We start from the raw sequence: 52165 nt of genomic DNA on the forward strand, positions 1-52165 counted from the left end.
ACTTTGCCGAGACCGGCAACATGATGGTGATTTCGTCGGCCTGGGACAAATTCAGCGCCTTACGCGCCTGCTCGTCGAGCATGTCCTTCTCCAGCGTGCCGTCGTGCATCAGCTTGACGCGCCGTTCCAGCTCCATCCTGCGCGCCTTGATCGCATCGAGCTGGGCCTGCAGGGCAACAGTCTCGGCCTCCAGCTGGTATTTCGAATTGATGCCGAACTCGCCGTGATAGGCATGAAAGCCGAAATAGGCCAGGAACACCGCGCAGAGCGAGGGGATGATCAGCCGGCCGGTGTTTCTCTGTTTGTGCTGACGCGTCCACATCGTCCGTTCCCTCGCAGTCGCGAACTCGGGCGACCACGGTCTTTTTCGCTCCATTGTGCTTAACGGACGGTTACGGATGACGCGTCCACAGGCGCTCCAACGAAAAAGGGCGGGAATTCCCGCCCCTCACCGCCATCCCTGTGTCAGATGCTCCGGCTCAGCCCTTCAACATCGACTTGCCGGCGTAGCGCGCCTGCTTGCCGAGTTCTTCCTCGATGCGGATGAGCTGGTTGTATTTGGCCATGCGGTCGGAACGCGACAGCGATCCGGTCTTGATCTGCCCGCAATTGGTGGCGACGGCGAGGTCGGCGATGGTCGAATCCTCGGTCTCGCCCGAGCGATGCGACATGACGGCGGTGTAGCCGGCCTTGTGCGCGGTCTCGACGGCATCGAGCGTCTCGGTCAGCGATCCGATCTGGTTGACCTTGACCAGGATCGAATTGGCGACCCCCATGCGGATGCCGTCGCGCAGGCGCGCCGTATTGGTGACGAAGAGATCATCGCCGACGAGCTGCGTCTTCTTGCCGATCAGGTCGGTCAGATATTTCCAGCCTTCCCAGTCATCCTCGGCAAGGCCGTCCTCGATCGAAATGATCGGATAATCGGCGGCGAGCTTGGCCAGGTATTTCGCCTGCGCCTTCGGATCGCGTGTCTTCTTCTCGCCTTCATAGACGTAGTTGCCGTCCTTGAAGAATTCCGTCGCGGCGCAATCGAGGCCGAGCGCAATCTCCTCGCCCGGCTTGAAGCCGGCCTGCTCGATCGACTCCATGATGAAATCGAGCGCCACCGGCGCGCTCTTCAGGTTCGGGGCAAAGCCGCCTTCATCGCCGACATTGGTGTTGTGGCCGGCGTCCTTCAGCTTCTTCCTCAGCGTGTGGAAGACCTCAGAACCCCAGCGCACGCCTTCGCGCAGCGTTGGCGCACCGACCGGCAGGATCATGAATTCCTGGAAATCGATCGGGTTGTCGGCATGGGCGCCGCCATTGATGATGTTCATCATGGGTACCGGCAGCAGATGCGCCTTGGTGCCGCCGACATAACGATAGAGCGGCAGGCCGGCGGCTTCGGCCGCGGCCTTGGCCACCGCCAGCGACACACCGAGAATAGCGTTGGCGCCGAGCCGGCTCTTGTTGGGCGTGCCGTCGAGTTCGATCATGGTCTGGTCGATGTGGATCTGGTTTTCGGCTTCCATGCCGCCGATTGCCTCGAACAGTTCGCCGTTGACCGCCTCGACGGCCCGCAGCACGCCCTTGCCGAGATAGCGGGCGCCGCCGTCGCGCAGTTCGACGGCTTCATGCGCGCCGGTGGAAGCTCCAGACGGCACGGCCGCGCGGCCCATCGAACCGTCTTCGAGCACGACATCGACCTCGACGGTCGGATTTCCACGGCTGTCCAGGATTTCACGCCCGACAATGTCGATGATGGCGGTCATTGCGATGTCCCCGATTGATCTGACGAAACGTCGCGCCCGTCTTAGCCAAAGCGGCGCAAAAGGCAATCGGGCCACCGCCAATTATTGCCGCCGGCGCGATTCACGAAGCGCAAATTCCTGTCATCATAAGTCATGCGCCATAGGATGGCCGCCGGTCTATGATGGCGGCTGCGCGGGGCGAAACAGGAGGAGTTTCGCCATGTCCGAGTTAAGCGGTATCGTGAGTTTGTTCCTGATCGCGGCGGCGTTCCTGACGTCCTGCGACAACCAGCAGCCTCCACAGGGCGCGGTGCAACTGTCGACCCTCCGCAGCGCGGAGTAAGCACGGCAGGCGATCATGTAAAAGGCCCCCGCTGGTTTGCGGGGGCCTTTTCACGTCAGGCTGGCCGGTCAATGCCAGTAAGGCTCGACCTTGTAGTAATTGTAGGAGGCGTCACGTGCGGCCTCGCCATCGGCGCCCGTCAGCTCGTTGATCGAATAGGCGGGAGCGGCTTTCAGCTGGTCCTTCGAGAATGGCACGACATAGCCGCCCCTATCCTCATCGTAATCCAAACTCGCCCACGGGATGGCGTGATATTTTTCACCCATGCCGAGAAAGCCGCCAAAACCGATCACAGCGAACATGATGCCGTTGGACAGCTTGTCGAGCATGACGTCCTCGATGCTGCCGATCTTCGTGCCTTCGGTGTTATAGACGGATGTGCCGATGACCCGCGAAGCAGCGATAGCCTCTGTGTGTCCTGCCTGGGTTGTCATGATGTGCTCCTCATTGTCGTTGCTCTGGACTTTCACAATGAGGGGCGAGATCGAAGGTTCCCGACTTTTCCGCCGGTCTGTTCGACTTTTTCCACCTGTATAAAGGTGACTTCTCACTGACGTGGCAGGCCGATATATGCCCTCCGCGGCGACGACCTTCAGCTGCGCCGGGTCAGCGGGCCTTCGCTACCCGATCGAACGCCATCAACCTTTCCAGAAGTGCCGGCATGTCCTTCAGCGGCACCATGTTCGGTCCGTCGGACGAGGTCGAATTATCCGGATCCTGGTGGGTCTCGATGAAGACGCCGGCAACGCCGACAGCGACAGCCGCGCGGGCCAAGGTCTCGACAAAGCGGCGTTCGCCGCCGGAGGAACCACCCTGCCCGCCCGGCTGCTGGACCGAATGGGTGGCGTCGAAAATCACAGGCGCGCCGATGTCGGCCATAATGGGCAGGGCCCGCATGTCCGAGACAAGCGTGTTGTAGCCGAACGAGGCGCCGCGCTCAGTGGTCAAGACATTGGGGTTGCCGGAGCCGGTGATCTTGGCCACCACGTTCTTCATGTCCCAGGGCGCGAGGAACTGTCCCTTCTTGACGTTGATCACCTTGCCCGTCCTTGCGGCGGCAACCAGCATGTCGGTCTGGCGCGACAGGAAGGCCGGGATCTGCAGCACGTCGACATGCGGCGCAACGATGGCGCACTGTTCCTCGGTGTGGACGTCGGTCAGTACCGGCAAGGAGAATTCCTTGCGCAACTCGTCGAAGACCGGGAGCGCCGCTTCCATGCCGGCACCGCGTGTAGCCGACAGGGAGGTGCGGTTGGCCTTGTCGTAGCTGGTCTTGTAGACGAGGCCGATGCCCAACCTGCCTGTCAATTCCTTCAGCGCGCCGGCCATGTCGAAGGCATGCTGGCGTGATTCGAACTGGCAGGGGCCGGCAATCAGCGACAGCGGTGCTGCGTTGTCGAAGACGACATTGCCGACGGTTACCGATGAATTGGGCGCCAAGGCGTTGCTCATTGTATCTCCCGAAAGATGAAGGCCGCGCCCTGCCCGGATGTCGGCTGCACGACGATATCACTGCCCGACATATCGTATCTGATGGAATTGGCTGCAAGCAGACCTGCCGCCACAGCGGCACGCCGAACCGAAAAGACGACTGCCGCGAAGCGGAGTTGCGTCGGCTTACCGGCGGGCACGCCAAAGCGTGCCGTGAAAGAGGCCGGGTCGAGTACAGCCAAGATAGCGTTAGGTAGACGAAAAATGGAGGCGCGCGCGTCAGCCGTCGGATCGTTTACTGCCACGGAAATCAGCCGGCGCTGCTCGGCGGGCTCGTCGCTGATCGCCACGATCTCGACAATTCCCGTGGCACCGTTGGCATGAGCCTGCAGCGCTGTGCGGTCCACTTCCGGCGCGTTGACGCGCTGGCAGGCGAACAGGAACGCATCGGTTGAACCCCCGGTCGACGCGAAGGCCAGTTTGAATGACGCCATGTCGCTTTTGCCGGCAGCGTCGGTGAACGCCCGCGAAAAGCCCAGCATGTCCCCGCCCGACAGGCTCGCATCGACAAAGCGTGCATGGTCCGCATCGGCGTCGTCCGTGGTCAGGACCACGGCGGAAAAACCTTCATTGCCATTGCGGTCACGATAGAGCCGGTCGCGCGCGACGAAGACATTGCCCTGGCCGGCGGCCTTCATCGCGGCCTGATCATCGCCTACAGCCAGCGGTTCCAGATAGGTGCCGTCCGCGAGGAAGACGCAGCAATTTTCCGTGCCGAATGGATGGATGCCTGTCGGCGCGACGATGAAGCCGAGGGCCGTTAGCCGCGCCCGCGCCACATCCAGGCTCGAGGTCGGCAGCACGAGGTGATCGAGCGGATGAGTGCCTGTGGGTGGTGTTTGGATCATGCCAGCGCGGTGTGCATCATTGCGCAAAAGGGTTCAAGGGCGCCCGAATCAGCTTCCGGCCACCACATCGGCGGAATAACGCAGTTCGCGCAATGGCTTGACCCTGCTGGTGGTCTGCGCATAGAGCGGATGCGCCTTGTAGGCGGCCAATGCGGCGGCATCCGTGAATTCGGCATAGACGACCACGTCGATCTCATCCGACAGCGGATCGACCTTGGTGTTCAGCGTCACCTCGAACAGGCTGGAATGGGGAATGCCGCCGAGCGCCAGCAGCCCAGAGCGCACTGCCTCCACATCCTCGCCACGCCGCGCGCTGAAGAAAACAATATGCCGGATCAACCCCGCCTCCTCGATCAAAAATCCGGGGTCTTTTGTGACGACGAAACCGTCAGGTCAACCGTTCAGGGTGCCGCGCGTCCTTGCGACGCGCCCGGGATGCACGAGACCTGAACGGGAACTAGGCCTTGCCGGTGACGTAACGCACCACGTGAGAGACATTCCTCACCGTCATATCGAGGTACCGGCCCTGGTTGTAGAGACCGTCCCAGATCAGGAAAAACGCAACGGCGGCGATGACGATGACATAACGCATGGCTAATCTATCGCATAAGCCCGGCTGTGCTCATAGACGTTTCCGCCAGGCAAAGACGGGATCCGTGTCGACCCTCGTCCGGTATATGAACTCTCGGCACCTGGAACTGCCAAATCAATGCCGGCGCGCCTTCGATCTCGTCGCCGGGCGACTGGCCGGGCATGATCCAGAAATGGCCCGCGGCCCAATTGCGAATGGCGGTCAGAGAAGGATGCGGTGTTTCGCAAATCCTGCCTCGCCGGCGCCCGCCGGCTCGATCTTCAATGACTTCACTTCGGCGATGAGGTCCTTCGCCTTGGGCCCTGTCTCGAACACGACGCTGGTTCCGGGCAGCGGCGCGAACGACCAGTTGCCGTCCGCCGACGGGTTGATGGTGCCCTGCTTGACGATGTAGCGGACGATGACGTCGCGGTTGGTGTCTGGCGCTTCGTAGATAATTTTGGAAGCGTCGATGTCAGGAAAATTGCCGCCGCCGCCGGCCCGGTAGTTGTTCGTTGCAACGACAAATTTCTGATTGGGATCAATCCGTTTGCCGTCGAACATCAGGCCGACGATGCGATTGGCACTAGCATTGGCCAGCCCGCCCTTGGCATCGTATTTCGGCGGCTGCGACAGATCTATTCTGTAGGTGACGCCGTCGATAACGTCGAAATTGTAGGACGGAAAGTCGGTGTTGATGAGCGCCTGGTCGGCCTTGCCAGGTTCGATCAGGTTGAAGATGCCGGCCGACATTTCCAGCCATTCCTTGACCTGCGCTCCGGTGATCTCAACGGCCCGCACGGTGTTGGGATAAAGGTAGAGGTCGGCGACGTTCTTGATGGCGATGTCGCCTGCCGGCACATCGGTGTAGTAGTCGGCGCCGTTGCGCCCGCCGGCCTTGAAGGGGGCTGCCGCCGACAGCAGCGGCACGTCCTTCCATTGTGTGTTTTTCAGGATGTCCTGGAGGTACCAGGTCTGCGCCTGGCTGACGACCTGAACCGACGGATCGTCGGCGACCAGCGCGAAATAGGAATAGAGCGGCGCTGCGGTCTTGCCGACGGGACGACGCACATAGGCGAGCGTTGCCTGATGGTCCTGCTCGAGCGCGGCGATGATGCGGTTGTCGTCCGCGACAGTCGGCTTGTTCTTGTTGTCGACACGTTCGAAGATCGGCCGCGCTTCCGAGGTGGCGGAAACGATCTTCCATTTCGATCCGTCGCGCTCCAGCATCAGGTCGATCAGGCCCATATGCGAGCCCCAGAAGCCGCCCATGACGGCCGGCTTGCCCTGCAGCGTACCCTTTTGCGCATCGACGCCTTCGAGCGCCTGAAAATCCTTCTTGCCAGGGAACACCAGATGCTGGTGACCCGTGAACACCGCGTCGATGCCTTCAACGCCGGCGACAAAGAACGATGCGTTCTCCATCATATCGCCCTGCTTGATGTCGATGCCAGAATGCGAGAGCGCGATGATAATGTCGGCGCCCTCTTCCTTCATCTGCGGCACCCAGGCCTTGGCAGCCTCGACAATGTCGCGCGTTCTGACATTACCTTCGAGGTTCTTGAGATCCCAGACCATGATCTGCGGCGGCACGAAGCCGATGATGCCAATCCTGATCGGTTGCTCGGTGCCTGAACCGTCCCTGATCTTCTTGTCGAGGATGACGTAGGGCTTGAGGTAGAGCTTGTCGTCGCGCGGGTTCGCGGCAAGCTCGGTGCCGCGGATCAGGTTGGCGCAGACGAAGGGGAAATTGGCGCCGGCCAGAACCTTGTCCATGAAGGACAGGCCGTAGTTGAATTCGTGGTTGCCCAACGTCGAGCACTCGTAGCCGAGCAGGTTCATGCCTTTCATGATCGGATGCAGGTCACCGTCCTTCATGCCCTTTTCATAGGCGATGTAGTCGCCCATCGGATTGCCCTGCAGCAGGTCGCCATTGTCGATCAGCATCGAATTAACGGCTTGCTTGCGCACCGCGTCGATCAGGGAGGCCGTGCGCGACAGTCCCATCGTGTCATTCGCTTTGTCGGCGTAATAGTCATAGGGCAGCACATTCACATGGATGTCGGTGGTCTCCATGATCCGGAGATGCGCCTGGTTGGCCTGGGCGCGGGCGGAGAAAGGGTGAAGCGCAATCAGCGCGCCTGTGGCGGCGGCGCCCGCGAGGAGACCGCGGCGGGAGACGGAATGGACCGGCGACATGTTTTCTCCTTTTCGACGACACGAAAGACCCTGGCCGAAAGCGAACTTCGCGCTGAAACCTATTCGAGTCCATTCAAGAAGTTGCGCGCATCGGAGTTGTCAGTCGATCAGCAACAGATGACGCGCGGATGAACGGGCGCAAGCGCGGAAGATCAGCCCTTGTCGTCGTCGCCCTGCGTGATCAGGCGGGCGCTGCGTTGGCCCGTGACGTAGATCCATAGCCAGCTCAGCGACACCGCGAGCCGGTTGCGGAAGCCGATCAGGAAATAGATGTGCGCCAGTCCCCACAGCCACCAGGCCGGCCAGCCGGTCAGCCTGATCCAGCCGAAATCGATCGCCGCGGCGCGCTTGCCGATCGTGGCCAGGTCCCCGGCATGCTTGTAGTGGAACGGCCTTACGCTCGTATCGCCGGCAAGCCTGGCCTTGATGGTCGCGGCAACATGGCGGCCCTCCTGCTTGGCGGAAGGCGCCACGCCGGGAACGGGCCGTCCATCGGGCCGCAGCACGAGAGCGGCGTCGCCGATGACGAAAATCTCGGGGCTGCCCGGCACGGTGAGATCGGGTTCAACCAGCACCCTTCCCGCCCGGTCGGCGGCGGCGCCCAGCCATTCGGCTGCCGGCGAAGCGGCAACGCCCGCCGCCCACAATATGGTCCTCGCCGGCAGATGCGTGTCGCCGAAGACGACGCCCTCGGCGTCGCAGCGCGTGACCGCCCGGCCGAGTTCGATCGTCACGCCGAGCCGCTTCAACGCCTTTCCGGCATAATCGGACAGTTTCGGTGCGAAATTGGCCAATATGCGGTCGCCAGCCTCGATCAGCACCACACGCGTCTCGCGCGTGTCGACGTTGCGGAATTCGCCGCGCAGTGTGTCGTGCGCCAGTTCGGCAATGGTGCCGGCAAGTTCGACACCGGTCGGACCACCGCCGACGATCGCAATCGTCAGCAGCGCCTGGCGCCTGGCAGGATCGGTTTCCCGCTCGGCCTGCTCGAAGGCGAGCAGAATGCGCCGTCGAATGGTGGTGGCGTCCTCCAGCGTCTTCAGCCCTGGCGCGAACGGCTCCCATTCGTCGTGGCCGAAATAGGCGTGTCGGGCGCCGGTGGCGAGCACCAGCGTGTCGTAGGCGACGGTGCTGCCGTCATCGAGCAGCACGCGTTTTCCGGCTCGGTCGATGCCGGTGACATTGGCGAGCAGCGTCGTCACGTCCTTGCGCTTGCGCAGCAGGTGGCGGATCGGCCAGGCGACCTCCGAGGTCGCCAGCGCCGTCGTTGCGACCTGGTAGAGCAGCGGCTGGAAAAGATGGTGATTGCGTTTGTCGATCATGGTGATGCGCACGGACGCACCGGCGAGAGCGCGGGTGAATTCGAGGCCGCCGAACCCCGCCCCTACGACGACGACATGGTGATTGGCTTGATCCATCGCATTCACCCTGACCAGCAATATCGCATGCCTTTGATGTAGGAGCTTTTGTGCAATGCAACAACACGAAGGCCGTGCCCGAGACTCGTCGTTCCATGTCGTGAATGCACATGTCGCATCCCCCCGCCGGGTATAGCGTTATGGAAAACAGCGAGGAGGTGAAGCATGGCCAACGATCACGACGACCAGGGTCCGGCGCAATATTCCTCGCCGCCATGCTTCATGCACGAACTCGATCCCGCGTTTCACGCGCCGATATCCGATTGGACCGACGTCAGACGATGGCGCAAGGCCGAACGGGAACGCCTGATCGCGGCGCGTCTCGCGGTTTCCGCCGATGCGCGAACGGCGATGTCGCAGAGCATCGCCGGAGCCCTCGACGCGGCGATCGGCGATATCGACGGCCGCATGGTCAGCCTCTATTGGCCGTTTCGCGGCGAGCCGGACCTGCGGCCATGGATGGCCGCCATCAATGAACGAGGCGGGCGCACCGCGCTGCCCGTCGTCATCGAAAAGGCACAGCCGCTGATCTTCCGGGCCTATGTTCCGGGCGACCGGCTGGAGAAGGGCGTGTGGAACATTCCGATTCCGGCCGAGGGCGAACCGGTCTTGCCCGACATCGTCATCTCGCCGATCGTCGGCATCGATTCCGGCAATTATCGCCTGGGCTATGGCGGCGGGTTCTATGACCGAACGCTGGCGGCGATGCCGTTCAAGCCGCTGGTCATCGGCGTCGGCTACGAATTGCAGCGCATCGCCACCATCTACCCGCAGCCGCACGATATCCCGATGGACCGGATCGTGACGGAGGCTGCCAAGGCGTAGACGGCTGAAGGCATGGAAGGCTGAGAATGCTCAGGCCATTTCGGGCTTCAGGCCCATCGCCGTCCGGTCGACGATTTCGCGCAGGGCAAAAGACGAATTGATCTTCGTCACATGCGGCATCGCCGACAGCCATTCCTTGTGGATGCGTTCGTAGTCGGCAAGGTCCTTGGCAGCGATTCTGAGAATGTAGTCGTACTCGCCCGACATCAGGTGGCAGGACAGCACGTTCGGGCAGCGCTTGATCGCAGCCTCGAAATCCGACAGCGTCTTCTCGAACTGGCCCGACAGCGATATGTGCACGATCGCCGTCATCTGGTGACCAAGTGCTGCATTGGAAAGCCGGGCATGATAGCCGCGGATGGTTCCGGATTTCTCCAGATTGTCGAGCCGGCGCGAACAGGCCGACTGCGACAGGCCGACCCTTTCGGCAAGGGCGGCGTTCGGCATCCTGCCATCCTTCTGCAAGGTCTCCAGAATGGCGATATCAATCCTGTCGAGTGGCATTCTTCGTGATTCCTGCGAATTTTTGCGCATTCTACGCAACAATTATCGAATAGCGAACCCTCCTGCAAGTGCATTCGCAAACACTTACGCAACGATTCGTGGTTGACTGCGTCAATACAGGGAACGAGCCCCGAAGGGCCGTGTCAGGAGAAAAGAAAATGCGCGTCGGCTGCCCCCGGGAAATCAAGAATCATGAATATCGCGTCGGACTTACGCCCGGCTCGGTCCGCGAATATGTCGCCCACGGACATGAGGTGCTGGTCGAGACCGGCGCCGGGGCCGGCATCGGAGCCGACGACAACGCCTATCGCGCTGCCGGCGCCACCATCGCCAAGACGGCGGCCGATGTGTTCGCCAAGTCGGATATGATCGTCAAGGTCAAGGAGCCGCAGCCTAACGAATGGGCCCAACTGCGCGATGGCCAGATCCTCTACACCTATCTTCACCTTGCTCCGGATCCGGAACAGACCAAGGGCCTGCTCGCTTCGGGCGTTACCGCCATCGCCTATGAAACGGTGACCGACGACCGGGGCGGCCTGCCGTTGCTGGCGCCGATGTCGGAAGTCGCCGGCCGCCTGTCGATCCAGGCCGGCGCCACGGCGCTGCAGAAGGCCAATGGCGGCCGCGGCGTGCTGCTCGGCGGCGTGCCCGGCGTGCTGCCCGGCAAGGTCACCGTGCTCGGCGGCGGCGTCGTCGGCCTGCACGCAGCCAGGATGGCGGCTGGCCTGGGCGCCGACGTCACCATCATCGACCGCTCGATCCCGCGCCTGCGCCAGCTCGATGACCTCTTTGCCGGCCGCGTCCATACCCGCTACTCGACCGTGGAGGCTCTGGAAGAAGAGTGCTTTTCCGCCGACATCGTTGTCGGCGCCGTGCTGATCCCGGGTGCTGCGGCGCCGAAGCTGGTCTCGCGCGAAATGCTTTCGGGCATGAAGAAGGGGTCGGTGCTGGTCGACGTTGCCATCGACCAGGGCGGCTGCTTCGAGACCTCGCACGCGACCACACATGCCGAGCCGACCTACGAGGTCGACGGCGTCATCCACTATTGCGTCGCCAACATGCCGGGCGCCGTGCCGGTCACCTCAGCACATGCACTCAACAACGCGACTCTGCACTATGGCCTTCAGCTCGCTGACAAGGGCCTGAAGGCGCTGGTCGACGACCATCATCTGCGCAATGGACTCAACGTCCACAGAGGCAAGATCACCAACCGTGCGGTCGCCGAAGCGCTCGGCTACGAACTGGTCGAACCGAAGGCGGTTCTCGCGGCCTGATTCTCCTGAGAGGATACCTGCCTCCCGTCAGCCCGCCGGTCATTCCCGGCGGGTTTTTTCTTTCCGGATTGGCGGCTGTCAGGCCTGCACCCGGCTCGGACTTAAAACATGTGCCGCAACCTGCGTCTCGGCGCCAATTGCAAGTTTAACTGAGCCCTCTAGGCAAATAGTCGAAGCCCATATGCTTCTTTGCGCAGAAAATTTCTGTGGAAGGTTCAGGCAAACAAAAAAGCGGAGCCAAGGCCCCGCTTCCTCGATGTCGAGATTTGCCGCCGGTTCATCCGCGGTCGACAAATCGATCGACGGCTACCCGTGTACCGCAATGGTATGACAGGAGTACGACAGCGCTCCGCTATCGCACCGCCACATGCGCCCGTCAGACACGTTCGATCCGGCACTGGAAGCAATTGTTGCGCGCCGAGCGGACATGCACGTAGGCAATCTCGTCGCGTTCCAAGAGAGCCTCGGCGCGCGCGGCGATCGCATCGGTCGCAATGACGCCACCGCTGCCATAGACGATGCGGTCATCCGTGCCGTAGCCGCGCACGATATAGTCCGGGCTTTCGAGAATTTCGGGAAGTGCCTGAGATTCCGCGGCGCGCTCGCATTCCTGCGCGTGAAGGAAGATCGGTCCGGTCTCGGCATAGGGCTGAAGTTTGGGGAATGGCCGGTAGGCCAGGATGAGATAGTCGTCTCCGTCGGCGATGTTCTTCAGGCAATGCCGGCATGGCATGCCGTCGCCGTCGGAGACCTTACGCTCGGGCGTGTTTCCATAGGCATCGGGCCCGCCGCGCTGAAGCGCTCGTACATCTTGTGTCGGCAAGGCTTTGAACTGGATGGTCATGGCGAAAATCTCCGCTGTCATTGATCGGAAATTATGCGCATCAGCCCCCGCGTCCCACCCGATTCCTGACAATCATTGGCCCTTGGTCGGCTTGTTCCAGCCGACCAAGGCAAGGCGAACTTCACCGGATTGTCGGAACTCCCTCAGCGAATGAAGTCGTCAAAGCGACGGAGGGTGACCCGCCGGTTCCGCCAGTTTTCGTTCTGCGTCTGCACCAGCAGGAATTCCTCGCCATAACCGACCGTCTCCAAAGCATAGGCCGGCACGCCGAACTCGCGCACCAGCGTGCGCTTCAGCGAGGCGGCGCGCTGTTCCGACAGGATCCGGTTCGATTGGAAGGAGCCGACGGCGTCGGTATGGCCCTCGATGAGGACGCGCGCCCCGGGGTTGCGGCGCAGGATACGCTGCAACGCATCGGCGATAGTGTCGATCTTGTCGTATTGCGAGCTGGAGATCGCGGCCGAGCCGAAAGCGAAATTGATCGACTGGATATCGATCGACCGGGCCATGCGGCGCAGGTCCGGCCGGCGCTTGAACTCACGGATGGTGACGCGCTCGTTCGGGCGCAGCTTCACGCGGGGTGCCGCCTCGAGCTTTCGTTCGATGGTTGCGGCCGAAGGCGTTGTCGCCTGCGCGGCGGCGAGACCGGGCATTGCGATTGCCGCGATCAGCGCGGCGGCAAGGGTACGGCGGGTCAGCATGTCTTTTCTCCTTCGGCCCGTATTATGTGCGGGCAAGATGGCAGAGACAGGCTGAAGCGCGGATGAACGAGAGGTTCAGCTTTTGTGAGGGCGTCGCTATGGCCGCATGACGCTGGCCGAGCGCTCGGCGAAGGGCAGAGGGTGAACGGTCTCCTTCTTCTGCGCCACCGGCGCGAAGCCGAGCTTCTGGTAGAGCGGCAAGGCAGCAGGATGGTCGAGCGTGCAGGTCTGCACCGTCACCCGCTTCGGTCCATACGACCAAGCCGCGGCGATCGCCGATCCCAGGAACCAGCGGCCGATGCCTTGCCCGGTGGCGTGTTCCATCATGCCGAAATAGGCAAGCTCGACTTCTTCCGGCAGATGCGGCTTGAGGTCGAAAAAACCGGCGGGCGCGCCATCGAGATAGAGCACCCTGATGTCGCGATCCTCGCGGTGGATGCCGGCCGAAAGCTCGTCGTCATCCAGCCTCAGCACATTGACCCAGTGCCATTTACGCCCCACCCGATCCATCAGGTACCGGTAGAAATGCAGCGGAATGTCCTTAGTTTTCAGGAGTGCGACCTGGCGGTTGTAGGGCATGGGCGGCGACACGGCCGGTGGCGCATGCATCTCGAGGAACGTCACCGTGACTTCGATGTCCTTCAGCTCGCCGTTTTCCATCGTCATTCCTTGCCTGTCACGACTGGTGTGTCGGAGAGACCGCCCCATTCGGTCCATGAGCCGTCGTAAAGCCTGTTGTCGGTATGGCCAAGCGTTTCCAACGCAAGCGTGATCACCGCCGCCGTAACGCCGGAGCCGCAGGAAGTGACGATTGGCTTCGACAGATCGAGGCCGGCGTCCTCGACCACCTTGCGCAACCGCTCCTTCGGCAGAAGCACGCCGTTTTCCGACAGCGCCGAATAAGGCAAGTTGCGCGCGCCCGGCATATGGCCGGAACGGACGCCCGCACGCGGCTCCGGCTCCGCGCCGGTGAAGCGTCCTGCCCCGCGTGCATCGGCAATCTGGCTTTCCCGGGTTTCGACGATGCGGCGCATCTCGGCAAGGCTGGCGACCCGGCCGGCGTCGAAATCGGCGTGGAACACGCTTGGCGCGATTTTGGTCGGTTCGGCCGTCACCGGCCGACCTGCCGCTTTCCAGCCATCGAAACCGCCGTCAAGGATATAGGTCTGGAAGACGCCCATCACCCGGAACATCCACCAAGCCCGAGGTGCCGAGAAAAAGCCCGGGCCGTCATAGACGATGATCGTGTCATCTGCCGAAACGCCCATCGCGCCGACATACTGCGCGAAATGCTGCGGCGACGGCAGCGTATGCGGCAGCGCGGCGTCCGGATCGGAGACCGCGTCCTGATCCAGGAAGCGGGCGCCCGGAATGTGCCCAGCGTCATACTCGGCGCGCGCGTCGCGGTTTTGCGCCGGAAGATACCAGGATGCATCGACAATCGTCAGGCCAGGCTGGCCCAAACGCTCCTGCAACCAGTCCGCGTCGACGGTGAAAGGACTGTCTTCAGCCATTGTGGTTCTCCTGCCGCCATTGACCAGACGTTGTCTTGCCTTGCCGCATGATCTTGTCCGAAAACATCGTAGCTTTCGAGATCATGTTTGGGGCATCGGTCCAAACCGGATGCGGAAGCGCCGGTTTTCACGCCCCTTCTTCTCAATCTTGCCGATATGGATTTCGCCGATCTCGCCGGTGCTTTTGACATGGGTGCCACCACAGGGCTGACTGTCCACCGAAGCATTCTCGCCGATGCAGACCAGTCGGATTTTGCCGGTACCTAGCGGCGGACGGACATTCTTGGACTTCACCAGACCCGGATTGGCGGCCAGTTCCTCGTCGCTGATCAGCCTGGTAAAGATCGGATGATCGGCCCGCACCAGGCCCATCAGGCCAGCCGTCACGTCTTCCTTGCTGAAGCTGGCGTCGGGAATGTCGAAATCGACACGGCTGTCGTCTTCCGAAACCGCCGCGCCGGTGATCGGAAACGGGCAGACGACGGTGAGCAAATGGCAAGCGGCATGCATGCGCATCAAGAGATGACGTCGCTCCCAGTCGATTGCGAGCTTCAGGCGCTCGCCGACCGCAGGCGCGGCTTGTTCCGGCGCCGGCACGTGGATGATCTCGTCCTTTGTTTCCCCGGTGATGGTGGCGGCCAGGACGATGCGGCTGCCATCGGCGCGCTGGAGATGGCCGCTATCGCCCGGCTGCCCGCCCGAGGTGGCATAGAAGATGGTGCGGTCCAGAACGATGCCGCCGCGCTCGTTGACGGCGACCACCACGGCATCGGCCGTCCTGAGATAGGCGTCGTCGCGAAACAGCGCTTCGGTCTTGTGCGCCATCACACGACCTTTTCAAACGGCACGGAAATATCTGATTTCTCTTCCATCCAGCCGGGCACCGGCAGCTTCTTTTCGCGCAGGAATTCGGGATTGAACAGTTTCGATTGGTAGCGTGTGCCGTAGTCGCAAAGAATGGTCACGATGGTATGGCCGGGGCCGAGTTCACGCGCCAGTCGGATCGCGCCCGCTATGTTGATGCCGGTCGAACCGCCGACGCAAAGGCCTTCCTCCTGGACCAGGTCGAAGACGATCGGCAACGCATCCTCATCACGAATCTGGAACGAAAAGTCGGGCGTGAACCCATCGAGGTTGGCTGTGATGCGCCCCTGCCCGATGCCTTCGGTGATCGAACTGCCTTCCGACTTCAGCTCACCGCTGGTGTAGAAACTGTAGAGCGCGGCGCCCAGCGGATCTGCGAGAGCAATCTTGACGTCCCTGTTTTTCGCCTTCAGTCCGAAAGCGACGCCGGCCAGCGTTCCGCCCGAGCCGACCGCCGAGACGAAGCCGTCGACCTTGCCGCCGGTCTGGCTCCAGATCTCCTGCGCCGTGGTGCGGATGTGCCCGTCGCGGTTGGCGACATTGTCGAACTGGTTGGCCCAGATAGCGCCGTTCGGCTCCGAACGCGCCATTTGCTCAGCCAGCCGCCCCGACAATTTCACGTAATTGTTGGGGTTCTTGTACGGCACGGCCGGAACCTCGATCAGCTCGGCGCCGAGCAGCTTGATCGTGTCCTTCTTCTCCTGGCTCTGCGTTTCGGGAATGACGATGACGGTGCGGTAGCCGAGCGCCTTGGCGACCAGCGTCAGCCCGATGCCCGTATTGCCGGCCGTGCCCTCGACAATGACGCCGCCCGGCCTGAGCAGCCCACGCTCTTCGGCATCGCGGATGATGAACAGGCCGGCGCGGTCCTTGACCGACTGTCCGGGATTCATGAATTCGGCCTTGCCCAGGATCTCGCAGCCGGTTTCTTCCGAAGCCCTGTTGAGGCGGATCAATGGCGTGTTGCCGATAGCGTCGATCACGGAGCGGGGCATTCGGGAGTCCTTGTGTAGCTGCGGCGAAACCCTAGAAACCCGAAGCTTCGGTTTCAAGGCAAGAATTTGCCTGGTCCAGTCGCATTTTCTGCACTGCATTTGCGCCGGCCTCTCCCTGGTGCCGGGCGTATCCGCGCGGTTCATTTGGGACCGGCATCGAAAACCGCTCTTTTCATTCGATTTCTTCGCGGTTAGAGCAAAAGCCAAGAACAATTCGACGGGGGCGCAGCATGACACTTTATCGGGCCGACCCGAAGCATGGCGTCGCCTGGGTCACGGGAGGCAGCAGCGGCATCGGCCGTTCGCTGGCCAGGGATCTTGCGTCCCAGGGCTATGCGGTGGCCGTAACCGCACCCGATGGCGATCCGATCGACACGCTCATTGTCGAGACCGCGCAGATGCCAGGCAAGGTCAAGGCTTTTCCCTGCGATGTGACCGACGAGCCGCGCATGGCGAGAACCGTCGCTGCGATCGAAAACGAGCTTGGCCCCATCGTGCTCGCCGTCTTAAACGCGGGCAATTACATTTCCACGCCTGGCGAGGCTCTCGTCGTCAGCGATTTTCGCCGGTCTTTCGAGGTCAACTATTTCGGCATCATCAACGGGCTGGTGCCGGTCGTCGAACGCATGCGGGTGCGGGCGCGCGGCCATATCGTGCTGGTCGGCTCGGTCACCGCTTATTTCGGCTGGCCGACGACGGCCGCTTATGGCGGCACCAAAGCGGCGATCAACATCCTGGCCGAATCGCTGAAATACGATTTCGACAAGATGAACGTGCGCGTCCAGGTCATGAATCCGGGCTTCATAGACACACCGCTGACCGAGAAGAACATGCTGCCCATGCCGGGGCTGATGCCGGTCAGCCGAGCGACGCGGCGCATGGTGCGGGGTATCAAATCCGGCGGCTTCGAGGTCACATTCCCGCGCCGGACGAGCTGGCCCCTGAAGCTGCTCAGCCTGTTGCCGAGACCGGTGTACCGAGGCGTGATCAGCCTCATGACGAGCTGGAAGGCACGGCCGCTGAATTACGACCGCAAGCCGCCGAGCGAATAGAAGCCAGCGGATCGGCGGCTTCATCGCCGGGCCGGTCGTTGCCTGTTCCCCGCCGCCGCCGTAGGTTTGTTGTTGTTGCGTTTGGAGTCTGCGATGGGGCGACGAATCGTGCTTGCTGTGCTGGGGTTAGTCGCCATCCTCGCACTGGCCTTCGTGCTCGGCCCGCGGGTTCCCGTCGACACCACGATCCGCTTCGATCCAGCCGCAATCGGCGACGATCCGCAGGCCTATGTGGCCAGGACGGAAGCGGCGATATCCGGCATCCGTGACGGGCTGGAGAAAGAGATCATCTGGGCCAATCCGATGGTGCATGCCAGGACACGGCTGTCGATCGTCTATATCCACGGCTTTTCGGCGTCGAAAGGCGAGCTCCGCCCGCTGCCCGACGAGGTTGCCGACCAGCTCGACGCCAATCTGTTCTTTACCCGCCTCACCGGCCACGGGCAGGATGGCGCGGCCATGACGCAAGGCAGCGTCGATGCCTGGATCAACGACTATGAGGAGGCGCTCGCGATCGGCCGGGCCATCGGCGACAAGGTGATCGTCATCTCCACCTCGACCGGCGGCTCGCTGGCGGCCTGGGCGGCAACACAACCGGGTGCTTCGGACGGCGTGGCGGCGATCGCGTTCATCTCGCCGAATTTCGGCGTCAAGGCGTCGGGCGCCGGGATCCTGACCATGCGATGGGGCAAACAAATAGCCGAACTCGTCGCCGGCAAGGAGCGCAGCTTCATGCCGCGCAACGCGCTGCACGAGAAATTCTGGACCACCAGATATCCCCTTGCCGCGACGCTGCCGATGCAGGCGCTGACGGAACTTGCCTATGGCGCGCCGGTGGAGAAAGCGGTGGTCCCTGCCCTCTTCATCTTTTCGGATTCGGACAGCGTGGTGCGGCCTGACCGCACGCGTGAAATCGCCGGGCGTTGGGGCGCGCCGCACGAGCTGGTTCCGGTCGACGATACCGGCGATCCCGACAACCACGTCATCGCCGGCGACGCCCTGTCGCCATCGACCACGACCTTCCTTGCACAAAGAATTGCCGTCTGGATCGAGGCGGTCGCGAAGTAGCCCGAGCTTCCATACGGAAAGGGCGACCGCAGCCTCACCGCGGTCGCCCTTTATCTCACTGGTGACCAGCCGGGCACGCAAATGCCCGGCCAATACGAAGCGGCCTGCCTACGCGGCCCGCGCCGCGGGCCGCTTGCCGCCGAAGCGGCGTTTATTGTTGCCCTTGAAGGGCTTGGCGCCTTCCGGTTTGCGGTCGCCAGCGAAGGCCGGCTTGTCACCGAAGCGCTTCTTGCCGGAGCCGTTGTTCTGGCCGCCCGGCCGCCTGCCGTCGCGACGGCCATTGCGGTCGTTTCGGTCATTGGCAGGCTCGAAGCGCTCGTTCTTCTCAGCCGGGTTGCGCTGCGGATCGGGGCTGCCGAGATGGTCGGCGACAACAGGCAGCTTGGCGCGGATGATGCGTTCGACCTGGCGCAGCTTGCTGTTCTCGGACGGATCGCAGAGCGTAATCGCAATGCCGTCCCGGCCGTTGCGGCCGGTGCGGCCGATGCGGTGGACATAGCTCTCCGCCTCATCAGGCAGGTCGAAATTCACGACATGACTGATGCCGGGCACGTCGATGCCGCGCGCGGCGATATCGGTGGCCACCAGAATGCGCACCGAACCCTCGCGGAAATCGTTCAGTGCCTTCTGCCGCGCATTCTGCGACTTGTTGCCGTGGATGACAGCGGCCTTGAAGCCGTCGCGCTCGAGGTCCTTGGTTACCCGGTCGGCGCCGTGCTTGGTGCGCGAAAAGATGATGACGGACTTCATCGTCTCGTCGGCGAGCATCGTCGACAGCACTTGGCGCTTCTGCTTGGTGCGGGCAAGGACGACGCTCTGCGCGATCTCGGCCGCCGCCGTGCTTTGCGGCGCGACTTCGACACGGATTGGGTTCTTCAGCAGGCCTTTCGCCAGTTCGGCGATTTCATTGGGCATAGTCGCGGAGAACAGCACCGTCTGACGGTCCGGCGCGGTCGCCTTGGCGATGCGCTTGACGTCATTGATGAAGCCCATGTCGAGCATGCGGTCGCCCTCGTCGAGCACCAGCCATTTGGTGTCGGCAAGCATGAGGTCGCCTTCGCGCACCAGATCGGTCAACCGGCCAGGCGTGGCGATCAGGATGTCGACACCAGGCGCAACCTTCTTCACCTGGCTGAAGCGCGAGACGCCGCCCAGCACGAGCGCGGTCGAGACATGCGCGCCCTTGGCGAGGATCTTGATGGTGTCCTCGATCTGCACGGCGAGCTCACGAGTCGGCGCCAGGATCAGCGCGCGTGCCGTCTTCGGCCGGCGCTTGGTGCCGAGCGCAATGATCTTCGACAGGATCGGCAGCGCGAAGGCCGCAGTTTTGCCGGAGCCGGTCTGGGCGATGCCGAAAATGTCACGGCCTTCCATCTGCGGCGGGATCGCCTGAGCCTGGATCGGCTTCGGATCGGTGAAGCCGGCGGCATGGGTGGCCTTGAGCAGCGCACCCGTGATTCCCAGTGCTGCGAAACCGGAGAGTTCTCCAGTGTCGTTGCCGGGCAAAGTGTTTTCGTTGGTCAAAATATTCTTCTTTCACGCGGCCTCTGGCCGCAAACATCAATGGCGGCAGGGCGCAACCTGCCGTCGAATCAATTGTCATGGAACGACAAGGCGGCGGACGTGTTCGTCCGCGCGGCTGCGCTGTCGTGCCCGCAGGCATCATGCCACGGGGCTTTTTCGCCACCTTGCTAACCAATCGGGGTCGATCAGCAGGAAAGAGGGAAAACAGACGCAACCAGTCTCATTCGAGGAGAAGGCCGGATCGGTCCGGCCCAAGCGCCTATGCCGTGCATATGGCTGAGTTCGCTCTGAAATGCAAGGGCATCATGTTGCAGCGCAACAAAACGCCTCGAAAAAGCGACGCTTGCGCTCACCTGCGGGCATCATTACCACAAAGCAGCCCGCGCAGGAGATCGAGAATGAAGGACGTGCTGAAGGAACTCGAGCGTCGTCGCGAGATCGCCCGCATGGGCGGCGGTCAGGCTCGCATCGACGCGCAGCACAAGAAGGGCAAGCTCACCGCCCGCGAACGCATCGAGGTGTTTCTCGACGAGGGTTCGTTCGAGGAGTTCGACATGTATGTCGAGCACCGTTCGACCGACTTCGGCATGGAAAAGACCAAGATCGCCGGCGATGGCGTTGTCACCGGCTGGGGCACCGTCAACGGCCGTCCCGTCTACCTTTTCGCCAAGGATTTTACCGTGTTCGGCGGCTCGCTGTCGGAAGCGCATGCCGAAAAGGTCATCAAGGTGCAGGAGATGGCGCTGCGCAACCGCGCGCCGATCATCGGCCTCTACGATGCCGGCGGTGCCCGCATCCAGGAAGGCGTGGCTGCACTCGGCGGCTACGCCGAGATCTTTCAGCGCAATGTGCTGGCGTCGGGCGTCATTCCGCAGATTTCCGTGATCATGGGGCCTTGCGCTGGCGGCGACGTCTATTCGCCGGCCATGACCGACTTCATCTTCATGGTGCGCGACACCTCCTACATGTTCGTCACTGGACCGGACGTGGTGAAGACCGTCACCAACGAGACGGTGACCGCCGAGAGCCTCGGCGGCGCTTCCGTTCACACGACGAAATCCTCGATCGCCGACGGCGCCTATGACAACGACGTCGAAGCACTGCTGCAGATGCGCCGGCTGGTCGATTTGCTGCCGGCCTCGAACACATCGGAGATTCCCGAGATTGAATGCTACCAGTCGGTCACCGATCACGATCTGTCGCTCGACCGGCTGATCCCCGACAACGCCAACAAGCCTTACGATATCAAGGAGCTGATCCTGAAAGTCGCCGACGAGGGTGATTTCTTCGAGATCCAGCAAAGTTTCGCCAAGAACATCGTCACCGGCTTCGGACGTATTGAAGGCCGCACGGTCGGCTTCGTCGCCAACCAGCCCATGGTGCTGGCCGGCGTGCTCGATTCCGACGCCAGCCGCAAGGCGGCGCGCTTCGTGCGCTTCTGCGACTGTTTTTCGATTCCGATCGTCACCTTCGTCGACGTTCCGGGCTTCCTGCCGGGCACGGCGCAGGAATATGGCGGGCTGATCAAGCACGGCGCCAAACTGCTCTTCGCCTATGCCGAGGCGACCGTGCCGAAGATCACCGTCATCACCAGGAAGGCCTATGGCGGCGCCTATGACGTGATGGCTTCGAAACACCTGCGTGGCGATATGAACTATGCCTGGCCGACGGCGCAGATCGCCGTGATGGGCGCCAGGGGCGCGGTCGAGATCATCTATCGCAAGGACATCGGAGACGCCGAAAAGATCGCTGCCCATACAAAGACTTACGAAGACCGCTTCCTGTCACCCTTCGTCGCCGCCGAGCGCGGCTATGTCGACGAGGTGATCATGCCGCATTCGACCCGCCGCCGCATCGCCCGCGCGCTGCGAATGCTGCGCAACAAGGACATGCAGAACCCCTGGAAAAAGCACGACAACATTCCGCTGTAAGCTGAATGTCGCGGCAAGTCAGCGCGCGCCGCGAGCCGCCACCAGTTCACGCAGCACAGGCACCAGCGCCAGCGGGAAATCCTCGGCGATCAGCCCCGGCCCGAACCGGCTGCCGGCCTCGGCATGGATCCATACCGCCGCGCACGCCGCCTCGAAGGCCGGCATGCCTTGCGCCAGGAAGCCGGCCACGAGCCCCGAGAGCACGTCGCCCGAACCGGCGGTTGCCAACCACGGCGCGCCATTGGAGTTTATCGCGGCCTTGCCATCGGGAGCAGCGATTACGGTGTCGGCGCCCTTATAGACGATCACGGCATTGGCACGGGTGGCGGCCATACGAGCCCTGCCCAACTTGGACGAAACGGCGCCACCCGCGATGTCAGCAAACAGCCTGGCGAACTCGCCTTCATGCGGCGTCATCACCAGCGACGGCGCGCTCGGCTGGCGCGAGGCTTCGAACAGGACATCCGGCTTCTCGCGAAACGAGGTGATCGCGTCGGCGTCGAACACCAGACCATCGACCGAGGCGGAAACGTTCCGCTGCTGGCCAGCGGCAAGCAGCGTGAGAGCAAAATTCCGCGTTCTTTCACCGACACCGAAGCCAGGGCCCAGTACAAAAGCGGAGGGCCGGCGTTCGCCGATGAAGGCGTCGATGTCGGCGCTGTCATTTGCTTTGCGCAGCATGATCGAGGTCAGATGCGCGGCATTGACCTGCATGGCTTTCGCCGGGGACAGGACGGTGACCGCCCCTGCCCCGCTTCGCGCCGCGGCAAGCGCCGCAAGCCGCGCCGCGCCAGTGGCGCTCGGGCCGCCGGAAAAGACGCCGACATGGCCGCGCTTGTACTTGTGCGTATCGACGCCCGGAATCGGAAAGGCGCTGAGCCAAAGCGCCGGCGAGTTCTCGAACGCCTGGGGCCGAATCCGGGCAATGAGACCATCGGCGATACCGATATCGGCGAGCACGATCTCCCCGCACAGCTCGCGCCCGGGCAGCAAAAGATGACCAGGTTTTTTGCGGGCGAAGGTGACGGTGACCCCAGCCCGAAAAGCATGGCCGAGCACTTGGCCGCTGTCCCCGGAAACGCCTGATGGCAGATCGACCGCGACGACCGGCAAGGCCAGGCTTGTCACCACGCCAACCGTTCTCGCCGCTTCACCGGACAGCGGTTTGGACAGCCCTGCTCCGTAAAGAGCGTCGACGACGACAGCGCCGGCTTCGGCCGCGAAATTCGCCAGCGGCCGAGGTTTGACCGGGCATTCGCCGGCGGCAAGCGCGGCATCGCTGCCCGGCTTCGGCGTGCCCGTCGCCCAGACCACCGTGTCGACGCCAGCGGTTGCCAGGCAGCGGGCCACGACATAGCCATCGCCGCCATTGTTGCCGGGACCGCAAAGCACATGGACCCGCTTCGCTGCCGGATCGCGCCTGAAAATTTCGGCCGCGACGGCTTCGCCTGCACGGCGCATCAGGCCGATGCCGTCGATTGCGCCGGCGGCAATCGTCAACCGATCCGCCTCGCTCATCTCCTCGGGAGAAAGAAGTTCGTTGCTCATGGATTGCCGATCCGCATTCGATAAAGCATTGTCCAGTTTTCGGCTCGACGCAAACGCAGAGGAGTTGGCGCGGTCCCAGCCAAGCTGAGCAATGCCCACCAAATAAGCAATACGCCTAAATATCGGGCAGACATAAACACCGACGCCGCGTAGGCTGCAGCCATCCGTCGCGCGCTGGATGCAGTGAACGATGCGAATTTGCATCTTCGTGCGGCATGTTCTGGAATCGAATGACACCGCTTGAAATCCCGCCAATTGGCACAATTCGTGCTTGATGGAGGCGCAAGCGGGGCTCACAACCCGTTTTTTTGGCAGTGGAGGCCACTTTTTACATGAAAAAGATCGAAGCGATCATCAAGCCATTCAAGCTGGACGAAGTGAAGGAAGCGCTTCAGGAGGCCGGACTGCAAGGCATCACCGTGACCGAGGCCAAGGGTTTTGGACGCCAGAAGGGCCACACCGAGCTTTATCGCGGCGCCGAATATGTCGTCGACTTCCTGCCCAAGGTGAAGATCGAGGTCGTGCTCGGCGACGATGCGGTTGAAGGCGCCATCGAAGCCATCCGCAAGGCGGCCCAGACTGGGCGCATCGGCGACGGCAAGATCTTCGTCTCGAACATCGAGGAAGTTGTGCGCATCCGCACCGGCGAAACCGGCATGGATGCGGTCTGACACCTCGCCCATCTTCCGAAACGTCATTATTAAAAAACGTCACCACAGGGATACATGACATGACGACAGCCAAAGACATCATGAAGCAGATCAAGGACAACGATGTGAAGTTCGTTGACCTGCGCTTCACCGACCCGAAGGGCAAGCTGCAGCACGTGACGATGGATGTCATCGAGGTCGAGGAAGACATGTTCGCCGATGGCGTGATGTTCGATGGTTCTTCGATCGCCGGCTGGAAGGCGATCAACGAGTCCGACATGGTGCTGATGCCCGATCCTGAAACGGTCCACATGGATCCGTTTTTCGCGCAGTCGACGATGGTCATCCTGTGCGACATCCTCGATCCGGTTTCGGGCGAATCCTACAACCGCGACCCGCGCGGCACTGCCAAGAAGGCGGAGGCCTACATGAAGTCGGAAGGGATCGGCGACACCATCTATGTCGGCCCGGAAGCCGAGTTCTTCGTCTTCGACGACGTCAAGTACAAAGCCGATCCCTATAACACCGGCTTCAGGCTCGATTCCACCGAACTGCCGTCCAATGACGACACCGACTACGAAACCGGCAATCTCGGCCACCGTCCGCGCATCAAAGGGGGTTATTTCCCGGTGCCGCCGATCGATTCGGCGCAGGACATGCGCTCCGAGATGCTGACCGTGCTCGCCGAGATGGGCGTGCGGGTCGAGAAGCATCACCACGAGGTGGCTGCGGCCCAGCACGAACTCGGCATCAAGTTCGACACGCTGGTCCGCAACGCCGACAAGATGCTGATCTACAAATATGTCGTGCATCAGGTCGCCAATGCCTATGGCAAGACCGCCACCTTCATGCCGAAGCCGATCTTCGGCGACAACGGCTCGGGCATGCATGTCCACCAGTCGATCTGGAAAGGAGGCAAGCCGACCTTCGCCGGCAACGAGTATGCCGGCCTCTCGGAAAGCTGCCTGTTCTATATCGGCGGCATCATCAAGCACGCCAAGGCCATCAACGCCTTCACCAACCCGCTGACCAATTCCTACAAGCGCCTGGTGCCGGGCTACGAGGCGCCGGTGCTGCTCGCCTATTCGGCGCGCAACCGCTCGGCATCCTGCCGCATCCCGTTCGGCTCGTCGCCAAAGTCGAAGCGCGTCGAGGTCCGCTTCCCCGATCCGGGCGCGAACCCCTATCTCGCCTTTGCCGCCATGCTGATGGCCGGCCTCGACGGGATCAAGAACAAGATTCATCCCGGCCAGCCGATGGACAAGGATCTCTACGATTTGCCGCCGAAGGAGCTGAAGAAGATCCCGACCGTCTGCGGCTCGCTGCGTGAGGCGCTCCAGAGCCTCGACAAGGACCGCGGCTTCCTGAAGGCCGGCGGCGTCTTCGACGACGACCAGATCGACAGCTACATCGAGTTGAAGATGGCCGAGGTGATGCGCTTCGAAATGACACCGCATCCCGTCGAATACGACATGTACTATTCGGTCTGATTTTTGATCTCCCTGGACCCGGCATAACCCGGATCCAGCGGCTTCAATTCAGCCTGCAAATGCGAGGCCGGAAGATGAACCTCTTCCGGCCTCTTTGTTTGCTCATATCGAGGCTTCCATTCAGCCAAATCCGCGGACACTGACGCGTTCGATCGGATGCTGCCCCGATCCAGCGACTGGAAAGGCGCACCGGCTGCTGAGGTTCCGTCGGCTGGTCACGTCACACGTGCCGATTGCGCTGAGGCACAGGCCGGCTTGAGCCAGCCAAGCTGGGCTGCCAGGCGATCCGGCATGCGCTTTTTGCGAGTAAAGGGATAAGCCAGGAGCGAGCGGCACACTGCCTCAGGCTGCAATGCCCGCTCGTCCGGCGCCCCCGCCAATGCTGTCGTTCAAGAAACCCCGCCCCTTCGAACAGCACCGCTTGGCGTATCCCCCAATGCCTGCGAATACGCATGTTGCGCCGCAGCCTGTCAATGTCGCCTGCCGGGCGTCGAGACGGTCGATTTTGGTGTATGAACAGGGGCTTATGAAAGGATCGGTCGACAGGCATTCTTGCCGGAATGGCCGGATTTCCGGGCTTTTTCGAGGATTTCGAAGCCTGCGGCCCGGCGCCAAGGTATGCTTTCGTCAGCCCAAAGCCGCCTTGTCGGGATGGGTTTGAGCCGCCCTTTTTAACCTGACTTTTTTTGGGGGAATTTGCTTTGCCAGGCCAGGAGCCAGGAAGACGAGGAGCGGCGAACGGAAACAGCGGCATGCGATAGTGCCCGCCATCGTCACACGAAAAAGCCCCGGCAACTCCCGCCGGGGCTCGCGTCATGGTTGTCGGGGATCTTGAGGCCCGACGTGAAATATCAAGCAGCGGCCGAAACCGATGCGCCGGTCGAAACCTGCGAGATCGTCTTCAGGACCTGGGAAGCGATCTGGTAGGGGTCGCCCTGCGAGTTCGGGCGGCGGTCTTCCAGATAACCCTTGTAGTCATTCTTGACGAACGAATGCGGCACGCGGATCGAGGCGCCGCGGTCGGCGATACCATAGCTGAACTTGTTCCAGGGGGCCGTCTCGTGCTTGCCGGTCAGACGCTTGTCGTTGTCCGGGCCGTACACGGCGATATGGTCCATCAGGTTCTTTTCGAACTGCGCCATCAGGGCCTCGAAATAACCCTTGCCGCCGACTTCGCGCATATATTTGGTCGAGAAGTTGCAATGCATGCCCGAGCCGTTCCAATCGGTGTCGCCGAGCGGCTTGCAGTGGAACTCGATATCTATGCCGTACTTTTCGGTGAGGCGCTGGAGCAGGTAGCGGGCCATCCACATCTGATCGGCGGCCTTCTTGGAGCCCTTGCCGAAAATCTGGAATTCCCACTGGCCTTTGGCCACTTCGGCGTTGATGCCTTCATGGTTGATACCCGCGGCAAGGCAGAGGTCGAGATGCTCTTCGACGATCTGGCGCGCGATGCTGCCGACGTTCGAATAGCCGACGCCGGTGTAGTACGGGCCCTGCGGGGCGGGATAACCGCTCTCGGGGAAACCGAGCGGACGGCCATCCTTGTAGAAGAAGTACTCCTGCTCGAAACCGAACCAGGCATCCTCGTCGTCGAGAATGGTCGCGCGGCTGTTGGACACGTGCGGCGTGACGCCATCGGGCATCATGACTTCGCACATGACGAGAACGCCGTTGGTGCGGGCCGGATCGGGATAAAGCGCGACCGGCTTCAACACGCAATCAGAGCTTCGGCCCTCGGCCTGCATGGTGGACGAGCCGTCGAAGCCCCACAGCGGCAGCTGGTCGAGCTTCGGGAACTCGGCATAATCCTTGATCTGGGTCTTGCCGCGAAGATTGGGGGCCGGGGTGTATCCGTCGAGCCAGATATACTCGAGCTTGTATTTGGTCATTCTAGAGCCTCTCGTTGTGCTTGACCACCGCACGCGGTGTCGACGCATGGCCGGAGCAAGCCGACCTGCCGAGTGGTAAAAAGCAATTCATATGCCACTCTGGCATCGACCGGTGCGACAAAATGGTCGTAAGATTCCCGTGAATTCACTGCACCGCCCCAGCAATGCGCCGGGATCGATCAGACGCAGAGATTGCGCAAATAATAGGCAATAACTGATCTTTTCATAAGCATATTGCCTAAATGAATCGCAGAACCTATTTTGAGGAAAAGCTGAATCAACTGACCCTCGGAGAAGAAAGGAGACCGCCAATGGAAGTCACCCTCGCCCGTCCGTCGGCAAAGATCCTGATGTTCCCGCTTGCAGGCCGCGTATCTGCCTCAAATTTAGGCGCGAAGGCCAAGTTCGCGGCAGAGCTTGCCTCGCTGCGTAACACGCATGCCGATTTCGATGGCTGGTATCACGAGGCCGCTGTCGAGGAAGAAAACCAGCAGCCGAAGAGCTGAACGCATCTTCAGCCTCGATATGAAAACCCGGCGCGATCGCTCGCGCCGGGTTTTCTCATGCATGTGGATCCGACCCGTTACTGCTTGGTCTCCAGGTTCGTGCCCAGCGTATCCTTGACGAAGATCATGCCGATGACGAGCGACATCGCCGCGATTATCACGGGATACCAGAGGCCATAATAGATGTCGCCCCTGTAGGCACTGAGCGCGAACACCGTCGCCGGCAGCAACCCGCCGAACCAGCCATTGCCGATATGGTAGGGCAGCGACATGCCGGTGTAGCGGATGCGGGTCGGGAACATCTCGACCAGGATGGCCGCGATCGGACCGTAGACCATGGTCACGAACAGGACGAGGACGAACAGGATGGCGATCGTCATAGGCCAGTTCACGGCCGCAGGGTCGGCGAACATGGCGAAGGCACCGCCGCCGGGTATGTTGTAGACGGTGACCTCAGGCGCACCGGCAGCCTCGTCGGCGGTCAAAAGCTTGTCCTTGATAGCCTGATCGGTAGGAACCGTCGCCTTCTCGCCGGCGCGGATGGCGGCGGCGTCGAGCTTCAGTTCGGGATTGGCAGCGACAAACGCGTCGAGCTTCTGGTCCGGTATCTTGATCGCAGCACGCTTCAGCGGATATCCGCCGTCCTGCAGCGACATGTTGACGGCCTTGACGAAGGCGGCCTCCTTGGCCTTGGCCTGGTCGCCCGCGGCGACAGCATCGTAGGATGCCACCGTTTCATTGCCGATCTTGACCGAAGCAGCCGTACCGGGTGCCGCCGTGGAAACGACGTCATAGGGCACCGAGTTCTTGGTCAGGAACGAGGTCGCGATGTCGCAAGACGTCGTGAACTTGGCGGTGCCCACCGGATTGAACTGGAACCTGCAGTCGCCGGGTGCCGCGGTCACCGTCGCGCGGGTGCTCTGCTGTGCCTCGGCAAGGGCCGGATTGGCGGCCCAGGTCAATGCCTTGAACAGCGGGAAGGTGCAGACGATCGCCAGTGCGAGCCCGGCCATGATGATCGGTTTGCGGCCGATCTTGTCGGAGAGCCAGCCGAACACGACGAAGAAGATGGAGCCCAGCGCAAGCGCGATGGCGATCATGATGTTGACCGACTGTGCGTCCAGCTTCAACACGTTCTGGAGGAAGAACAGGGCGTAGAACTGGCCGTTATACCAGACCACGGCCTGGCCAGCCGTAAGGCCGAGCAGTGCCAGCAGCGCGATCTTGGCGTTCTTCCACTGGCCGAAGGCTTCCGAGAGCGGTGCCTTGGAACCCTTGCCCTCTTCCTTCATGCGCTGGAAGGTGGGGGATTCGGAAAGCGACAGCCGGATCCAGATGGAAATGCCGAGCAACAGGAACGACACGATGAAAGGAACGCGCCAGCCCCAGGCGGCATAGGTTTCCTTGCTCATGGAGCCCTGGACGATCAGGATGACAATCAGCGACAGGAACAGGCCGAGTGTGGCGGTCGTCTGGATCCACGACGTATAGTAGCCGCGCCGGTCGTCCGGCGCATGCTCGGCGACATAGGTGGCCGCGCCGCCATATTCGCCGCCCAGTGCCAAGCCCTGGAGCATGCGCAGGATGATCAGGATCACCGGAGCCGCGATGCCGAGGCTCGCATAACCAGGCAGCAAGCCCACCAGGAAGGTCGACAGGCCCATGATCGTCATGGTGACGAGGAAGGTATATTTACGGCCGACAAGGTCGCCGATGCGGCCGAACAGCAAAGCGCCGAACGGACGGACGAGGAAGCCGGCGGCGAAAGCCAGCAGCGCGAAAATATTGCGCGTCGCTTCCGGAATGGTCGGGCTGAAAAAGGTCGAACCAATAAAGGCCGCGAGCGATCCGTAGAGATAAAAATCGTACCATTCGAAAACGGTGCCGAGCGAAGAAGCGAAGATGACTTTCTTCTCTTCTCGCGTCATGCCGCGGCTCTTTCCGCTGGCGGTCGATGCGATAGCCATTGAGATGCTCCTCCCGTGAGACCCTTGTGCTCGATGCAGCGCCCCTGCGTTCGCATTTCTCTCCGAACGCAGACTCGCGGCAGCAATCACGGGAAAAATGACAGAAAGCGCCTGCCAACGGCAGATGACTTTGGGATTATGACTTTGGTATTAGGTGCGGTGCGGTGGCCGGTCAGCCTTCGAGCGCCTCGATAAGACCGACGGCAGCCATCATGTCGCGCTTACGGGCGGAGCGGCGCGCGACAGCCTCCGCATCCTGTCCCCAATGCTCGATCTGCCAATCCTCGTCGACATGGCCGGCAGTCCAGGCCGCCTCACCGCCGAGTTCGCCGAAATCCACGGCCAACGCCAGCAGCGCCGAACCGGTCAGCGAGGTCATGACGTGGATCGCTGCCAGGCGCAGCGGCTCGGCGCGCTGGGCAAGATGCGCACCCAGCACAGCAATGGTTTCGCGCGGTTGATCGACGTGAATGATGCCCTCGGCAAGGTTGAAGCGAGCGCCGAGTGCTGCCTGCGCCCAGTCGAGGACAGGATCCCACAGCTCGTTCTGCCGCTCGACCAAGCCTTGTGGTGCGTCGGCGCGATAACAGAGCAGATCCGACGAGGCAAAGCGCAGTATGTCCTCCAGCACCGCCTGCGGATCGCTGGCGACGCCGTCGAGCGCGGTGTTGACGAGACGCATCACCGGCATCGACACCGGATCGATGGTCTCGCCCTGGGCGGCGAATTCATCGGCGACCAGCGATGCCGCCTTCTCGGTCGGCAGCGTCAGCAGCGCCTTGCCCGGCGTGCGCACCGGTTTGCCGTCGAGATGGACGGCAAAGCCATCATCGGCCGGCGCGACCGAAACGATCTTGTAAAAACGCTTCGGCAGCGGCTTCTTCATCTGGATCTGGGCGCGGCGCACCGGATCGGGGTCGGAGAGCAGTTTCCCCGCCTCGAGATCGCTGAGGATATCGCGCATGTCAGCCTCCTTCGGCCGTCTGCTGGCGCGGCGGCCTGTTGACGATGACCAGACCGGCGGCAATGAGACCAAGTGCCAGAAAAATGCGTATGGTCAGCGGCTCGTTCAAGAACAGGGCGCCGCACAGCACGCCGAAGACCGGCGACAGGAACGTGAAACTCGACAGGCTGGAGGCGGGATAGCGCCGCAGCAGCCAGAACCACAACACATAGGTGAAGGCGACGATATAGAGCGCCTGGAAAAGCAGGGCCAACGTCGGCAACAGCGCGGTATCGCGCACGGAGGGGCCCGCCAGAGGCAACACCAGGACGCCGACGATCGCAGCGCCGGAGAGTTGATAGAGCAGCAGCTTTTCGGCGCTCGTCTCAACCAGCCTCGAGCGCTTGATGAGGATATTGGTCAAGGCCCAGACGAATCCGGAGCCAAGGCTCAGCAGATCGCCGAACAGCATGTCCCCGCCGCCGCCGAGCTTGTCGGAAAAGACTGCGGCGAGGCCGGCAAAGGCAAGCAGAAGGCCAAGGGATTTGCGCAGGCTGATCGGCTCGCCGAGCAGGAAATGCCCTCCCAGCAGCATCCAGAACGGCATGGTGTTGACCAGCAGCGTGTTGCGGGCGACCGTGGTGTGCTCCAGCCCGACATAAAGGCAGAGGAACTCGATGCCGAAGAGCACGCCGACTGCAATGCCCGCGAGCAATGTCCCGTCCCTCTTGAAAAGCGCAATGCCGCGCCAGCGGCACCAGAGGAAGACGCAGAGCCCGCCGATAACCGAGCGCGCGATCGACAGGAAGACCGGATCATAGCCGGCATAGGAGATCTTGGCGGCGACATAATTCAGGCCCCAGGAGAACGTCAGGCCGACCATTATGGCGGCGGCCGCCATGTCGACCGCATCGCGACGGTCGAGCGCATCGGCAGCTCCGCTCATGGTCAATCCTCCGCACTGGCGTCGTCGAAGCCGATCAGGTTCCAGCTCTGGCGCATATGCGGCGGCATAGGTGCGGTGACGTCGATGAAACCCTGGTCCGGATGCGGGATGACGATTCGGCGCGCGTGCAGATGCAGGCGGTTCTGCATCCCGCCCGGAAAATCCCAATTGGTGTCGGCCTCGAAATATTTGGGATCGCCGATGATGGGACAACCGATATGGGCGGCATGAACGCGCAACTGATGGGTGCGGCCGGTATAGGGCTCCATCTCCAGCCAGGTCAGCGCCTGCGCCGCCTGCTCGATGATGCGATAGTAGGATACGGCATGGTCGGCGCCCTTTTCGCCGTGCTTGGCAATGCGCACCCGATCGCCATCCGGCGTGGCTTCCTTGATCAGCCAGGTCGATATCTTATCCTCGCGCTTGGGCGGCACGCCCTTGACCAAAGCCCAGTAGGTCTTCTTGGTCTCGCGGGCGCGAAACGCCTCGGAGAGCTTCATCGCCGCCAGCCTGGTGCGGGCGACGACCAGCACGCCAGACGTGTCGCGATCGAGCCGGTGCACCAGCCGCGGCTTCTCGCCCTTCTGGTTGCGCCAGGCTTCCAACATGTCGTCGACGTTACGGGTGACGCCCGAGCCGCCCTGCACCGCAAGGCCAGCCGGCTTGTTGAAGACGAAAACCTTCGGATCCTCATGGATCAGCATCTTTGCCAGGACTTCGGCATCGCCCTGGTTGCGGATCGAATGGCCGGTCAGCGGGCTGTCGCCCTTCTTGTCCACTTCCAGCGGTGGAATGCGCACCGTCTGGCCAGGCTCGACACGGGTGTCGGCCTTGACGCGGCCGCCGTCGACGCGGATCTGCCCGGACCGAAGCAGCTTCTGCAGATGACCAAAGCCAAGGCCCGGGAAATGGGTCTTGAACCAGCGGTCGAGCCGCATGCCCGCCTCGCCGGCCTCCACCGTGATCTGTTCAACGCCTGCCATATTGTTTTCGCTTACCCGTTTCCTGGCAGGCCCAGGCCTGCTCTCGGCGCGGCAATAGCATTAAGGCAGGCTTCTTGCGAGCCAAAGACCCAAAAACAGGGCAATGATGGCGCCAATCACGCTGGCCAGCGCATATCCAAACGCCGGCAAGGTGGCTCCCCGCTCCCACAAGGTCGCGAAATCGAGCGAAAAGGCGGAAAACGTCGTGAAGCCGCCTAAGATGCCGGTGGCAACAAACAGCCTGAGTTCGTTAGACCCGCCGCGGCGCGCCAGGGCGGCGATGAACAGGCCCATCGCGAACGAACCGACGATGTTGATCGCCATCGTGCCCCAGGGATAGTTGGGACCGACAAGGCGCAGCGAGCCCATATTGGTCAGATGGCGAACGCCGGCGCCAATGCCGCCGCCGGCGGCCACGAGAAGCAGATTGAACATCGCCGTATACTGTCCCCGACTATTCATACCTATCCGGCGCGCCGGCTACGTTCGAAAACTTGCCAGCTCAGGTGGTTTCTGCTTTTTTCGGCTTGGTCGAGCCGATCATCTTCCAGTTCTTGTAGAACATCGAATTGATCCTCTCGACACTCACCGAGACGATGGCGAGAAGGCCGGCGATAAGCCTGGGGACCGGGGACGGCCTGATAATGTCCATGAATACGCAGTAGCGACGACCGTCATACTCGTTGACCGAGCGATGCAGCAGCGTGTCGTCGAAAATGAACAGCGGATTGTCGTACCAATAGTTCTTGACGTTGCCGCATTCGACGAAGATCTCTGACTTCACCGGAATGAGGTTGTAGAGGATGCGGAGGCTGAGCCGCAGCGGTCCGAAGTGCCAGGAGGTCGATTCGCGTTTGCTGAAGACCGAGACGGCAATCGTCTTGATGTATTTGAAATCCTTGTTGAACTCGGCGACGTTGTCTATCCTGTGCTTGCCATACCATTGGTAGACATACATGCCGCGCCGGCCGGCGCCGAAATTGGCGTCGATGTCGGCGATGATTTCGGCCTTGCGCGCCTTGAAGACATCCAAGACCTCGTTGACTTCGCGCTGATAATCCTGCGGGAACTGCTCCAGCTTCCACACGCCCGGATTTCTGTAGCACAGGAGGTCGACCAGCAGGTTGAATGGCGAAAGCAGCCAGGTGAAGAGGCCATTGCCCAGGAAATAGCCGCTGAACAAGGACAGATTCTTGCGGTCGTTGCGCAGCACGTCGATCACGCCGCAAACCACGAAAATCGTCGTGAGGATCGGAATGAAATAGAAGCCAAGGGCAAGGAGCGGGATGGCAATGGCGAATTTGCGAAGGGTCTTGCGAAGGGTTTTTGTCATTTTTCCACGCGCCGAGCGCGATCCTGTTGCGAATGAATAGTGCCAAATTCACGACAACGACCACCGCCCGGCCGTGCGCCTTGATAAGGTCTTTTGGGTTGCCGCACAACGGCCACGGCATCGTGGCCCGGCTGACTGCCTTGCCGAGACCTCGAACTGTCGCGGGGTCAGGATGTCGACCGTTACCTGCTCTTCCTCCGGCCGGCTCGGAAGCTGCGGCATTGGCATCGATATAATCGTGGCCGCGAGCAGCGCGTGCAGAAGAACCGACGTGGAAATACCCCAGGTGAAGCCTCGTTTCGGACCGCAACCGCCACCGGCCGTCGCAAGCCTGCTATTCCCGCTCTTTGCGCAGCTTTGCCCAGTAGTCGAGCCGTTTCCTGATATCGCGCTCGAAACCGCGTTCGGGTGGGTCGTAGAAGGTCTGGCGGCCCATCTTTTCCGGAAAATAGTCCTGGCCGGAAAACGCGTCCGGTTCGTCATGATCATAGCGGTAGCCGGCACCGTAATCTTCGTCCTTCATCAACTTTGTCGGCGCGTTGAGGATGTGCTTGGGCGGCAGCAGCGAGCCGTGCTCCTTGGCGGCACGCGTGGCGGCTTTGAAGGCGGTGTAGACCGCGTTGGATTTGGGCGCCGTAGCGAGATAGACGGTGGCCTCGGCGAAGGCGAGTTCGCCCTCGGGCGAACCCAGATAATCGTAGGCGTCCTTGGCCGCATTGGCGACAACCAATGCCTGGGGATCCGCCAGCCCGATGTCCTCCATCGCCATGCGCACCAGCCGCCGGCCGAGATAGAGCGGATCCTCGCCGGCGTCGAACATGCGCGCGAGATAGTAGAGCGCGGCGTCGGGATCAGAACCGCGCACGGATTTGTGCAGCGCCGAGATCAAATTGTAGTGACCGTCCTGGCCCTTATCGTAGATCGGCGCCCGACGCTGGATGATGCGCTGCAAGCCTTCGGGGCCGAACACTTCGCCTGGTTTGGCGGCGCGCCACACTTCTTCCGCCAGCGTCAGGGAGGCCCGGCCATCGCCGTCGCTCATGCGGATGAGCATCGCCCGCGCCTCATCATCGAGCGGCAGCGCCCTGCCCTCCGTCTCCTCGGCCCTGGCCAGAAGCTTTGCTATGCTTTCCTCGCCAAGGGAATGGAAGACCAGCACGCGCGCACGCGACAGCAGAGCTGCATTGAGTTCGAAGGACGGATTTTCGGTGGTGGCGCCGACGAGTACGACGGTGCCGTCTTCCATGACCGGCAGGAAACCATCCTGCTGGGCGCGGTTGAAGCGGTGGATCTCGTCGACGAACAGCAGGGTCTGGCGGCCATTGGCGCGGCGCAGCTTGGCCGCCTCGAACACTTTCTTCAGGTCGGCTACGCCGGAGAAAACCGCCGAAATCTGCTCGAAGGCAAGGCTGGTTTCACCGGCAAGCAGGCGCGCCACCGTGGTCTTGCCGGTGCCGGGCGGCCCCCAGAAAATCATGGAGCCGAGCGAACCGGAATTAATCAGCCGGGTCAGCGCACCATCGGGGCCGGTCAGATGCTCCTGGCCGACGACCTCGCCAAGGTTTTTCGGGCGCAGCCTGTCTGCCAGCGGCCGGCCTGGCGGCGCCTTTTCCGGTTCATCGACACTGAACAGATCGGCCATGCACTTCTTTTTGGGTTTGGAGCGCGATCTCTTCAGCGATCGAGCTCAGTAACGCAACACCTGGCGCAGTATCTGCCCGCCGCGCTCGACGGTAAAGCGCCACCAGCGCGTATCCTGCTGGGAAGCCTGCGCCAGCGTCGCCGCCGTATCGATTGTCGTGCCGTTGACCTCGCGCACGATGTCGCCCGGCTGGAAGCCGAAATCGGCGGCCGGCGAATCGCGATTGATGTCGACCACGGTGACGCCCTTGATGTCGGTGCGCAGGCCGAGCTTCTGAGCCAGCCGCGGCGATAATTCCGCAACCTTGGCGCCCGAGAAGGGGCTGCGGCCATGCAGCGTCACCTCCGAGGGTTTTGCACCCTCGGGCGCGCGTTCCAGCGCGATGTCCATCGCCGCCTGCTGGCCTTTGGTCAGCACCGCGAAATTGGCCTTTGTACCGATCGACAGCGTCGCCATGCGATAGTCCAGTGCCTCGATGCTCTCGACCGGCCTGCCGTTGATCTGCAGGACGACATCGCCAGGCTTCAATCCGGCCTTGCCGGCCGGTCCGGACGCGTCAACGGACGAGACCAGCGCGCCGGCAGGCTTTTCCATGCCGAGCGATTCAGCGATCTGCGGCGTCACCCCTTCGAACTCGGCCCCGATGTAAGGCCGCTCGAAGAAATCGAGACCGGCCTTGGCGGCATCGGCGAAAGCGCGCACCATATTGGCAGGAATGGCAAAGCCGATGCCGATCGAGCCGCCGCTGCGGCTGAAGATGGCGGTGTTGATGCCGACCAGCTGGCCGCCCATGTTGATCAGCGCGCCGCCGGAATTGCCGGGATTGATGGCAGCGTCCGTCTGGATGAAATAACCCGAATCCGAAACGCCTATATGGCTGCGGGCAAGTGCGGAAACGATGCCGCTCGTGGTGGTCTGCCCGACACCGAAAGGATTGCCGATGGCCAGCACCAGGTCACCGACTTCGAGCGCATCGGAATCGCCGATGGCGATGACCGGGAATGGCTTGTCGGATTCGATCTTGAGCACGGCAAGATCGAGCGTCTCGTCCTTGAGCATCACCTTGCTGGTGAATTCGCGCCCGTCGGCGGTCGCGACCTTCACCTCGTCGGCATTCTTGATGACGTGGAAATTGGTGACGATGACGCCGCTCGGATCGACAAGCACGCCCGAGCCCAGGGAGGACTGCGCGCGCGGCTGCGCGCGACCGAAGAATTCTTCGAAGAACGGATCGCCTTCGAAGGGCGAAACGACCTTGGCCGTTTGCGAGGCATAGACATTGACCACGGCCGGCGTCGTCTGCTTGACCAATGGCGCGAACGACAACTGCACCTCCTCACGGCCGAACGGCACGCGCTTGTCGGGGCCCGAGGTGGCGTTTTCGCCCTCGACGCCGTGCAGCAGGTCGGTGAGCACGTCGGAGAGGCCCGGATCGGCTTTGGGGGCATCCTCGGCCAATGCCTGCCGGACTGTCGGCGTGGTTGCGAACGCCATAAAGGCGCAGAGCAGAACCAGGGACAGTCTTTTAGCGCGCATTGCGAATCCTCCGTGCGAGTTGGGGCGCATTGTCCCGACGAATGTGCAAAATGAAAGGCTAAGGCGATTAAATCGAATTATTTTGACGCAGGAGCAGCCGAGGCGGCCAGAATATGAAAAAGGGGCCCGCAGGCCCCTTAAATCATTTGAAAAGCGAAGCCTTAAGCGGCTGCGGCTTCCGCATCGGTGCCTTCGGCTTCGAGGCGGGCGCGGTCGCCGGCGCCCTTGGCCTCCGTGTCGCGGTCTACGAATTCGATGACCGCCATCGCGGCATTGTCACCGTGGCGGAAGCCCGCCTTCATGATGCGCAGATAGCCGCCGTTGCGGGTGGCGTAGCGCGGCGCGATGGTGTCGAACAGGCGCTTGACGACGCCTTCATTGCCGATCTGCGCGATCACCTGGCGGCGGGCGTGCAGGTCGCCGCGCTTGCCGAGCGTCACCAGCTTCTCGACGATCGGACGCAGGTCCTTCGCCTTGGGCAAGGTGGTGACGATCTGCTCGTGTTCGAGCAGCGACACGGCGAGGTTGGCGAACATTGACTTGCGGTGGCTTACGCTGCGGGCGAAGCGACGGCCTTTAAAACCGTGGCGCATGGCTCTTCTCCTTCTTCAGTTGTTCAAGAGGCCACGGCCTCTGATGGTTTTCCGCATGACCGTCGGATCGAGCGGCTCACGCCGCCGATCCTTGGAATTCATGCTCAATATTGGTCTTCGTAACGCTTGGCGAGGTCTTCGATGTTTTCCGGCGGCCAGTCCGGCACTTCCATGCCGAGGTGCAGGCCCATCGCCGCCAGGACTTCCTTGATCTCGTTCAGCGACTTGCGGCCGAAGTTCGGGGTGCGCAGCATCTCGGCTTCGGTCTTCTGGATGAGATCGCCGATGTAGACGATGTTGTCGTTCTTAAGGCAGTTGGCCGAACGCACCGAAAGCTCAAGTTCGTCGACCTTCTTGAGCAGCGCCGGGTTGAAGGCGAGCTCGGTGACGGCTTCGGTGGCGACTTCCTTCTGCGGCTCGTCGAAATTGACGAACAGGCCAAGCTGGTCCTGCAGGATACGGGCGGCGAAAGCCACCGCGTCCTCGCCCGAGATCGAACCGTCGGTCTCAATGGTCATGGTCAGCTTGTCGTAGTCGAGGACCTGGCCCTCACGGGTGTTCTCGACCTTGTAGGAGACCTTCTTGACCGGCGAATAGAGGCTGTCGACCGGGATCAGGCCGATCGGCGCATCCTCGGCGCGGTTGCGGTCGGCCGGCACGTAACCCTTGCCGGTATCGACAGTGAATTCCATACGGATTTCAGCGCCCTCGTCCAGCGTGCAGATGACGTGATCCGGATTGAGGATCTCGACGTCGCCCACCGTCTGGATGTCGCCGGCGAGAACCGCACCCGGGCCCTGCTTGCGCACAACCATGCGCTTGGGGCCGTCGCCTTCCATGCGGATGGCGATTTCCTTGATGTTGAGGACGATGTCGGTCACGTCCTCGCGCACGCCGGCGATGGACGAGAATTCATGCAGGACGCCGTCGATCTGTACGGCGGTGACTGCCGCGCCGCGCAGCGAGGACAGAAGCACGCGACGCAACGCGTTGCCGAGCGTGAGGCCGAAGCCGCGTTCGAGCGGCTCGGCCACCAGCGTGGTCAGCGTCTTCTTCTTCGACGAGAACTCGATCTTGTTCGGCTTGATCAGTTCCTGCCAATTTTTCTGGATCATGATGCTTTCCTTCCGTTGACCCGCCACCATCCAATCGTGGCGGGCGACCTGGAAAACCGCGGAGGAACGCTTCTGGCGTTCACGCGGCGTTCGGTAATTCCTTAAACGCGACGCTTCTTGCGCGGACGGCAGCCATTGTGCGGGATCGGGGTCACATCACGGATCGAGGTGATGGTGAAGCCAGCCGCCTGCAGGGCGCGCAGCGCCGATTCACGGCCGGAGCCGGGTCCGCAGACCTCGACCTCGAGCATGCGCATGCCGTGTTCCTGGGCCTTCTTGGCAACATCCTCGGCAGCCATCTGGGCGGCGAAGGGGGTCGACTTGCGCGAACCCTTGAAGCCCTGGGCGCCGGCCGACGACCAGGCGATCGAATTGCCCTGTGCGTCAGTGATGGTGATCATGGTGTTGTTGAAGGTCGAATTGACGTGGGCAACGCCCGACGAGATGTTCTTGCGTTCGCGACGGCGAACACGAGCGGCTTCCTTGGCCATGGTATTCCTTTCAGTTGATCTCTACACCGCCGTAATGCCAGCGGCTCCACCTTGGTAAGGGAGTGGGGAATAGGGCAGTAAGGGAGTAGGGAAAGTGCGACCCGATTGCCGGGCATTCCCTACTGCCTTACTCCCCTACTCCCTTACTGCCCTAAATTACTTCTTCTTGCCGGCGATCGACTTGGCCGGGCCCTTGCGGGTGCGTGCATTGGTGTGCGTCCGCTGGCCGCGAACCGGCAGCGAGCGACGGTGACGCAGGCCGCGGTAGCAGCCGAGGTCCATGAGCCGCTTGATGTTCATCGACACTTCGCGGCGCAGGTCGCCCTCGACCTGATAGTCGCGGTCGATCGTCTCGCGGATCTGCAGCACTTCCGCGTCGGTCAGCTGGTTGACGCGGCGCTCGGCCGGGATGCCGACCTTGTCGACGATTTCCTGGGCGAACTTCTTGCCGATGCCGTGAATGTACTGAAGCGCGATGACAACGCGCTTGTTGGTCGGAATGTTGACGCCGGCTATACGAGCCATGTTCTTCTCATCTCCATATGGGCCGGACGAGCCGGCGCTGTCTGCGTTGCCCCGCGTCCGGTGGAGGCCGGCCCTTGCGGGAGTTTCCTGGTCAAAAACGGCTGCCCCGCCCTTGCGGGCAAGCAAACTCCATGCCTGACAGGAAGACGGGCCGCCATACCCCAGCGGACCGCTTCAGTCAAGCACAATCGCTATTTGGCCGAGGCGGCCTCTTTCACCGTCGCCGCGAGCACGGCTTCGATCTCCGACGTCACGGCATCGATACCAGCCATGCCGTCCACGCTCTTCAGCCGGCGCTTGGCATAATAATAGCCGATCAGCGGAGCGGTCTTCTTGTAATATTCCCGCAGGCGCTCCTCGAACACCGCCGGATTGTCGTCCTTGCGCACCGGCTGACCGGCTGCCTTGGCCTCATCGGCGCGCTTGACGATGCGGCCGACCAGCGCCTTGTCATCGACGACAAGCTCGATGACGGTGTCGAGCGCGATGCCACGTTCGTCAAGCATCGATTCAACCGCATCAGCCTGCACCAGCGTACGCGGGTAGCCGTCGAGGATGAAACCATTGGCGCAATCGGGCTGGTCAATGCGCTCGGCCACGATGGCGTTGACGATGGCATCCGAGACCAACTCGCCGGCATCCATGACCGCCTTGGCGCGCTTGCCGACTTCGGTACCGGCCTGGACCGCGGCGCGCAGCATGTCGCCCGTGGAAAGCTGGGGGATGCCGTGTCTCTCTACCAGTCTTTGTGCTTGTGTCCCCTTGCCCGCTCCTGGCGGCCCAAGCAAAATCAACCTCATCTGGCTTTCTTCCCCCCGCGCAGCTTCGACTTCTTGATCAGGCCTTCATATTGGTGCGCGATCAGGTGGCCCTGAATCTGCGCAACCGTGTCGAGCGTGACACTGACCACGATCAGAAGCGATGTGCCACCAAGGTAGAATGGTACGCCAGTCGCCGAGATCAGGAACTCCGGCAGCAGACAGACCAGCACCAGATAGATGGCACCGACGACAGTGATGCGGGTAAGAACGTAGTCGATATAGTCGGCGGTGCGCTCGCCCGGACGGTAGCCGGGGATGAAGCCGGAGTGCTTCTTGAGCTGGTCGGCGGTGTCCTTCGGGTTAAAGACGATCGCGGTGTAGAAGAAGGCGAAGAACACGATCATCGCCGCGTAGAATAACATATAGAGCGGCTGGCCATGGCCGAGCGAGGCCAGGATGGTGCTGGCCCAGGCCGGCATGTTCGTCGTCTGCGAGAAGCCGGCGACGGTGGCCGGCAGCAACAGCAGCGACGAGGCGAAGATCGGCGGGATGACGCCCGACGTGTTGAGCTTGAGCGGCAGGTGGGAAGTGTCGCCCTGGAACATGCGATTGCCGACCTGACGCTTCGGATACTGGATCAGCAGACGCCGCTGGGCGCGCTCGAAGAAGACGATGAGCGCGATGACGACGATGGCCAGCACGATGATCGCCAGGATCAGGCCGGTCGACAGCGCTCCGGTGCGGCCGAGTTCCAGCGTGCCGGAAATGGCATGCGGCAGGCCGGCGACGATGCCGGAGAAGATGATCAGCGAAATGCCGTTGCCGATGCCGCGCGCGGTGATCTGCTCGCCGAGCCACATCAGGAACATGGTGCCGCCGACCAGCGTGACGACGGTCGAGATGCGGAAGAACATGCCGGGATCGCTGACGATGCCGTTGCCGCCTTCAAGCCCGACCGAAATACCATAGGCCTGCACCAGCGCCAGGAGCACCGTGCCGTAGCGCGTGTACTGGTTGATGACCTTGCGGCCCTGCTCGCCTTCCTTCTTCAGCGCTTCCAGCGACGGGATGACCGAGGTCATCAGCTGCATGATGATGGAAGCGGAAATGTAAGGCATGATGCCGAGCGCGAAGATCGCCATGCGTTGCACAGCGCCGCCGGCGAACATGTTGAACATGCCCAGCACGCCCTTGCTCTGCGAAGAGAAGGCCTGCGCGAAGGCATCGGGATTGATGCCGGGAAGCGGGATGTAGGTGCCGAGGCGGTAGACGAGCAGCGCGCCGACGGTGAACCAGATTCGTTTCTTCAGGTCCTCCGCTTTGGCGAAGGCTGAGAAATTCAGATTCGAGGCTAGTTGTTCAGCAGCCGAAGCCATGCCCGATTCTCCGCTTGGTCACGCTTGATGGCCCTAAGGTCAGGCGGCGCGTGTCACCGAAGCTCACGAGATAAGCTCCGGACTGTAAACATGCAAGCGGCCGCGTTGACGCGGCCGCCATATTGAACAGGTCGAAGCGTGATCGAAAGCAAAACCGGATCGGCCTTGCCGACCGCGCTTCAAATTGCTGTTACTCGGCGGCCGCCTCTTGCGGCAGCTTGACCGAACCGCCGGCCTTTTCGATCTTCTCGATCGCGGCCTTGGAGGCCCCGGCGACGTCAAAGGCGAGCTTCGCCTTGAGATCGCCGTCCGACAGCACGCGAACGCCGTCCTTCACGCGACGGATGACGCCGGCGGCTACCAGCGCCTCGGCCGTCACGGTCGCCTTCGCATCGAGCTTCTTGGCGTCTACAGCGGCCTGGATACGGGCCAGCGAGACGACGGTGAAGCTCTTGGCGAAGATATTGTTGAAGCCACGCTTCGGCAGGCGCCGATAGAGCGGCATCTGGCCACCCTCGAAGCCGTTGACGGCGACGCCGGAGCGCGCCTTCTGGCCCTTGACGCCGCGACCGGCAGTCTTGCCGGAACCGGAGCCGATGCCGCGGCCGAGACGCTTCTTCGAATGCGTCGCGCCGTCCTTGTCACGCAGATCGTTGAGTTTCATCTTGCTTCTCCTGCGCCTGTGCTCAGCCCTCGTCCACGACGCGGACGAGATGCTGGACGGCAGCGATCATGCCGCGCACGGAAGGCGTATCTTCCAGCGTGCGCTGCTTGTGCATCTTGTTGAGGCCGAGGCCGACCAGCGTCGCGCGCTGTTCCTTCGGGCGGCGGATCGGCGAACCGATCTGCTCAACGGTGATGGTCTTGGTTGCTTTCTTGGCCATGGTCAAAATCCCTGGTCAGATCGACTATTCTTCAGCCGCGACGGCGGTGCCGCGGCGGGCCTGAAGGGTCGAATACTTGATGCCGCGCGCGGCAGCCACATCCTTGGGATGCATCTGGCTCTTCAGCGCGTCGAAAGTGGCGCGAACCATGTTGTAAGGGTTCGACGAACCCATCGACTTGGCGACCACGTCATGCATGCCGAGCGTCTCGAAGACGGCACGCATCGGGCCGCCGGCGATGATGCCGGTACCTTGCTTGGCGGCGCGCAGGAGAACACGGCCGGCGCCCCAGCGTCCCTCGACATCGTGGTGCAGCGTGCGGCCCGAGCGCAGCGGCACGAAGATCATGTCGCGCTTGGCCGATTCGGTTGCCTTGCGGATGGCTTCCGGCACTTCGCGCGCCTTGCCGTGACCGAAGCCGACGCGGCCCTTCTGGTCGCCGACGACGACGAGTGCTGCAAAACCGAAGCGGCGGCCGCCCTTGACGACCTTGGCGACACGGTTGATGTGGACGAGCTTGTCGACCATGCCGTCATCGCGTTCTTCACGATCGCGGCCGCGGCCGCCATCCCTACGTTCCTGTGCCATATCCTGTTCCTTGTTCTTTTCCGGAAGCACGGGTTGCTGAATGCCGACGCCTCATTGCGGGTCGCCGACGGTGAAAATCATCACTCCCTTGCATGATCCGTTTCGAAAAGTCTGCAACTTTCTGCCGACTTTCGGTCCGGATCAGGCTTAGAAGCTCAAGCCGCCTTCACGAGCCGCCTCGGCCAGCGCCTTGACGCGGCCGTGATAGATGTACGGGCCGCGGTCGAAGACGACTTCCTTGACTCCCGCCTTGGCGGCACGCTCGGCGATCAGCTTGCCGATCGCGGCAGCGGCAGCGGTATCGGCACCGGTCTTAAGCGAACCCTTGAGGTCCTTCTCGAGGGTCGAGGCGGCAGCGATGGTGTGGCCCTTGGCGTCGTCGATGACCTGGACGTAGATGTTCTTCGACGTGCGGTGAACCGACAGGCGCGGACGCTCGCCGGCGACCTTCTTGATCTGGCGGCGGACGCGCTGCGCGCGGCGCTGAGTGGCTTCCTTGGTACCCATGATGGTCTTCCTTGCCTTCAGAAAACGGGGGCCGCCCTGTGCGGTAGGCGAAAGCGCCTCCCGCGACCGCTCCCCGCGGCGTTACACTTCCTGGCTTGGCCCCTTCCGAAAAGTCTGCACCTTCCCGGGGCCAAACCCACTACTTCTTCTTGCCTTCCTTGCGGACGATCTTCTCGCCTGCATAGCGGACGCCCTTGCCCTTGTAGGGCTCGGGACCACGGTATTCGCGGATTTCCGCGGCCACCTGGCCGACCTGCTGCTTGTCGATACCGGCAACGGTGATTTCGGTCGGCTTCGGCACGGTGATGGTGATGCCTTGCGGCGTCTCGTAGACGACGTCGTGGCTGAAGCCGAGCGCCAGCTGCAGGTTCTTGCCCTGCAAGGCCGCGCGATAGCCGACGCCGGTGATCTCGAGCTTCTTCTCGAAGCCGTCCTTGACGCCCTGCAGGATGTTGACGATCTGCGTGCGCGACATGCCCCACTTGGAGCGGGCGGTCTTGGACTGGTCGCGCGGCTCGACAGCGATCTCGCTGCCTTCCATCTTGACCAGCACTTCGTCGTTGACCACGAACTTCAGCTCGCCCTTGGGGCCCTTCGCCGTCACGGTCTGGCCGTTGACGGTCGCGGTCACGCCCTGCGGCAGCGAAACGGGTTTCTTTCCAATACGAGACATTTTGTTGTCCTCGTCACTTCTCTTGTTTCAGGTCTCTGTCTTCGGGACGATCCGAAGACCGGATTCCATTTTTTTCGGGATCACGCTGCCGGATCAGAAGATCTGGCAGAGGATCTCGCCACCGACGTTCTGTTCGCGCGCTTCGTGGTCGGCCATCACGCCCTTCGGCGTCGAAAGGATGGCGATACCGAGGCCGTTGGCGACATGCGGGATCGACTTGGCCGAAACGTAAACGCGGCGGCCCGGCTTCGAGACGCGGGCGATTTCGCGCACCACCGGCGCTCCGTCGAAATACTTCAGCTCAATCTCGATTTCGGACTTGCCGTTGTCGAAATCGGTCTGGCTGTAGTCGCGGATATAGCCTTCAGCCTTCAGCACGTCGAGGACGCGGGTGCGCAGACGCGAGGCCGGCGTCGACACGCTCGACTTCTTGCGGCCATAGGCGTTGCGGATGCGGGTCAGCATATCGCCGAGAGGATCGCTCAATGACATATTATGTCCTCCTTACCAGCTCGACTTGACCAGGCCCGGGATCTGGCCGTTATTGCCGAGATCACGAAGCGCGATGCGCGATACTTTGAGCTTGCGATAATAGGCACGCGGGCGGCCGGTGACTTCGCAGCGGTTGCGGATGCGGATCTTGGCCGAGTTGCGCGGCATGGCGGCAAGCTTGAGCTGAGCGCGGAAGCGCTCTTCCATCGGCTTGGACTGGTCCATGATGATCGCCTTCAGGGCAGCGCGCTTGGGACCGTACTGGTCGGCAAGCTTGCGGCGCCTGTTGTTCTTCTCGACTGAGCTGGTCTTTGCCATTTCAGATTTTTCCTTTTCTCGCTGCCGTTACTGGCGGAAGGGGAAGTTGAAGGCCTTGAGCAGTGCCCTGGCTTCGTCGTCCGTCTTCGCAGTCGTACAAACGATGACGTCCATGCCCCAGATCTGATCAACCTTGTCGTAGTTGATCTCCGGGAACACGATGTGTTCCTTGATGCCCATGGCGTAGTTGCCACGACCATCGAAGCTCTTCGGATTCAGTCCGCGGAAGTCGCGGACACGCGGCAGCGCGATGTTCACGAGGCGGTCGAGGAACTCGTACATGCGCTCCTTGCGCAGCGTGACCTTGGCGCCGATCGGCATCTTCTCGCGGACCTTGAAGCCCGCGATCGAATTGCGGGCGCGGGTGACGACGGCCTTCTGGCCGGCGATCATCGCCAGATCCTCGGCCGCGATCGAAGGCTTCTTCGAATCGCCGGTCGCTTCGCCAACGCCCATGTTCAGCACGATCTTGTCGATGCGCGGAACCTGCATCTCGTTGTCGTAGCCGAACTGCTCCTGCAAGGCCTTGCGGATGGTATCGTTGTAGACCTGCTTGAGGCGCGGCGTGTTCTGGGCAGTCGCCTGCTTGGTTTGAGCCTTAGCCATTGATGACTTCTCCCGAGCGCTTGGCGACGCGCACCTTCTTGCCGTCCTTCTGGAAGATGAAGCCGACGCGGGTCGGCTTGCCATCCTTGGGGTCGGCCAGCGCGATGTTCGACAGCTGGATCGGCGCTTCCTTGGTGATGATCCCGCCCTCTTGGGACTGGGACTGCTTCTGGTGACGACGAATCATGTTGACGCCGCGCACCAGCGCGGTGTCGTCCTTCGGCTGAACCGACAGGACTTCGCCCGAACGGCCCTTGTCCTTGCCAGCCAGCACGACGACCTTGTCGCCTTTTCTAATCTTCTGCATTGGTCCGGCTCCTTACAGCACTTCAGGCGCGAGCGAGATGATCTTCATGTGGTTCTTGGCGCGGAGTTCGCGCGGAACCGGTCCGAAGATACGCGTGCCGATCGGCTCTTTCTTGTTGTCGACGAGAACGGCCGCGTTCTTGTCGAAACGGATCACGCTGCCGTCCGGGCGGCGGATGTCCTTGGCCGTGCGAACCACGACCGCCTTCATCACATCGCCCTTCTTCACGCGGCCGCGCGGGATGGCTTCCTTGATCGACACCACGATGATGTCGCCTACGGAAGCGTATTTCCGCTTCGAGCCGCCCAGCACCTTGATGCACATGACACGACGGGCGCCGGAATTATCCGCGACGTCGAGGTTTGTTTGCATCTGAATCATGACTGGCCGCCTTCTTCTTTTCTAACGGGACGGGTTCTTCACCCCTCCCCGGTCTGTCCAAAATTCGTTTGTTTACGCCCAGAGATCAGGCTTGGTCCGAAGACACGACAATCCAGCGCTTGTCCTTGGAAATCGGCTTCGATTCCTGGATGAACACCTGATCGCCAACCTTGTGGGCGTTGTTCTCGTCGTGCGCCTTGTACTTCTTGGTCATGCGCACGGTCTTCTTCATCACGGGATGCGTGAAGCGCCGTTCGACCTTGACGACAACCGTCTTCTCGTTCTTGTCGCTGACGACGGTGCCCTGCAGAATGCGCTTTGGCATGGTTTTCGTCCTTAAGCCTTCTTAGCCGCGGACTTTTCCGCAGCGATGGTCTTGATACGCGCAATGTCCTTGCGGACCTGCCTCACGCGCGCGGTCTTTTCGAGCTGGCCGGTCGCCTTCTGGAAGCGCAGGTTGAACTGCTCCTTCTTCAGGCTGGCCAGGTCGTCGGTCAGCTGGTCCTGGGTCTTGGTCCGGATGTCTTCGGCTTTCATGATCAGCCCGTCCTTATTCTGCGATGCGCTGTACGAAGCGCGTCCTGACCGAGAGCTTGGCCGCGCCGAGACGCAGTGCCTCACGGGCGGTTTCTTCGTTGACGCCGTCGATCTCGAACATGATCCGGCCGGGCTTGACGCGCGCCGCCCAGTAGTCGACCGCGCCCTTGCCCTTGCCCATGCGGACTTCGGTCGGCTTCGAGGTGACCGGCAGATCCGGGAAAATACGGATCCAGACACGGCCGGCGCGCTTCATCTCGCGGGTGATCGCGCGGCGGGCCGCTTCGATCTCGCGCGCGGTGACGCGGTTCGGCTCAAGCGCCTTCAGCCCGAAACCACCGAAATCCAGGTTGGTGCCGCCCTTGGCGGTACCGTGGATGCGGCCCTTGAACTGCTTGCGGAACTTTGTGCGCTTTGGCTGCAGCATCGTTCTAACTCCAAATTCCTAAATGTCTCAGGCGTTTTCGCGACGACGACCGCGTTCGCGATCACCACCACCACCGCCATGCGCATGATCGCCCTCGGTCGCGCGGCGCTCCGAAGCCATCGGGTCGTGCTCGAGGATCTCGCCCTTGAACACCCACACCTTGACGCCGCAGATGCCGTACGCCGTATTCGCCTCGGCCGTGCCGTAGTCGACATCGGCACGCAGCGTGTGCAGCGGCACGCGGCCTTCACGGTACCATTCCATGCGCGCGATTTCAGCGCCGCCGAGACGGCCCGAGCAGTTGATGCGGATGCCTTCGGCACCGAGGCGCATCGCCGACTGCACGGCACGCTTCATGGCGCGGCGGAACGCGATGCGGCGCTCGAGCTGCTGGGCGATCGACTGGGCGACCAGGGTCGCGTCGATTTCCGGCTTGCGCACTTCGACGATGTTGAGGTGCGTCTCGGACTTGGTCATCTCCATCAGCTTCTTGCGAAGCTTCTCGATGTCGGCGCCCTTCTTGCCGATGATCAGACCCGGGCGCGCGGCATGGATGGTGACGCGGCACTTCTTGTGCGGACGCTCGATCACGACCTTCGAGATGGCAGCCTGCTTGAGCTCCTTCTCGAGGTACTTGCGGATCTTGATGTCCTCATGCAGCAGCTTGCCGTACTCGCCGGTGTTCGCGAACCAGCGCGAATCCCAGGTGCGGTTGATGCCGAGGCGAAGACCGATCGGATTGACTTTCTGGCCCATTATGCGGCCTCCCCTTTTTCTTCGACTTCACGAACGACGATCGTGAGGTGCGAGAACGGCTTCTCGATACGGCTGGCGCGACCACGGCCCCGGGCATGGAACCGCTTCATGACGATCGACTTGCCGACATAGGCTTCCGCCACGATCAGCGCATCGACGTCGAGGTCGTGATTGTTTTCCGCGTTGGCGATCGCCGATTCCAGCGTCTTCTTGACCGTGCCGGAAATCCGCTTGGCCGAGAATTCCAGGTCGGAAAGCGCTGTCGCGACCTTCTTGCCGCGGATCAGCGCGGCAACCAGGTTCAGCTTCTGCGGGCTGATACGGATCGTGCGCAGTACGGCGCGCGCTTCGTTGTCAGCAAGCCTGCGCGGAGCTTTGGCCTTGCCCATGATTATTTCCTCTTCGCCTTCTTATCCGCGCCGTGACCGTAATAGGTCCGCGTCGGAGCGAATTCACCGAACTTGTGACCGACCATGTCCTCGTTCACCGAGACGGGAACATGCTTCTGGCCGTTGTAGACACCGAAGGTGAAGCCGACGAACTGCGGCAGGATGGTGGAGCGACGGCTCCACATCTTGATCACCTCATTGCGACCACCTTCACGAACCTTGTCCACCTTCTTGAGAAGGTAGCCGTCGATGAAGGGGCCTTTCCAAATAGAACGAGTCACTTGGCGTTACCTCTTCTTAGCTCTTGCGCTGATGGCGCGAGCGCAGGATGAACTTGTCGGTCGCCTTGTTGGACCGCGTCTTCTTGCCCTTGGTCGGCTTGCCCCACGGCGAGACCGGATGGCGGCCACCGGAGGTGCGGCCTTCACCACCGCCATGCGGGTGGTCGACCGGGTTCATGGTCACGCCGCGATTGTGCGGGCGCTTGCCACGCCAAACCGTGCGGCCGGCCTTGCCGTCGTTGATGTTGCCGTGGTCCGGGTTGGACACGGCACCGACGGTAGCCATGCAGGAGCCGTGAACGACACGCTGCTCGCCCGAGTTGAGGCGCAGGATCGCCATGCCCTGGTCGCGGCCGACGAGCTGGGCGTAACCGCCAGCCGAACGGGCGACCTGGGCGCCCTTGCCCGGCTTCAGCTCGATGTTGTGGACGATCGTGCCGACCGGCATCGAGGCCAGCGGCATCGCATTGCCCGGCTTCACGTCGACCGCTTCGCCAGCCACGATCTTGTCGCCTGCGGCAAGGCGCTGCGGAGCGATGATGTAGGACAGCTCGCCATCGTCATACTTGATCAGCGCGATGAAGGCGGTGCGGTTCGGATCGTATTCAATGCGCTCGACCGTGCCGACGACGTCGAACTTGCGGCGCTTGAAATCGATGATGCGGTACGAACGCTTGTGACCGCCGCCGATGAAGCGTGCAGTGATGCGGCCGTAATTGTTACGGCCGCCCGACTTGGTCAGGCCCTCGGTCAGACCCTTGACGGGCTTGCCCTTGTAGAGGCCCGAGCGGTCGACGATGACCAGCTGACGGGTGCTCGGCGTTATCGGGTTGAATTTTTTAAGTGCCATTGTCCTGTCCTCGCGGCCTTGCTCAGAGACCCGTCGCGACGTCGATCGACTGGCCATCTGCCAGCGTCACTACCGCCTTCTTGACGTCGCTCTGGCGGCCGATCGTGCCGCGGAAGCGCTTGATCTTGCCCTTGCGGACAAGCGTGTTCACGGCCATCACCTTGACGCCGAACAGCGCTTCGACGGCGGCCTTGATTTCCGGCTTCGACGCCTTCTTGGCGACGTTGAAGACGACCTGGTTCTGCTCGGAAGCCATGGTCGACTTTTCGGTGATCGCCGGGCTGACGATTACGTCGTAGTGACGAAGGTCGGTCATTTAAAGCGCTCCTCGAGAGCCTCGACGGCGGCCTTCGAAAGGACCAGCGTGCCGCGGCGCAGAATGTCGTAGACGTTGATGCCCTGGATGGGCAGCACGTCGATGTTCGGGATGTTGGTCGCGGCCAGCTTGAAGTTCCGGTCGAGCTCGGCGCCACCGATCACCAGGGCGTTCGTCAGGCCCAGCGTCGCGAAATTCGCGATCAGCGCCTTGGTCTTCGCCTCGGTCAGCTTCAGCTCGTCGATGACGATGATCGACGCGCTCTTGGCCTTGGCCGAGAGAGCATGCTTGAGGCCGAGCGCGCGGACCTTCTTCGGCAGTTCGTGCTCGTGGCTGCGAACGACCGGGCCGTGAGCCTTGCCGCCGCCGCGGAACTGCGGAGCGCGTGCCGAATGGTGACGGGCGCGGCCCGTACCCTTCTGCTTGTACATCTTGGCGCCGGTGCGCGCGATCTCGGCGCGGCCCTTGGCCTTGTGCGTGCCCTGCTGCTTCTTGGCGAGTTGCCAGCGCACGACGCGCTGCAAAATGTCCTCGCGCGGATCAAGGCCGAAAATCTCCTCGGAGAGTTTCACCTTGCCGGCGTCCTTGCCGCCCAGCGTTGTGATCTTGAGATCCATTATTCCGCTCCCTCTGTGGCCGGAGCCTCATTCTTCGTGCCCATACCGGCAGCAACTGGGCGGATCGCGGCGGGCTTCGGCGCATTGGCCGGAAGCGCCACCTTGGCGGCGTCGCGAACCAGGATCCAGGCACCCTTCGACCCGGGAACCGCGCCGCGGATCAGGATCAGGCCGCGGTCGGCATCGGTCGAGACGATCTCGACGTTCTGCGTGGTGACGCGCGTGTCGCCCATGTGGCCGGCCATCTTCTTGCCCTTGAACACCTTGCCGGGGTCCTGGCGCTGGCCGGTCGAGCCGTGCGTGCGGTGCGAGACCGAGTTACCGTGGGTCGCGCGGCCACCACCCATGTGGTGGCGCTTGATGACGCCCTGGAAACCCTTGCCGATCGTCGTGCCGGTGACGTCGACCTTCTGGCCGGCGACGAAATGCTCGACCGTGATCTCGGCGCCGACATCGATCATGTTGTCGGCGGAGACGCGGAACTCGGCAAGCTTGGCCTTCGGCTCGACGGAAGCGGTCGCGAAATGGCCGCGCATCGCCTTCGACGTGTTCTTCACCTTGGCAAGGCCAACGCCGAGCTGAACGGCGGTATAGCCATTCTTCTCCTGCGTGCGCTGCGCCACGACCTGGCAGTTCTCCATCTGGAGAACGGTGACGGGAACATGTTCCCCGGCATCGTTGTAGATGCGGGTCATTCCCACCTTCTTTGCAATCACACCTGAACGCATCGGTTCAATTCCTTTAGAGTTCCGGGCCAGGGGCACCGCCCCTTACCGCGCTCTCATTCCCTTAGAGCTTGATCTCGACGTCGACACCGGCGGCCAGATCGAGCTTCATCAAAGCATCGACGGTCTGCGGGGTCGGATCGACGATATCGAGCAGACGCTTGTGCGTGCGCATCTCGAACTGCTCGCGGCTCTTCTTGTCGACGTGAGGCGACCGGTTGACCGTGAACTTTTCGATCCGCGTCGGCAGCGGAATGGGGCCGCGGACGTTGGCACCGGTGCGCTTGGCCGTCGACACGATTTCGCGCGTCGAGGCGTCGAGCACCCGGTGATCAAACGCCTTCAGGCGGATGCGGATATTCTGTCCGTTCATGCGTCACTTCCTTGTTCTGGCGCGGCGCGGGCACCCGCGCCCGCGACAGATCGGTTTAAGTCCAAATTACTCTTTGATGGTGACGACGATGCCGGCACCGACGGTGCGGCCGCCTTCACGGATGGCGAAGCGCAGCTTCTCT

The 52165-nt window shown here is 62.2% G+C and carries 63 protein-coding genes and 1 pseudogene (1 of these 64 only partly in view); 9 read left to right on the plus strand and 55 right to left on the minus strand.

Annotation, left to right across the window (positions count from 1 at the left end):
* Positions 1 to 322: the 5' portion of a septum formation initiator family protein gene (locus tag FJ443_RS13880; RefSeq protein ID WP_140501344.1), read on the minus strand. 2 nt of this gene lie to the left of the window's left edge; only the first 322 of its 324 coding nucleotides appear in the window; it begins with the start codon at positions 320 to 322; only part of the stop codon is in view: it crosses the left edge, with 1 base visible at position 1.
* Positions 323 to 479: 157 nt separating this feature from the next.
* Complete coding sequence (gene eno / locus FJ443_RS13885) at positions 480 to 1754, minus strand: phosphopyruvate hydratase (RefSeq protein WP_140501342.1); 1275 nt, start codon at positions 1752 to 1754, stop codon at positions 480 to 482.
* A gap of 199 nt (positions 1755 to 1953) precedes the next feature.
* On the opposite strand from eno, the gene FJ443_RS31960 reads away from it, so the two are divergent.
* On the plus strand, positions 1954 to 2076 hold the full coding sequence (locus FJ443_RS31960) for a hypothetical protein (protein WP_263483006.1): 123 nt from the start codon (positions 1954 to 1956) through the stop codon (positions 2074 to 2076).
* A gap of 68 nt (positions 2077 to 2144) precedes the next feature.
* Here FJ443_RS31960 and FJ443_RS13890 read toward each other — a convergent pair whose 3' ends face one another.
* The 7 genes from FJ443_RS13890 to FJ443_RS13915 all read right to left on the minus strand — a co-directional run bounded on the left by FJ443_RS13890 (position 2145) and on the right by FJ443_RS13915 (position 8603).
* Positions 2145 to 2510: a PRC-barrel domain-containing protein gene (locus FJ443_RS13890; RefSeq protein WP_140501340.1), complete on the minus strand. Its 366-nt coding sequence runs from the start codon at positions 2508 to 2510 to the stop codon at positions 2145 to 2147.
* Between the two features lie 172 nt (positions 2511 to 2682).
* Positions 2683 to 3528, minus strand: coding sequence for a 3-deoxy-8-phosphooctulonate synthase (gene kdsA, locus FJ443_RS13895; protein ID WP_140525506.1), 846 nt, complete (start codon positions 3526 to 3528; stop codon positions 2683 to 2685).
* Positions 3525 to 4415: a VOC family protein gene (locus tag FJ443_RS13900; RefSeq protein WP_140501350.1), complete on the minus strand. Its 891-nt coding sequence runs from the start codon at positions 4413 to 4415 to the stop codon at positions 3525 to 3527. The genes kdsA and FJ443_RS13900 overlap by 4 nt, the downstream gene beginning before the upstream one ends.
* Positions 4416 to 4463: 48 nt before the next feature.
* A complete protein-coding gene (locus FJ443_RS13905; protein WP_140501335.1) occupies positions 4464 to 4754 on the minus strand; it encodes a Dabb family protein in 291 nt (96 codons plus the stop codon).
* A 118-nt stretch (positions 4755 to 4872) separates the two neighbouring features.
* Positions 4873 to 5007 carry a hypothetical protein gene (locus tag FJ443_RS31965; protein ID WP_263486323.1) on the minus strand — a complete coding sequence of 45 codons (135 nt, stop codon included), beginning with the start codon at positions 5005 to 5007 and terminating at the stop codon, positions 4873 to 4875.
* Positions 5008 to 5208: 201 nt separating this feature from the next.
* The gene (locus FJ443_RS13910; protein WP_140664491.1) at positions 5209 to 7185 is read right to left on the minus strand and encodes a bifunctional 2',3'-cyclic-nucleotide 2'-phosphodiesterase/3'-nucleotidase; all 1977 of its coding nucleotides are present in this window, start codon (positions 7183 to 7185) and stop codon (positions 5209 to 5211) included.
* 152 nt (positions 7186 to 7337) lie between these two features.
* A complete protein-coding gene (locus FJ443_RS13915; RefSeq protein WP_140664493.1) occupies positions 7338 to 8603 on the minus strand; it encodes an NAD(P)/FAD-dependent oxidoreductase in 1266 nt (421 codons plus the stop codon).
* Between the two features lie 165 nt (positions 8604 to 8768).
* Here FJ443_RS13915 and FJ443_RS13920 point away from each other — a divergent pair, with 165 nt between their 5' ends.
* Positions 8769 to 9428 (plus strand): 5-formyltetrahydrofolate cyclo-ligase, encoded by a 660-nt coding sequence (locus tag FJ443_RS13920; RefSeq protein WP_140515432.1) that lies wholly within the window; start codon positions 8769 to 8771, stop codon positions 9426 to 9428.
* 30 nt (positions 9429 to 9458) lie between these two features.
* Here FJ443_RS13920 and FJ443_RS13925 read toward each other — a convergent pair whose 3' ends face one another.
* On the minus strand, positions 9459 to 9932 hold the full coding sequence (locus FJ443_RS13925) for an Lrp/AsnC family transcriptional regulator (RefSeq protein ID WP_140501327.1): 474 nt from the start codon (positions 9930 to 9932) through the stop codon (positions 9459 to 9461).
* 158 nt (positions 9933 to 10090) lie between these two features.
* Here FJ443_RS13925 and ald point away from each other — a divergent pair, with 158 nt between their 5' ends.
* On the plus strand, positions 10091 to 11206 hold the full coding sequence (gene ald / locus FJ443_RS13930; protein ID WP_140501325.1) for an alanine dehydrogenase: 1116 nt from the start codon (positions 10091 to 10093) through the stop codon (positions 11204 to 11206).
* A gap of 376 nt (positions 11207 to 11582) precedes the next feature.
* Here ald and FJ443_RS13935 read toward each other — a convergent pair whose 3' ends face one another.
* The 6 genes from FJ443_RS13935 to FJ443_RS13960 form a co-directional block, all read right to left on the minus strand.
* A complete protein-coding gene (locus FJ443_RS13935; RefSeq protein WP_140664495.1) occupies positions 11583 to 12050 on the minus strand; it encodes a DUF1203 domain-containing protein in 468 nt (155 codons plus the stop codon).
* A 143-nt stretch (positions 12051 to 12193) separates the two neighbouring features.
* Positions 12194 to 12751 (minus strand): OmpA family protein, encoded by a 558-nt coding sequence (locus FJ443_RS13940; RefSeq protein ID WP_140501321.1) that lies wholly within the window; start codon positions 12749 to 12751, stop codon positions 12194 to 12196.
* A 96-nt stretch (positions 12752 to 12847) separates the two neighbouring features.
* Positions 12848 to 13411: a GNAT family N-acetyltransferase gene (locus FJ443_RS13945; protein WP_140501320.1), complete on the minus strand. Its 564-nt coding sequence runs from the start codon at positions 13409 to 13411 to the stop codon at positions 12848 to 12850.
* 2 nt (positions 13412 to 13413) lie between these two features.
* Positions 13414 to 14265 (minus strand): 3-mercaptopyruvate sulfurtransferase, encoded by an 852-nt coding sequence (gene sseA / locus FJ443_RS13950; protein ID WP_140515435.1) that lies wholly within the window; start codon positions 14263 to 14265, stop codon positions 13414 to 13416.
* A gap of 81 nt (positions 14266 to 14346) precedes the next feature.
* Positions 14347 to 15090: an alanyl-tRNA editing protein gene (locus FJ443_RS13955; RefSeq protein ID WP_140515436.1), complete on the minus strand. Its 744-nt coding sequence runs from the start codon at positions 15088 to 15090 to the stop codon at positions 14347 to 14349.
* Entirely contained in the window at positions 15090 to 16124 is a 1035-nt protein-coding gene (locus tag FJ443_RS13960) for a cysteine synthase A (RefSeq protein WP_140515437.1), read from the minus strand. The genes FJ443_RS13955 and FJ443_RS13960 overlap by 1 nt, the downstream gene beginning before the upstream one ends.
* Positions 16125 to 16354: 230 nt before the next feature.
* On the opposite strand from FJ443_RS13960, the gene FJ443_RS13965 reads away from it, so the two are divergent.
* The gene (locus tag FJ443_RS13965) at positions 16355 to 17176 is read left to right on the plus strand and encodes an SDR family oxidoreductase (RefSeq protein ID WP_140501312.1); all 822 of its coding nucleotides are present in this window, start codon (positions 16355 to 16357) and stop codon (positions 17174 to 17176) included.
* Positions 17177 to 17269: 93 nt separating this feature from the next.
* Positions 17270 to 18244, plus strand: a complete 975-nt coding sequence (locus FJ443_RS13970; RefSeq protein WP_140515438.1) for an alpha/beta fold hydrolase — start codon at positions 17270 to 17272, stop codon at positions 18242 to 18244.
* A gap of 108 nt (positions 18245 to 18352) precedes the next feature.
* On the opposite strand, the gene FJ443_RS13975 is transcribed toward FJ443_RS13970, so the two are convergent.
* Positions 18353 to 19768 carry a DEAD/DEAH box helicase gene (locus tag FJ443_RS13975; RefSeq protein ID WP_140515439.1) on the minus strand — a complete coding sequence of 472 codons (1416 nt, stop codon included), beginning with the start codon at positions 19766 to 19768 and terminating at the stop codon, positions 18353 to 18355.
* A 398-nt stretch (positions 19769 to 20166) separates the two neighbouring features.
* Between FJ443_RS13975 and FJ443_RS13980 the strand changes: the two genes are divergently transcribed.
* A complete protein-coding gene (locus FJ443_RS13980; protein WP_140501306.1) occupies positions 20167 to 21699 on the plus strand; it encodes an acyl-CoA carboxylase subunit beta in 1533 nt (510 codons plus the stop codon).
* Positions 21700 to 21717: 18 nt separating this feature from the next.
* On the opposite strand, the gene FJ443_RS13985 is transcribed toward FJ443_RS13980, so the two are convergent.
* A complete protein-coding gene (locus tag FJ443_RS13985) occupies positions 21718 to 23247 on the minus strand; it encodes an NAD(P)H-hydrate dehydratase (protein WP_140584213.1) in 1530 nt (509 codons plus the stop codon).
* A 332-nt stretch (positions 23248 to 23579) separates the two neighbouring features.
* Between FJ443_RS13985 and FJ443_RS13990 the strand changes: the two genes are divergently transcribed.
* Positions 23580 to 23918 (plus strand): P-II family nitrogen regulator, encoded by a 339-nt coding sequence (locus tag FJ443_RS13990; protein ID WP_006205430.1) that lies wholly within the window; start codon positions 23580 to 23582, stop codon positions 23916 to 23918.
* A gap of 59 nt (positions 23919 to 23977) precedes the next feature.
* Positions 23978 to 25387, plus strand: coding sequence for a type I glutamate--ammonia ligase (gene glnA, locus FJ443_RS13995; RefSeq protein ID WP_140515442.1), 1410 nt, complete (start codon positions 23978 to 23980; stop codon positions 25385 to 25387).
* A gap of 851 nt (positions 25388 to 26238) precedes the next feature.
* Here the strand turns inward: glnA and FJ443_RS14000 are convergent.
* Positions 26239 to 27279, minus strand: a complete 1041-nt coding sequence (locus FJ443_RS14000) for a glutamine synthetase beta-grasp domain-containing protein (protein WP_140501300.1) — start codon at positions 27277 to 27279, stop codon at positions 26239 to 26241.
* A 311-nt stretch (positions 27280 to 27590) separates the two neighbouring features.
* On the opposite strand from FJ443_RS14000, the gene FJ443_RS14005 reads away from it, so the two are divergent.
* The gene (locus FJ443_RS14005; protein ID WP_140501298.1) at positions 27591 to 27785 is read left to right on the plus strand and encodes a DUF2735 domain-containing protein; all 195 of its coding nucleotides are present in this window, start codon (positions 27591 to 27593) and stop codon (positions 27783 to 27785) included.
* 77 nt (positions 27786 to 27862) lie between these two features.
* Here FJ443_RS14005 and FJ443_RS14010 read toward each other — a convergent pair whose 3' ends face one another.
* The 36 genes and pseudogenes from FJ443_RS14010 to FJ443_RS14185 all read right to left on the minus strand — a co-directional run.
* Positions 27863 to 29752, minus strand: a complete 1890-nt coding sequence (locus tag FJ443_RS14010; protein WP_140525514.1) for an MFS transporter — start codon at positions 29750 to 29752, stop codon at positions 27863 to 27865.
* Positions 29753 to 29924: 172 nt separating this feature from the next.
* A complete protein-coding gene (locus tag FJ443_RS14015; RefSeq protein WP_140525515.1) occupies positions 29925 to 30716 on the minus strand; it encodes an ATP12 family chaperone protein in 792 nt (263 codons plus the stop codon).
* 1 nt (position 30717) lies between these two features.
* Positions 30718 to 31641, minus strand: a complete 924-nt coding sequence (locus FJ443_RS14020; protein ID WP_140664497.1) for a DMT family transporter — start codon at positions 31639 to 31641, stop codon at positions 30718 to 30720.
* 2 nt (positions 31642 to 31643) lie between these two features.
* Positions 31644 to 32624, minus strand: coding sequence for an RluA family pseudouridine synthase (locus FJ443_RS14025; protein ID WP_140515445.1), 981 nt, complete (start codon positions 32622 to 32624; stop codon positions 31644 to 31646).
* Positions 32625 to 32684: 60 nt separating this feature from the next.
* On the minus strand, positions 32685 to 33059 hold the full coding sequence (crcB, locus tag FJ443_RS14030) for a fluoride efflux transporter CrcB (RefSeq protein ID WP_140515446.1): 375 nt from the start codon (positions 33057 to 33059) through the stop codon (positions 32685 to 32687).
* Positions 33060 to 33126: 67 nt separating this feature from the next.
* Positions 33127 to 33957, minus strand: a complete 831-nt coding sequence (locus tag FJ443_RS14035; RefSeq protein ID WP_140664499.1) for an aspartyl/asparaginyl beta-hydroxylase domain-containing protein — start codon at positions 33955 to 33957, stop codon at positions 33127 to 33129.
* Between the two features lie 334 nt (positions 33958 to 34291).
* Entirely contained in the window at positions 34292 to 35599 is a 1308-nt protein-coding gene (locus FJ443_RS14040; RefSeq protein WP_140557280.1) for a replication-associated recombination protein A, read from the minus strand.
* Positions 35600 to 35644: 45 nt separating this feature from the next.
* Positions 35645 to 37135, minus strand: a complete 1491-nt coding sequence (locus tag FJ443_RS14045) for a DegQ family serine endoprotease (RefSeq protein ID WP_140664501.1) — start codon at positions 37133 to 37135, stop codon at positions 35645 to 35647.
* A 161-nt stretch (positions 37136 to 37296) separates the two neighbouring features.
* Positions 37297 to 37728, minus strand: coding sequence for a 50S ribosomal protein L17 (gene rplQ / locus FJ443_RS14050; protein WP_140664504.1), 432 nt, complete (start codon positions 37726 to 37728; stop codon positions 37297 to 37299).
* Between the two features lie 104 nt (positions 37729 to 37832).
* On the minus strand, positions 37833 to 38843 hold the full coding sequence (locus FJ443_RS14055) for a DNA-directed RNA polymerase subunit alpha (RefSeq protein ID WP_023682599.1): 1011 nt from the start codon (positions 38841 to 38843) through the stop codon (positions 37833 to 37835).
* A gap of 101 nt (positions 38844 to 38944) precedes the next feature.
* A complete protein-coding gene (gene rpsK, locus FJ443_RS14060; protein WP_006205444.1) occupies positions 38945 to 39334 on the minus strand; it encodes a 30S ribosomal protein S11 in 390 nt (129 codons plus the stop codon).
* A 156-nt stretch (positions 39335 to 39490) separates the two neighbouring features.
* Positions 39491 to 39859, minus strand: a complete 369-nt coding sequence (gene rpsM, locus FJ443_RS14065) for a 30S ribosomal protein S13 (protein WP_006205445.1) — start codon at positions 39857 to 39859, stop codon at positions 39491 to 39493.
* A gap of 191 nt (positions 39860 to 40050) precedes the next feature.
* Positions 40051 to 40659, minus strand: a complete 609-nt coding sequence (locus FJ443_RS14070; protein ID WP_140501277.1) for an adenylate kinase — start codon at positions 40657 to 40659, stop codon at positions 40051 to 40053.
* Positions 40656 to 41996, minus strand: coding sequence for a preprotein translocase subunit SecY (gene secY / locus FJ443_RS14075; protein WP_140501275.1), 1341 nt, complete (start codon positions 41994 to 41996; stop codon positions 40656 to 40658). The genes FJ443_RS14070 and secY overlap by 4 nt, the downstream gene beginning before the upstream one ends.
* Before the next feature lie 190 nt (positions 41997 to 42186).
* A complete protein-coding gene (rplO, locus tag FJ443_RS14080; protein WP_140501273.1) occupies positions 42187 to 42660 on the minus strand; it encodes a 50S ribosomal protein L15 in 474 nt (157 codons plus the stop codon).
* 22 nt (positions 42661 to 42682) lie between these two features.
* Positions 42683 to 42880 (minus strand): 50S ribosomal protein L30, encoded by a 198-nt coding sequence (gene rpmD / locus FJ443_RS14085; RefSeq protein ID WP_006205449.1) that lies wholly within the window; start codon positions 42878 to 42880, stop codon positions 42683 to 42685.
* 24 nt (positions 42881 to 42904) lie between these two features.
* On the minus strand, positions 42905 to 43468 hold the full coding sequence (gene rpsE, locus FJ443_RS14090) for a 30S ribosomal protein S5 (RefSeq protein WP_006333394.1): 564 nt from the start codon (positions 43466 to 43468) through the stop codon (positions 42905 to 42907).
* A gap of 147 nt (positions 43469 to 43615) precedes the next feature.
* Positions 43616 to 43975: a 50S ribosomal protein L18 gene (gene rplR / locus FJ443_RS14095; RefSeq protein WP_140501271.1), complete on the minus strand. Its 360-nt coding sequence runs from the start codon at positions 43973 to 43975 to the stop codon at positions 43616 to 43618.
* Between the two features lie 139 nt (positions 43976 to 44114).
* Positions 44115 to 44648, minus strand: a complete 534-nt coding sequence (gene rplF, locus FJ443_RS14100; RefSeq protein WP_140501269.1) for a 50S ribosomal protein L6 — start codon at positions 44646 to 44648, stop codon at positions 44115 to 44117.
* A 93-nt stretch (positions 44649 to 44741) separates the two neighbouring features.
* Positions 44742 to 45140 (minus strand): 30S ribosomal protein S8, encoded by a 399-nt coding sequence (gene rpsH / locus FJ443_RS14105; RefSeq protein ID WP_006205453.1) that lies wholly within the window; start codon positions 45138 to 45140, stop codon positions 44742 to 44744.
* A 12-nt stretch (positions 45141 to 45152) separates the two neighbouring features.
* Complete coding sequence (rpsN, locus tag FJ443_RS14110) at positions 45153 to 45458, minus strand: 30S ribosomal protein S14 (RefSeq protein WP_013895695.1); 306 nt, start codon at positions 45456 to 45458, stop codon at positions 45153 to 45155.
* A gap of 27 nt (positions 45459 to 45485) precedes the next feature.
* Positions 45486 to 46064, minus strand: coding sequence for a 50S ribosomal protein L5 (rplE, locus tag FJ443_RS14115; RefSeq protein WP_140501265.1), 579 nt, complete (start codon positions 46062 to 46064; stop codon positions 45486 to 45488).
* Positions 46057 to 46371: a 50S ribosomal protein L24 gene (rplX, locus tag FJ443_RS14120; RefSeq protein ID WP_006205456.1), complete on the minus strand. Its 315-nt coding sequence runs from the start codon at positions 46369 to 46371 to the stop codon at positions 46057 to 46059. The genes rplE and rplX overlap by 8 nt, the downstream gene beginning before the upstream one ends.
* 12 nt (positions 46372 to 46383) lie before the next feature.
* The gene (rplN, locus tag FJ443_RS14125) at positions 46384 to 46752 is read right to left on the minus strand and encodes a 50S ribosomal protein L14 (protein ID WP_006205457.1); all 369 of its coding nucleotides are present in this window, start codon (positions 46750 to 46752) and stop codon (positions 46384 to 46386) included.
* 85 nt (positions 46753 to 46837) lie between these two features.
* Entirely contained in the window at positions 46838 to 47077 is a 240-nt protein-coding gene (rpsQ, locus tag FJ443_RS14130; RefSeq protein ID WP_010909280.1) for a 30S ribosomal protein S17, read from the minus strand.
* Between the two features lie 11 nt (positions 47078 to 47088).
* A complete protein-coding gene (rpmC, locus tag FJ443_RS14135) occupies positions 47089 to 47289 on the minus strand; it encodes a 50S ribosomal protein L29 (protein WP_006205459.1) in 201 nt (66 codons plus the stop codon).
* A 13-nt stretch (positions 47290 to 47302) separates the two neighbouring features.
* Positions 47303 to 47716 (minus strand): 50S ribosomal protein L16, encoded by a 414-nt coding sequence (gene rplP / locus FJ443_RS14140; protein WP_027026963.1) that lies wholly within the window; start codon positions 47714 to 47716, stop codon positions 47303 to 47305.
* 27 nt (positions 47717 to 47743) lie between these two features.
* Entirely contained in the window at positions 47744 to 48472 is a 729-nt protein-coding gene (gene rpsC, locus FJ443_RS14145) for a 30S ribosomal protein S3 (RefSeq protein WP_140501263.1), read from the minus strand.
* A complete protein-coding gene (gene rplV / locus FJ443_RS14150) occupies positions 48472 to 48861 on the minus strand; it encodes a 50S ribosomal protein L22 (protein ID WP_006205462.1) in 390 nt (129 codons plus the stop codon). The genes rpsC and rplV overlap by 1 nt, the downstream gene beginning before the upstream one ends.
* Before the next feature lie 2 nt (positions 48862 to 48863).
* Positions 48864 to 49142 (minus strand): 30S ribosomal protein S19, encoded by a 279-nt coding sequence (rpsS, locus tag FJ443_RS14155; RefSeq protein ID WP_006205463.1) that lies wholly within the window; start codon positions 49140 to 49142, stop codon positions 48864 to 48866.
* Between the two features lie 16 nt (positions 49143 to 49158).
* Positions 49159 to 49992, minus strand: coding sequence for a 50S ribosomal protein L2 (gene rplB / locus FJ443_RS14160; RefSeq protein WP_140501261.1), 834 nt, complete (start codon positions 49990 to 49992; stop codon positions 49159 to 49161).
* Between the two features lie 22 nt (positions 49993 to 50014).
* A complete protein-coding gene (locus FJ443_RS14165; protein ID WP_006205465.1) occupies positions 50015 to 50308 on the minus strand; it encodes a 50S ribosomal protein L23 in 294 nt (97 codons plus the stop codon).
* Positions 50305 to 50925, minus strand: coding sequence for a 50S ribosomal protein L4 (rplD, locus tag FJ443_RS14170; protein ID WP_140501259.1), 621 nt, complete (start codon positions 50923 to 50925; stop codon positions 50305 to 50307). Before rplD ends, FJ443_RS14165 begins: the two co-directional genes overlap by 4 nt.
* On the minus strand, positions 50925 to 51653 hold the full coding sequence (rplC, locus tag FJ443_RS14175) for a 50S ribosomal protein L3 (RefSeq protein WP_140501257.1): 729 nt from the start codon (positions 51651 to 51653) through the stop codon (positions 50925 to 50927). Before rplC ends, rplD begins: the two co-directional genes overlap by 1 nt.
* Before the next feature lie 61 nt (positions 51654 to 51714).
* Positions 51715 to 52023, minus strand: coding sequence for a 30S ribosomal protein S10 (gene rpsJ, locus FJ443_RS14180; protein WP_006205468.1), 309 nt, complete (start codon positions 52021 to 52023; stop codon positions 51715 to 51717).
* A 66-nt stretch (positions 52024 to 52089) separates the two neighbouring features.
* A pseudogene (locus tag FJ443_RS14185) lies at positions 52090 to 52165 on the minus strand (elongation factor Tu); the annotation flags it as partial.

This window comes from Mesorhizobium sp. B2-6-1 (assembly GCF_006440475.1).
In the GTDB taxonomy this organism is placed as follows: Bacteria; Pseudomonadota; Alphaproteobacteria; order Rhizobiales; family Rhizobiaceae; genus Mesorhizobium.

Bases quoted from the DNA above. Each gene is read 5' to 3' on its own strand.
- glnA (WP_140515442.1), top strand. From the start codon at position 23,978: ATGACGACAGCCAAAGACATCATGAAGCAGATCAAGGACAACGATGTG.
- rpsJ (WP_006205468.1), bottom strand. From the start codon at position 52,023: ATGAACGGACAGAATATCCGCATCCGCCTGAAGGCGTTTGATCACCGG.
- sseA (WP_140515435.1), bottom strand. From the start codon at position 14,265: ATGGCTGAAGACAGTCCTTTCACCGTCGACGCGGACTGGTTGCAGGAG.
- FJ443_RS13925 (WP_140501327.1), bottom strand. From the start codon at position 9,932: ATGCCACTCGACAGGATTGATATCGCCATTCTGGAGACCTTGCAGAAG.
- eno (WP_140501342.1), bottom strand. From the start codon at position 1,754: ATGACCGCCATCATCGACATTGTCGGGCGTGAAATCCTGGACAGCCGT.
- FJ443_RS13965 (WP_140501312.1), top strand. From the start codon at position 16,355: ATGACACTTTATCGGGCCGACCCGAAGCATGGCGTCGCCTGGGTCACG.
- FJ443_RS13900 (WP_140501350.1), bottom strand. From the start codon at position 4,415: ATGATCCAAACACCACCCACAGGCACTCATCCGCTCGATCACCTCGTG.
- rpsH (WP_006205453.1), bottom strand. From the start codon at position 45,140: ATGTCATTGAGCGATCCTCTCGGCGATATGCTGACCCGCATCCGCAAC.
- ald (WP_140501325.1), top strand. From the start codon at position 10,091: ATGCGCGTCGGCTGCCCCCGGGAAATCAAGAATCATGAATATCGCGTC.
- FJ443_RS13915 (WP_140664493.1), bottom strand. From the start codon at position 8,603: ATGGATCAAGCCAATCACCATGTCGTCGTCGTAGGGGCGGGGTTCGGC.
- FJ443_RS14005 (WP_140501298.1), top strand. From the start codon at position 27,591: ATGGAAGTCACCCTCGCCCGTCCGTCGGCAAAGATCCTGATGTTCCCG.
- FJ443_RS14070 (WP_140501277.1), bottom strand. From the start codon at position 40,659: ATGAGGTTGATTTTGCTTGGGCCGCCAGGAGCGGGCAAGGGGACACAA.
- rpmC (WP_006205459.1), bottom strand. From the start codon at position 47,289: ATGAAAGCCGAAGACATCCGGACCAAGACCCAGGACCAGCTGACCGAC.
- rpsK (WP_006205444.1), bottom strand. From the start codon at position 39,334: ATGGCCAAGGAAGCCGCTCGTGTTCGCCGTCGCGAACGCAAGAACATC.
- rplR (WP_140501271.1), bottom strand. From the start codon at position 43,975: ATGGGTACCAAGGAAGCCACTCAGCGCCGCGCGCAGCGCGTCCGCCGC.
- FJ443_RS14025 (WP_140515445.1), bottom strand. From the start codon at position 32,624: ATGGCAGGCGTTGAACAGATCACGGTGGAGGCCGGCGAGGCGGGCATG.
- FJ443_RS14040 (WP_140557280.1), bottom strand. From the start codon at position 35,599: ATGGCCGATCTGTTCAGTGTCGATGAACCGGAAAAGGCGCCGCCAGGC.
- rplV (WP_006205462.1), bottom strand. From the start codon at position 48,861: ATGGGCAAGGCCAAAGCTCCGCGCAGGCTTGCTGACAACGAAGCGCGC.
- FJ443_RS13960 (WP_140515437.1), bottom strand. From the start codon at position 16,124: ATGCCCCGCTCCGTGATCGACGCTATCGGCAACACGCCATTGATCCGC.
- rpmD (WP_006205449.1), bottom strand. From the start codon at position 42,880: ATGGCCAAGAAAGCAACCAAGACCATCACCGTTGAGCAGATCGGTTCG.
- rplN (WP_006205457.1), bottom strand. From the start codon at position 46,752: ATGATTCAGATGCAAACAAACCTCGACGTCGCGGATAATTCCGGCGCC.
- FJ443_RS13910 (WP_140664491.1), bottom strand. From the start codon at position 7,185: ATGTCGCCGGTCCATTCCGTCTCCCGCCGCGGTCTCCTCGCGGGCGCC.
- rplO (WP_140501273.1), bottom strand. From the start codon at position 42,660: ATGAAACTCAACGATCTGCGTGACAAGGACGGCGCGACGCATTCGAAG.
- rpsM (WP_006205445.1), bottom strand. From the start codon at position 39,859: ATGGCTCGTATAGCCGGCGTCAACATTCCGACCAACAAGCGCGTTGTC.
- FJ443_RS14045 (WP_140664501.1), bottom strand. From the start codon at position 37,135: ATGCGCGCTAAAAGACTGTCCCTGGTTCTGCTCTGCGCCTTTATGGCG.
- rplF (WP_140501269.1), bottom strand. From the start codon at position 44,648: ATGTCTCGTATTGGAAAGAAACCCGTTTCGCTGCCGCAGGGCGTGACC.
- rpsQ (WP_010909280.1), bottom strand. From the start codon at position 47,077: ATGCCAAAGCGCATTCTGCAGGGCACCGTCGTCAGCGACAAGAACGAG.
- FJ443_RS13945 (WP_140501320.1), bottom strand. From the start codon at position 13,411: ATGGAAAACGGCGAGCTGAAGGACATCGAAGTCACGGTGACGTTCCTC.
- FJ443_RS13935 (WP_140664495.1), bottom strand. From the start codon at position 12,050: ATGACCATCCAGTTCAAAGCCTTGCCGACACAAGATGTACGAGCGCTT.
- FJ443_RS14010 (WP_140525514.1), bottom strand. From the start codon at position 29,752: ATGGCTATCGCATCGACCGCCAGCGGAAAGAGCCGCGGCATGACGCGA.
- FJ443_RS14015 (WP_140525515.1), bottom strand. From the start codon at position 30,716: ATGCGCGATATCCTCAGCGATCTCGAGGCGGGGAAACTGCTCTCCGAC.
- FJ443_RS14055 (WP_023682599.1), bottom strand. From the start codon at position 38,843: ATGATCCAGAAAAATTGGCAGGAACTGATCAAGCCGAACAAGATCGAG.
- rpsN (WP_013895695.1), bottom strand. From the start codon at position 45,458: ATGGCAAAGACCAGCTCAGTCGAGAAGAACAACAGGCGCCGCAAGCTT.
- FJ443_RS14165 (WP_006205465.1), bottom strand. From the start codon at position 50,308: ATGACCGACCTTCGTCACTACGACGTAATCGTCAGCCCGGCGATCACC.
- rplQ (WP_140664504.1), bottom strand. From the start codon at position 37,728: ATGCGCCACGGTTTTAAAGGCCGTCGCTTCGCCCGCAGCGTAAGCCAC.
- rpsC (WP_140501263.1), bottom strand. From the start codon at position 48,472: ATGGGCCAGAAAGTCAATCCGATCGGTCTTCGCCTCGGCATCAACCGC.
- FJ443_RS14020 (WP_140664497.1), bottom strand. From the start codon at position 31,641: ATGAGCGGAGCTGCCGATGCGCTCGACCGTCGCGATGCGGTCGACATG.
- FJ443_RS13990 (WP_006205430.1), top strand. From the start codon at position 23,580: ATGAAAAAGATCGAAGCGATCATCAAGCCATTCAAGCTGGACGAAGTG.
- FJ443_RS13985 (WP_140584213.1), bottom strand. From the start codon at position 23,247: ATGAGCAACGAACTTCTTTCTCCCGAGGAGATGAGCGAGGCGGATCGG.
- FJ443_RS13980 (WP_140501306.1), top strand. From the start codon at position 20,167: ATGAAGGACGTGCTGAAGGAACTCGAGCGTCGTCGCGAGATCGCCCGC.
- FJ443_RS14000 (WP_140501300.1), bottom strand. From the start codon at position 27,279: ATGACCAAATACAAGCTCGAGTATATCTGGCTCGACGGATACACCCCG.
- rplX (WP_006205456.1), bottom strand. From the start codon at position 46,371: ATGCAGAAGATTAGAAAAGGCGACAAGGTCGTCGTGCTGGCTGGCAAG.
- rplB (WP_140501261.1), bottom strand. From the start codon at position 49,992: ATGGCACTTAAAAAATTCAACCCGATAACGCCGAGCACCCGTCAGCTG.
- kdsA (WP_140525506.1), bottom strand. From the start codon at position 3,528: ATGAGCAACGCCTTGGCGCCCAATTCATCGGTAACCGTCGGCAATGTC.
- FJ443_RS31965 (WP_263486323.1), bottom strand. From the start codon at position 5,007: ATGCGTTATGTCATCGTCATCGCCGCCGTTGCGTTTTTCCTGATCTGG.
- FJ443_RS13920 (WP_140515432.1), top strand. From the start codon at position 8,769: ATGGCCAACGATCACGACGACCAGGGTCCGGCGCAATATTCCTCGCCG.
- FJ443_RS13970 (WP_140515438.1), top strand. From the start codon at position 17,270: ATGGGGCGACGAATCGTGCTTGCTGTGCTGGGGTTAGTCGCCATCCTC.
- rpsE (WP_006333394.1), bottom strand. From the start codon at position 43,468: ATGGCACAGGAACGTAGGGATGGCGGCCGCGGCCGCGATCGTGAAGAA.
- secY (WP_140501275.1), bottom strand. From the start codon at position 41,996: ATGGCTTCGGCTGCTGAACAACTAGCCTCGAATCTGAATTTCTCAGCC.
- FJ443_RS31960 (WP_263483006.1), top strand. From the start codon at position 1,954: ATGTCCGAGTTAAGCGGTATCGTGAGTTTGTTCCTGATCGCGGCGGCG.
- rplP (WP_027026963.1), bottom strand. From the start codon at position 47,716: ATGCTGCAGCCAAAGCGCACAAAGTTCCGCAAGCAGTTCAAGGGCCGC.
- rplE (WP_140501265.1), bottom strand. From the start codon at position 46,064: ATGGCTAAGGCTCAAACCAAGCAGGCGACTGCCCAGAACACGCCGCGC.
- crcB (WP_140515446.1), bottom strand. From the start codon at position 33,059: ATGTTCAATCTGCTTCTCGTGGCCGCCGGCGGCGGCATTGGCGCCGGC.
- FJ443_RS13955 (WP_140515436.1), bottom strand. From the start codon at position 15,090: ATGGCGCACAAGACCGAAGCGCTGTTTCGCGACGACGCCTATCTCAGG.
- FJ443_RS13890 (WP_140501340.1), bottom strand. From the start codon at position 2,510: ATGACAACCCAGGCAGGACACACAGAGGCTATCGCTGCTTCGCGGGTC.
- FJ443_RS14035 (WP_140664499.1), bottom strand. From the start codon at position 33,957: ATGACAAAAACCCTTCGCAAGACCCTTCGCAAATTCGCCATTGCCATC.
- FJ443_RS13940 (WP_140501321.1), bottom strand. From the start codon at position 12,751: ATGCTGACCCGCCGTACCCTTGCCGCCGCGCTGATCGCGGCAATCGCA.
- rplD (WP_140501259.1), bottom strand. From the start codon at position 50,925: ATGGATCTCAAGATCACAACGCTGGGCGGCAAGGACGCCGGCAAGGTG.
- rplC (WP_140501257.1), bottom strand. From the start codon at position 51,653: ATGCGTTCAGGTGTGATTGCAAAGAAGGTGGGAATGACCCGCATCTAC.